This window comes from Sphingomonas faeni (genome assembly GCF_040407505.1).
Classification (GTDB): Bacteria; Pseudomonadota; Alphaproteobacteria; order Sphingomonadales; family Sphingomonadaceae; genus Sphingomonas; species Sphingomonas faeni_E.
On sequence record NZ_JAPZPQ010000001.1, the window covers coordinates 113,558 to 168,983 of the forward strand.

Here is a 55,426-nt window from a genome sequence, read left to right on the forward strand (position 1 = left end):
ACAAGGAAAAGCAGCGCGCCAGGCTCGGGAAAGCCTCAAAATCTGGCAACACCAAACCGTCACCAGCGTCTACACTTCCTATACTTCACTCCGAACCACCGCCCCAAACCGCAACCAAAAGTACCCCGACCCATGACCACCGCCTACGACTGGACCGGCAGAATAGGCGACGTCTGGGCCGAGGAATGGCGCCGAACCGACCGCAGTTTCACCAACCTGACCCCGCATCTGAGCGCCGCGATCCTGTCTGCCGCCATCCCCCAAACCCGCAAGATCATCGACATAGGCTGCGGCGCCGGCGCGACCTCACTAGCCACCGCGCAAGCGCTCCCGACCGCGCAGATAACTGGCATAGATCTCTCACCCACCCTGATCGAGACCGCCAAACACCGCGCCAAAACCGCATTCAACGCCAGCTTCGAATGCGCGGACATCACCGCCGCCGCCCCGAACCACGCCCCAATCGACCTCTACGTATCCCGCCACGGCGTCATGTTCTTCGCGGACCCCGTCGCCACCTTCACGACATTAGCCGAAGCCGCCGCCCCAGACGCAACACTCGTCTTCTCCTGTTTCGTCGACCGCGCCGCCAACCGCTGGGCCACCGAAATCATCACCGCGACCGGCGGCAATTCAGACGCTTCGGCAAGCACCGCACCCGGCCCCTTCGCCTTCGCCGACCCGACCTACGTCGCGAGTATTCTCGAGAAATCCGGTTGGCATGTCGCATCACCCCAGCGTGTCGAATTCGCCTACCGGGCAGGGGAAGGCACCGACCCCGTAGCCGACGCCGTCGACTATTTCCGCCGCATCGGCCCCGCCGCCTCCGCCATCCGCGACGTCGCCCCCGAGGAACGCGAGCGCCACATCGCGCGTCTCACCCAGGTCTGCGACCGGTACCGACGCGGCGACACGGTGGAATTCCCCGCCGCCGCCTGGATCTGGACCGCGCGCAAATCGTCCGAATAAAAAACAGGGGGTTCAGCATGATCATCGTCCACCACCTCGAAAACTCGCGATCGCAGCGGATCCTCTGGATGCTCGAGGAACTCGGCCTCCCCTACGAGATCAAGCGCTACGAGCGGAACAAGGCCACGATGCTCGCCCCGCCCGAACTCAAGCAGGTCCATCCGCTCGGCAAGTCGCCGGTAATCGAAGATGACGGCCAGGTGGTCGCCGAGACCGGCGCGATCGTCGAATATCTCGTCGACAAGGCGGACGGCAAACTCGGCGCCCCCGCCAACCGCGCCGACGCGCTGCGCTACCGCTTCTGGCTCCACTATGCCGAAGGCTCGATGATGCCGCCGCTGCTCCTCAAGCTCGTCCTCGCGCGCATCCCGATCCTGGGCAAGGCGGCGACCAAGAAGATCCAGCCGATGATCGACGTCCATCTCGACTATGTCGAATCCGAACTGTCGCAGCGCCCGTGGTTCGCCGGCGCCGAGATGACCGCCGCCGACATCATGATGAGCTTCCCCCTCGAAGCCGCCCGCAGCCGCGGCGGCCTCAACGAGTCCCGCCCCGCGACGATCGCGTGGCTGGCAAAGGTCCACGCGCGACCCGCGTATCAGGCCGGCCTCAAGAAGGGCGGCCCCTACGCCTACGCTTGAGTAGCGCAAGTCGGGAACCAGATGGGGGCCAAGAAGACGATCTCTCCCCCAAAGACCACCCCGGCGAAGGCCGGGGCCCAGTTGGAAAGGTCGAAATAACGATGCGCTACGGTGATCACTGGCGTCTCCCAAGTGGACCCCGGCCGTCGCCGGGGAGGTACTTCTTCAGTGATCTGCCAGCGTAAAAGGACAGCCTTGAGAAGTTACCGGTTCAAGATGCCGTCTAACCTCAAATCTGCCCCGGCCCGATCTTCTCGTAGCTATCCACGTCCACCTTTGGCCCATGCCCGGTAGGCGCATGCGGGAAATCCCGATCGGCCGGTTCCCGCTCGTCGAGCCCGCCCTCCCACTTCGCCACCACGGTCGCCGCTACGGCATTCCCGATCACGTTGGTCGCCGAGCGTCCCATGTCGAGGAAATGATCCACCGCCAGGATCAGCAGGATCCCCGCCTCCGGGATCTTGAACATCGACAGCGTCCCCGCAATCACCACCAGCGATGCGCGAGGCACCCCCGCAATCCCCTTCGACGTCACCATCAGCACCAACAGCATCGCGATCTGCTGCCCGATCGGCATGTGGATACCGTACGCCTGCGCGATGAACAGCGACGCGAACGTCATGTACATCATCGACCCGTCGAGATTGAACGAATAGCCCAGCGGCAGCACGAAGCTGGCGATCCGCGGCGGCACGCCGAACCGGTCGAGCGCCTCCAGCGTCCGCGGATACGCCGCCTCGGATGATGCCGCGGAGAACGCCAGGATTAACGGATCGCGGATATACCGCACGAGCAACCGCGTCCGCGGCCCGATCAGCAGGAACGCGATCCCGATCAGCACCGCCCACAGCAGCGCCAGCCCGATATAGAAGCTCAGCATGAAATACCCGAGCTGCCCGAGGATGGTCGGGCCCCGCTCGGCAAGCGTCGCGGTCACCGCCGCAAACACCGCGAACGGCGCGAACCGCATCACGTAGTTGGTGATCTGGAGCATCACCGCGACCAGCGCTTCGATCGCCTTCACGAGCGGCGCGGCCTTCTCGCCGACCGCGGTGATCGCGACGCCGACGAACACCGAGAACACGACGATCTGGAGGATCTCGTTGCCCGCCATCGCCGCGATCATCGAATCGGGGATGATGTGCGTGATGAACTTGGCGAGATCGAATGCCGCCCGGTCGACGCCGCTCGACGCGGTCGCCGGCGGGATCGCGAGCGCGAGACCTACACCCGGCTTCAACACGTTGACGAGGATCAGGCCCAGGGTGAGCGACAAAAGGCTAGCGCAGATGAACCAGCCGAGGCTGCGCAATCCGACCCGCCCGAGCGCACCGGTATCGCCCATATGCGCGATCCCGACCACCAGCGTCGAGAACACCAGCGGCGCGATGATCATCTTGATCAGCCGCAGGAACAGCGTCGTCACGATCGAGAAATAGCCGGCGATGTCCTTCAGCCGTTCGGCGGACTCGGCCGTGCCGTTGTCGATCGACGCGTTTAGGATCCAGCCGACGACCATCCCCGCGACGAGGCCGAACAAGATGTAATAGGTTAGCCGCTTGGCCATTAATCGCTCCCGAGAAGTGCGAACAGGGAAGGGGATTGCGGCGCCCGGGTCAAGGACCCTATCGTCCGGCGATGTCGACCGTACGCCACAAGCCCGCCTTCAGCCCCTCGCGCCGCGACCTGCTGAGCCTCGCCATCGCGGCACCATTGCTATCGACCACCGCGATCCTCCGCGCCGCTGAGCCGGACCTGTCGGCGCTGTCCGACATCACCGGCACGACCAGGCCGATCGATACCGCCGAACGCGCTGCGAGGCTGGTGCACGCGCAGGCGTTGATGAAGGCGGCGGGCATCGGCGCGGTGCTGATCGAGCCGGGATCGTCGATGATCTACTTCACCGGCGTCCGCTGGCACACGAGCGAGCGGCTGACGCTGGCGATCCTCCCGGTCGAGGGCGAGCCGTGCATCGTCACGCCGTTCTTCGAGGAACCCTCGGTGCGCGAGACGCTCGCCGTCCCCGCCGAGGTGCGCGTCTGGCAGGAGGACGAGAATCCGCTCGCCGTGGTCGCCGGCTTCCTGCGCGACCGAAAGCTCGCCACGCGGCCGATCGGGCTGGAGGCGGAGGTGCGCTACTTTGCTTATGCGGGGCTCCAGCGCGTGCTGCCCGATGCGAGGATTGTCTCCGCCGACCCGGTCGTCCGCGCCTGCCGGATGATCAAGACCCCCGCCGAGATCGCGCTGATGCAGGCGGCGACCGAGGTCACGCTCGCCGCCTATCGCTGGACCAAGCCGCGCGTCGAGAAGGGCATGACCGGCCCGGAAATCGGCGCGCTCATGAATGCCGCGACCAAGAAACTCGGCGGCGCGCCCGAATTCGCGCTCGCGCTGATCGGCGAGGCGTCCGCCTATCCGCACGGCAGCCGCGAGATCCACCGCGTCGCCGACGGCCAGGTCGTGCTGATGGACTGTGGCTGCACCTTGCAGGGTTATCAGTCCGACATCTCGCGCACCTGGGTCCACGGCGCGGCAACCGTCGACCAGCGCAGGACGTGGGACCAGGTCGCCCGCGGCCAGCAGATCGCGTTTGCCGCGGCCAAGATCGGCGCACCCGCCGGCAGCATCGACGACGCGGTGCGGCGCCATTACGAAACGCTCGGCTATGGCCCCGGCTACAAGCTCCCCGGCCTGTCGCATCGCACCGGCCACGGCATCGGCATGGACGGCCACGAACCCGTCAACCTCGTCCGCGGCGAGACGACCAGGCTCGCAGCGGGGATGTGTTTCTCGGACGAGCCGGGCATCTACATTCCCGGGAGGTACGGCGTGCGGATCGAGGATTGTTTCCACATGACTGATGCGGGCCCGAAATGGTTCAGCGAGCCGCCCAGGTCGCTGGATGCGCCGTTGGGGTAGTGGAGGCCTAAGGACCGCCACCACACCGGCGAAGGCCGGGGCCCAATTGGGGGACGGCGATAACGAAGCGCTGCTCTCCATTATTTCCGCCTCTCCAATTGGGCCCCGGCCTTCGCCGGGGTGGTGCATTGGGCGAACGGCAGCTCTCAACGAACCGCAGCACCCGCCTCCTTGTTCTCGCGCGAAGGCGGGAGCCCAGTCTGGATCCCCGCCTTCGCGGGGAAACAAGCCATCTTCGTTTCAATACGATGCGTGCAAGGCGAGCGCTACACCTCCACTTGAGCGAACCGCCCCGCTCGCCTAAGTCCCCGCGCATGACATCGACGAACGACATCCGCCGCGGCTTCCTCGACTATTTCGGATCGCAGGGGCACCAGATAGTGCCCAGCGCACCGCTCGTGCCGCAGAACGACCCGACGCTGATGTTCGTCAACGCCGGGATGGTGCCGTTCAAGAACGTCTTCACCGGCCTCGAATCGCGCCCCTACACCACAGCCACCTCGTCGCAGAAATGCGTCCGCGCCGGCGGCAAGCACAACGATCTCGACAATGTCGGCTACACCGCGCGCCACCACACGTTCTTCGAAATGCTCGGCAATTTCTCGTTCGGCGATTATTTCAAGGAACAGGCGATCGTCCACGCCTGGACGTTGCTGACGCGCGAATGGGGCCTGTCGCCCGACAAATTGACCGCCACCGTCTACCACACCGACGACGAAGCGTTCGATCTCTGGAAGAAGGTCGCCGGCCTCCCCGATCACCGCATCATCCGCATCCCGACCAAGGACAATTTCTGGTCGATGGGCGACAGCGGGCCGTGCGGGCCGTGCTCGGAAATCTTCTACGATCACGGCGACCACATCTTCGGCGGCCCTCCCGGCAGCCCCGACGAGGACGGCGATCGCTTCGTCGAGATCTGGAACCTCGTGTTCATGCAATACGAGCAGGAGAATGCCGAGATCGTCGGCAACCTGCCCAAGCCCTCGATCGACACCGGCATGGGGCTCGAGCGCATCGCCGCGGTCATGCAGGGCGTCACCGACAATTACGACACCGACACGTTCAAGGCGCTGATCGCCGCCTCGGGCGCGCTGACGCACACCGCAACCGATGGCGCCAACACCGCCAGCCACCGCGTGATCGCCGATCACCTGCGCACCGCGGGCTTCCTGATCGCGGACGGCGTGCTGCCCGCGAGCGAGGGCCGCGGCTATGTCCTGCGCCGGATCATGCGCCGCGCGATGCGCCACGCGCACATCCTCGGCGCCAAGCAGCCGCTGATGCACCGTCTGGTCCCCGCCCTCGTTACCGAAATGGGCGCCGCCTATCCCGAGCTGTCGCGCGCACGTCCGCTGATCGAGGCGACGTTGCAGCAGGAGGAAACGCGCTTCCGCCAGACGCTCGACAAGGGGCTGAAGCTGCTCGACGAAGCGACCACCGGGATGACCGACGGCACGCTCGCCGGCGACGTCGCATTCAAGCTCTACGACACCTACGGCTTCCCGTACGACTTGACCGAGGACGCGCTGCGCGAACGCAACATCGCGGTCGACCGCGAAGGCTTCGACACCGCGATGGCCGAACAGAAGCGCGCCGCCCGCGCCGCCTGGAAGGGCTCGGGCGCGAAGGCCTCGGACGATATCTGGTTCGACATCGTCGAGCAGACCGGCGGCACCGAATTCCTCGGCTACGCATCGGATACGGGCGAGGGCGAAGTCGTCGCACTGGTCAAGGACGGAGCCCGCGTTGACCACGCCACCACCGGCGATACGGTGGCGATCGTCGTCAACCAGACGCCTTTCTACGGCGAAAGCGGCGGCCAGGTCGGCGACGCGGGCCACATCTCGAACGACAGCGGCCTGCGCGCGAACGTCACCGAGACCTCGAAGCAACTCGGCCGCGTGTTCGTCCATCACGCGATCGTCGACGCCGGCGAGATCAAGGTCGGCGACCCGGTCAAGCTCCAGATCGACGTCGCCCGCCGCGCACAGATCCGCGCCAATCACTCCGCAACGCACCTCCTGCACGAGGCCCTCCGCGAGCGCCTCGGCACGCACGTCGCGCAGAAAGGGAGCCTCGTCGCGCCCGACCGCCTGCGCTTCGACTTCTCGCAGCCGGTCGCGATGACCCCCGCCGACATCGCGCAGGTCGAGGCCGACGTGAACGCGCAGGTCCGCGGCAACGGCGCGGTGACGACGCTGCTGATGACCCCCGACGACGCGATCGCGATGGGTGCGATGGCACTGTTCGGCGAGAAATACGGCGACGAGGTTCGCGTCGTATCGATGGGATCGACCGACGAGGGCACCTACTCGATCGAGCTGTGCGGCGGCACGCATGTCAACGCGCTCGGCGACATCGGCCTGTTCAAGGTCGTCGGCGAAGGCGCGGTCTCCAGCGGCATCCGCCGTGTCGAGGCGCTCACCGGCGAAGCGGCGCGCGCCTATCTAACCAGCCGCGACGATCGCCTCCGCGAGGCTGCGGCGGTACTCAAATCGACCCCCGACGAGGTCCCGGCGCGCGTCGCATCGCTGCTCGAAGACCGCCGCCGCCTCGAACGCGAACTCGCCGACGCGAAGAAGGCGCTCGCGCTCGGCGGCGGTGGATCGGGCGAAGCGGCTGGCCCGGAGCAAGTCGGCAACGTCGCGTTCATCGGCCAGGTGCTCAACGACTTCGAAGCCAAGGGCCTGCGCGGAGCGGTCGACGAGGCCAAGCAGCGTCTGGGTTCGGGTATCGCGGTGATGGTCGCGATCAACGACGGCCGCGCTTCGGTCGCGGTCGGCGTGACGGCGGACCTGGTGCCCAGCCACAACGCCGTCGACCTGCTCAAGATCGCGGTGGCGACGCTGGGCGGGCAGGGCGGCGGCGGCCGTCCCGACATGGCTCAGGGCGGTGGACCTGAAGGCGACAAGGCTGCGGAAGCAGTGGCGGCGGTGCGGACGAAGTTGGAAGCGGCGGGCGCCTGAACTCGCCGCCGCAGCAAGCTAACCCCAAGCAATGTTCCCCCGCGGACGCGGGGGCCCAGCTAAGTACCGCTAGCTGCCTTGACTCCTGGACCCCCGCCTTTGCGGGGGTCCAGTGGCTGCGCGGATGAAGTCACCCGCGACAACTACCTCCGCCCCGGCGAAGGCCGGGGCCCAATTGGCAAGGCCGATATAACGGAGGCTCGTCCCTCGTTACAGCCGTTCCCCAATTGGGCCCCGGCCTCCGCCGGGGTGGTGCTTATGTGGAGCGCGGAGCCTTATTTCAGAAGGCAAGTCAGCCCCCACGAACCTTCGCCAGCGTAGTCCCAGCGGTAATCGCCTCGATATCCGTCACCACATGCAGCAACCGCACCCCAGGCCGAGACATCGCCTGGTTCAGCGTCCCCGCAAAATCTTCGGTCCGAGAAACCGTCTCCGCCCAACACCCATAAGCCCGCCCCAGCGCAGCAAAGTCCGGGTTCCGCAACCCAGTCCCCGACACCCGCCCCGGATACTCCCGCTCCTGATGCATGCGGATCGTGCCGTAGGCGCCATTATCCACGACGATCACCAGAATGTCCGCGCCGTGTGCGACCGCTGTTGCCAGTTCTTGGCCGTTCATCAGGAAGCAGCCGTCGCCTGCCAGCGCCACGACGGTCCGTTCCGGATGACGCAACGATGCTGCGACCGCGGCCGGCACGCCGTACCCCATTGCTCCAGCCGTCGGCGCTAGCTGCGTGCCCGGTCCGGCGTACGCCCAGTACCGATGCCACCAGCCCGAGTAATTCCCCGCGCCGTTGCAGATGATCGCATCCGCCGGCAGCCGCTCTCGCATCGCCGTTACGCAGGGGCCGAGGTCCATGACGAGGTCACGCGGGCTTGGCGTCGACCACGCAAGCCACTCCGCATGCGCCTCCGCCCCGGCAGTTCGCGGCGGTAGGTCGACCGCCAGCAACGCTTCGGCAAACTCCTCCATCCCCGCACACACCGCCACGTCCGCGCGGTAAGTCCGGTGCAGTTCGTCCGGATCGGGGTGGACGTGGATCAGACGCTGCCCAGAATGATCGGGCGTGATCAGCGCATACCCATCGGTCGTCGCCTCCCCCAGCCGCGGCCCGACGACCAGCAGCAGATCCGCCGCCTTCACCCGCTCGACCAGCTTCGGATTGGGTCCATACCCCAAATTTCCAGCCCAAACCGGGCAGTCGTTCGGGATCGCATCCTGCCGCCGAAACGCCGCCACCACCGGGATCCCGTTACGATCTGCCCAAGTCGAGAACGCCCCTGACGCCGCTACATCCCAGCCTGCGCCGCCGACGATCGCTAACGGCCGCTCCGCCGTTGTCAAAAGGTCGGCGAGCAAGTCCAACGTATCGGTATCGCAAGCTTGTGCGACCCGCTCGACCCGAGGCCGATCGACCGCCTCGACCACATCCAGCAGCATGTCCTCAGGCAACGCCAGCACCACCGACCCCGGCCGCCCCGACATCGCCGTCGCATAGGCCCGCGCGACATATTCCGGGATCCGCCGCGCATCGTCGATCCGCGCCGCCCACTTCGCGATGGGGGCAAACATCGCCTGGAAATCGATCTCCTGGAACGCCTCGCGGTCGCGCGTGCCGCGGTCGATATCGCCCACGAAGAGGATCATCGGCTGCGAATCCTGCATCGCGACGTGCACGCCGATCGACGCGTTGGTCGCGCCCGGCCCGCGGGTCACGAACGCCACCCCCGGCCGATGCGTCAGCGTCCCGTCCGCGCACGCCATGAACCCGACACCGCCCTCCTGCCGACACACCACGAGGTCGATCGCCGGCGTATCATGCAGCGCATCGAGCACGGCGAGGAAGCTCTCCCCCGGCACGGTGAATATCCGGTCGCAGCCCTGTGCGACGAGTTGGTCGACCAGAATACGGCCGCCGGTGCGTGGTGTGATCATCTGCGTATCCTGCCGCCGGTCGCGTGCGAAGTCGAGAAATGTCGCGTCGACCGGTGAGACGCGGCTACGCTTGCGCCGAAGTCGGGACCAACCCGACTCGCCCGGAGAGGATCATGACCGAATTCACCACCGTCGCCAGTGGCTTGCGCTTCCCCGAAGGTCCCGTCGCGATGCCCGACGGCAGCATCATCCTCGTCGAAATCGAAGCCGGCCGCATCACTCGCATCGCCCCAGACGGATCGAAAACGACGGTCGCCGAACCCGGCGGCGGCCCCAACGGCCTCGCGATCGGCGCGGACGGCAAGCTCTATTGCTGCAACAACGGCGGCTTCGCGTGGCGCGAGGCCAACGGCTTCCTTACCCCGCACGGCCAGCCGGACGACTATTCGGGCGGCCGGATCGAGCGGATCGACATCGCCACCGGCGTGGTCGAGATCCTCTACAAGGACGGCGATTTCGGCTGCTCGCTGCGAGGCCCCAACGACATCGTCTTCGATTCGCACGGCGGCTTCTGGTTCACCGACCACGGCAAATCGCGCGCCCGCGCCCGCGACATCACCGGCATCTTCTACGCGAAGGCCGACGGCAGCCATCTGGAAGAAGTCATCTTCCCGAGCGAAAACCCCAACGGTATCGGCCTCTCGCCCGACGGCACGCGGCTGTACGCGGCGGAGACGTTCACCTGCCGGCTGATGGCGTTCGACATCGTCGCGCCCGGCAAGGTCGCCAGCACGTCGGGCACGCCGCTCTACCGTCCCGCCGGCTACAAGTTCTTCGATTCGCTCGGCATCGAGGCATGCGGCAACATCTGCGTCGCGACGATCGGGGAATGCGGCATCAGCGTGATCTCGCCCGCCGGAGAACTGGTCGAGTTCGTCGCGACCGACGACGTGTTCACGACCAACATCTGCTGGGGCGGTGTGGACATGATGGACGCGTACATCACCTGCTCGGGCAGCGGCCGGCTGGTGAAGACGCGGTGGAAGCGGTCGGGGTTGAAGCTGGCGTATTGAGCCGACTCAATCCTCCCCCGCCAGGGGGAGGTGGCACCGAAGGTGACGGAGGGGGAGGACACGTAACGGAGGTTTCCCTTTCCGCCCCCTCCGTCCGGCAAAGGCCGGCCACCTCCCCCTGGCGGGGGAGGATCGTGAGAAGTCGCTCGAGGTACGTTGCCGAGTGCCAACCACCGGCTTATGCGAGGCCAAAGACCTTAGGAGGATGCATGGCGAACAAGCTCTACACCGACGCGGCGGCGGCGCTCGAAGGCGTGCTGTTCGACGGCATGACGATCTGCGCGGGCGGGTTCGGGCTCTGCGGCATCCCAGAACGCCTGATCGACGCAATCGAGGCGTCTGGGGTGAAGGACCTGACGATCGCCAGCAACAATGCCGGGATCGACGGGCAGGGCCTCGGCAAACTGCTCCGCTCGCGCCAGGTGAAGAAGATGATCTCGTCCTATGTCGGCGAGAACAAGGAATTCGAGCGGCAGTATCTCAGCGGTGAACTCGAGGTCGAGTTCTGCCCGCAGGGCACGCTCGCCGAACGCTGCCGGGCAGGGGGGGCGGGCATCCCCGGCTTCTACACCAAGACCGGCGTCGGCACGCAGGTCGCCGAGGGCAAGGAAACCAAGGTCTTCGATGGCCAGGAATATATCCTCGAACGCGGCATCCGCGCCGATCTCGCGATCATCAAGGGCTGGAAGGCGGACGAGAGCGGCAACCTCATCTTCCGCAAGACCGCACGCAACTTCAACCAGCCGATGGCGACTGCGGGGAAGATCTGCGTCGCCGAGGTCGAGGAGATCGTCCCCGTCGGCAGCCTCGATCCCGACACGATCCACCTGCCGGGCATCTACGTGAAGCGGATGATCGTCGGCGCGCCGTACGACAAGCAGATCGAGTTCCGCACCGTTCGCGAGCGGGTTTCCGCGTGAAGCGAGGCCTGATGGTTGATCGCGAGCACTCCCCGTTCTCCTGCGAACGCAGGAGCCCAGGGTCACGAGCGCTGCGGGTGGTATCCTGGACCCCTGCGTTCGCAGGGGCACTGGTGCTCCAAGGCTGCGTCAGCGTGTCCGCGCCGACCTCGATCGCAGCCACACCGACTGTCTCCGCCCCCGTCACCGTCGACGGCGTCCCCGCCGGCATGCAGTATCTCTACGCCTCGGGCGAAGCCGCCGCCGTCAGCATCCAGGCCTGGAACGCGCTCGTCGGCTACGTCGGCTCGCAACGCACACCAACCTCGGTCGTTCTCGACCAAGGCGCCACGCTTGCCGCGCCGGTCTTCACCACCTGCGGCAACAAGCCCAAAGCCGCGGTGTTCGACGTCGACGAAACCGTCCTCCTCAACCTCGGCTTCGAATACGACGCATCCTCCGGCCAACCCTGGTCCGATCCCCGCTGGCAGGACTGGGAGCGGACCGGCGTCAAGCAGGTCGCGCCCGTCCCCGGCGCCCTTGCAGCGCTCACCCAGCTCCGCGCGATGGGCGTCACGGTGATCTTCAACACCAACCGCTCCGCCGCCAACGCCGCGCAGACTGAGGCCACGATCGAAGCCGCCGGCCTCAGCCCAGCGCGCCACGGCGAGACGCTGTTCCTCGCCGGCGACGACGCGATGGGCTCGAAGAAGGACGGCCGCCGCGCGATGATCGCGGCGCGGTACTGCGTCGTCGCGATGGGCGGCGACCAGCTCGGCGACTTCAGCGACCTGTTCAACGCCGGCCAGACCCCCGCTGCGCGCCGCGCCGCCGTCCAGTCGCCCGCGATCGCCGCGAAATGGGGAGCAGGGTGGTTCGTCCTGCCCAACCCCGTCTACGGCACCGCGCTGAAAGGCGACCGCGACGAGGTATTCCCGCCAGCAGTCCGCTGGGCCCCGACAGGAGGCGTACGCTGATGGCCGACCATCCCAACGCGATCGCGCTCGACAAGGGCGCGCAACTCACCAGCGAATCGGTCGAGGTCGCGCGGATCTGGATCACCAACGGCGCCGGCAGCAACGTGCTGATCGACGCGGGCATCCTCGAAGAGCCCACCGTGTTCGGCTACCTTCTTGCCGACACGATCCGCCACGCCGCGCGCGCCTATGCGGGCACCTGGGGCCTCGACGAGGACGCCGCGTTGCAGGCGATCGTCGACGGCGTCGGCACCGAGCTTCGCGAACAATTCACGACCATCACCACAATCCAGGAAGGAATGCACTGATGCCCTGGGACCGTAACCAGATGGCCGCGCGCGCCGCCAAGGAATTGAAGGACGGCTATTACGTCAATCTCGGCATCGGCATCCCGACGCTGGTCGCGAACAACATCCCCGAGGGCATGACCGTCACGCTCCAATCGGAGAACGGCATGCTCGGGATCGGCCCGTTCCCGTACGCGGGCGAGGAGGACGCCGACCTGATCAACGCCGGCAAGCAGACGATCAGCGAACTCCCCTCGTCGGTCTATTTCAGCTCGTCGGACAGCTTCGCGATGATCCGCGGTGGCCATATCGACCTTACGGTGCTCGGCGCGATGGAGGTCAGCGAAGGCGGCGACATCGCCAACTGGATGATCCCCGGCAAGATGATCAAGGGCATGGGCGGCGCGATGGACCTGGTCGCAGGCGTCAAGCAGATCATCGTCGTGATGGACCACAATGCCAAGGACGGAAGCCCCAAGTTCATTCCGTCCTGCACGCTGCCGCTGACCGGCAAGAACGTCGTCGACATGATCGTCACCGACCTCGCCGTGTTCCAGCGCCCCGATCACGACAGCCCGTTCAAGCTCGTCGAGATGGCGCCGGGCGTCACCGCGGACGAGATCGCCGCGAAGACCACCGCGCGCTACACCGCCTGATGCGCTACACCCTCGTCACCGCGAACCGCAATTACTCGAGCTGGTCGCTGCGCCCCTGGGTCCTGATGAAGGCGCTCGGGATCGACTTCGAGGACCGGATCGAGCCGTTCCTGGAGCCCGTCAATTACGAGGCGTTCCGCGCCTTCTCGCCGACCGGACAGGTGCCGGTGCTGATCGACGACGAGCGGACGGTATGGGATTCGCTCGGCATCGTCCTCTACCTTGCTGAACGCCACGACGGTGTCTGGCCGGTCGATCAGGAGGCACGCGCGTGGGCGATCTGCGCGACCGCCGAAATGCATGGCGGGTTCTCCGCGCTCCGCAACGAGCGCACGATGAACGTCGGCGTCCGAGTCGATGCTGCGCCCGGTAGCGACGCGCTCGACCGCGACGTCGCGCGGATCGCCGAACTCTGGAGCGAGGGACTCGACCGGTTCGGCGGCCCGTGGCTCGCTGGTGCCGAGTTCACCGCCGTTGACGCCTTCTATGCGCCGGTCGCGTTCCGCGTGCGGACCTACGGGATCGACGTCGGTCCGGCAGGGCTCGCCTGGGTCGAGCGGATCGTCGCGCACCCGGCGATGCGCGAATGGGAAGCGACCGCGCTCGCCGAGACATGGCGCGAGGAAAGCCACGAGGCCGACCTCCTCATCTGTGGGTCCATCACCGCGGACTTCCGCCGCTGATGCGCCGCGCCGTGATCGTCATAGCGCTGATCGTCATCCTGATCGCAGGCACGGCGTTCACCGCAGGGCCGGGTACGCTCAGCGTCCTCGACGGCGTGATGGGCGGCGGTCGCGGCACAGCGCGCATCCGCGAAGGCGTCCCGTTCGGCACGCATGGGCAAAAGCTCGACGTCTGGCGCCCATCCGGTGGCGCGAAGACCGGCCTGCCGGTGCTGATCTTCTGGTACGGCGGCGGCTGGGTGCACGGCTCGCGCGGCGCCTACGCGTTCGCCGCGCGCGCCTATGCGAAGGTGGGTTACGTCGTCGTCATGCCCGACTACCGCAAAGTCCCCGACGTCCGCTTCCCCGCCTTCCTCCAGGACGGCGCCGAGGCGGTGAAATGGACGCGCGACCACATCGCAGAGGCCGGCGGCGACCCGAACCGGATCGCTGTCGCCGGCCATTCCGCGGGCGCCTACACCGTCGCGATGCTGACGCTCGACGAGCGCTGGCTGAAGGCGGAAGGCGTCGACCCCCACATCATCAAGGCCGCGGTAGGCCTGTGCGGCCCGTACGACTTCTACCCCTTCACCGCGAAACGCGCGATCGACGCGATGCAGGGTGCCGCCGACCCGGTGATGACCCAGCCGATCCACTTCGCGCGCGCCGACGCCCCGCCGATGCTGCTGATCACCGCCGGCGACGACACGCAGGTCAAGCCGCACAACGCGATCAACCTCACCGCGCGGCTGAAGGCGCTCGGGGCGCCGGTAACGCACATCGATTACCCCGGTTTGAGCCACGAGAACGTCGCGATGGCACTCTCGAAACCGTTCCGTGGGAAAGCGCCGGTGCTCGCCGACAGCGTCGCCTTCCTGAATGCGGCGATGCCCACACGGTAACCGCTCTTGTGTCCCCGCGAAGGCGGGGACCCAGACTGGGCTCCCGCCTTCGCGGGAGAACAAACTTCCTCTGAGCGTGACCCCGCCTCCTTCCAACGACCGAAAATTACATACAACCTTGGCGCGGCACCCCTTTTCGGTTACCGCGCGCTCCATCATGGCCACTCCGCAAACGCTGTACGAAAAGATCTGGGCGGCGCATGTCGTCGAACGCCGCGACGACGGCACCTGCCTGATCTATATCGACCGCCACCTCGTCCACGAAGTCACCAGCCCGCAAGCGTTCGAAGGCCTCCGCGTGGCAGGCCGCAAAGTCCGCCGCCCCGACCTGACGCTCGCCGTCCCCGATCACAATTTGCCGACCACCGCGCGCAAAGATGCCGCTGGGCGCGTCCTGCCGATCGCGGATCCGGAAAGCGCGCAGCAGCTCGACGCACTCCGCCGCAACACGTCCGAGTTCGGTATCGACTATATCGACGCGACGGCGATCGAGCAGGGCATTGTCCACGTCGTCGGCCCCGAACAGGGCTTCACGCTTCCGGGCACCACGCTCGTCTGCGGCGACAGCCACACGTCGGCGCACGGCGCACTCGGTGCGCTCGCGTTCGGGATTGGCACCAGCGAAGTCGAGCACGTCCTCGCCACGCAGACATTGCTGCTGTCGCAGGCCAAGACGATGGAAGTCCGCGTCGACGGCGAACTCGGTTTTGGCGTCAGCCCGAAGGACGTCATCCTCGCGATCATCGGCAAGATCGGCGCGGCGGGCGGCACCGGCCACGTCATCGAATTCACCGGCAGCGTGATCCGCAACATGTCGATCGAAGGTCGCCTGACGATCGCCAACATGTCGATCGAGGCGGGCGCGCGCGCCGGCCTGATCGCGCCCGACGACACCACCTTCGCCTATCTCAAGGGCCGCCCGATGGCTCCGACCGGTGAGAACTGGGATCGCGCCGTCGCGTGGTGGCGCAGCCTCGCAACCGATCCCGGCGCCAAATACGACAAATCCGTCACGCTCGATGCCGCGGATATCGCCCCCGGCCTCACCTGGGGCACCAGCCCCGAGGACGTCGTGCCGATCACCGGAGTCGTCCCCGAACCGTCGAGCTTCGCCGATCCCGCCAAGCAGGCCGCCGCGCAGAAGTCGCTCGATTACATGGGCCTCACCGCCGGCACCGCGATGCGCGACGTGCCGATCCAGCACGTCTTCATCGGCAGCTGCACCAACAGCCGCATCGAGGACCTGCGCGCCGCCGCGGCGATCGCCGCCGGTCGCCATGTCGCGACCGGTGTGCGCGCGCTCGTCGTCCCCGGCTCGGGCCTCGTCAAGCGCCAGGCCGAAGCTGAAGGGCTCGACCGAATCTTCATCGCCGCGGGTTTCGAATGGCGCGAACCGGGCTGTTCGATGTGCCTCGCGATGAACCCGGATAAAGTCCCTGCGGGGGAGCGTTGCGCTTCCACGTCGAACCGTAATTTCGTCGGCAGACAGGGTCCCGGAGCGCGCACGCATCTGGTATCACCCGCGATGGCGGCAGCGGCGGCGGTGACCGGTAAGCTGAGCGACGTCAGAGAGTTGATGGGGGAAATAGCGTGAAGAAGGTTTTCGTATTGCTGGCGGCTGGCGCAATGATCAGCGGCGTCGCGGCCTATGTCGCATCGGCGCGTGTTGTTCCGGAGCGCACGGAACAGCGATGACTCCCGTCACGGCCGTCTCGGGCCGCGCCTACCCCTGGGGCGCGAAGAACATCGACACCGACGTCATCATCCCGGCGCACTGGCTGAAGACGATCACGCGCACCGGCCTCGGCCGTGGCGCGTTCGAAACGGTCCGCGCGCAACCCGGCAACATCTTCGACGACCCGCGCTACGCCGGGTCGCCGATCCTCATTGCCGGCGATAATTTCGGCTGCGGCTCCAGCCGCGAGCATGCCGCGTGGGCGCTCGCCGACATGGGCATTACCGCGGTGATCGCGCCGAGCTTCTCCGACATCTTCTCGGGCAACGCGTTCAAGAATGGCATCGTCCCCGTTGTGCTGCCCCAGGAGGCGATCGACCGCCTGTTGGAAGTCGCGCAGGACCAGATCGTCACCGTCGATCTCGAGACGATGACCGTCACCACCCCGTTCCAGGACCGCTTCACCTTCGAACTCGACGCATTCCGCCGCCAGTGCCTCATGGAAGGGCTGGACGAAGTCGGCCTGACGCTGGCAAGGGATACCCAGATTTCGAAATTCGAGGAGGCGGTCGCATCGAATCGCCCCTGGACGACGGTGGAGAGCGGGTATGCGAGCATTGGTGTCGAAGGCAGTCGGCGGACCTGAAACTCTGGAAATGGTCGAGCTGCCCGATCTGGTAGCCGGCCCCGGCCAGGTCGTGGTCGCGGTCAAGGCCTGCGCGATCAACTTCCCCGACGTCCTGATCATCGAGGACAAATACCAGTTCAAGCCACAGCGCCCGTTCGCACCGGGCGGCGAGATCGCCGGCACGATCGATGCGATCGGCGAAGGCGTCACTGGTTGGGAAATCGGCGACCGCGTCATCGCGATGCTCGGCCACGGTGGTCTGTGCGAGAAGGTCATCGCCGACCCCGCCAAGCTCTACCGCCTCCCAGAAGGCCGCAGCTTCGCCGAGGGCGCCTCGCTGATCCTCACCTACGGCACGACGATCCACGCGCTGCTCGACCGCGGTCATATCAAGGCTGGGCAGACGCTGCTCGTGCTCGGCGCGGCTGGCGGGGTAGGGCTCGCCGCGATCGAACTTGGCAAGGCGTTTGGCGCGAAGGTCGTCGCGGCGGTCTCGTCCGAGGAAAAGGCCGCCGCCGCCAAGTCCGCCGGTGCCGACGAAACGCTAATCTACGCCCGCGCCCCGTTCGACAAGGACCAGTCGAAGGCTCTTGCGGAACAGTTCAAGGCCGCGGTCGGTCGTGACGGCGCGCACGTGATCTACGATCCGGTCGGCGGCGACTATGCCGAGCCTGCGCTGCGGTCGATCGCCTGGGAGGGCAAGTATCTCGTCGTCGGTTTCCCCGCCGGCATTCCAAGATTGCCTCTCAACCTGACGCTGCTCAAAAGCTGCGACGTGTGCGGCGTGTTCTGGGGGGCGTTTGCGGCGCGTGATCCCAAGGCGAACCAGGCGCATATCGAAACGCTGTTCGATCTGTGGGAAGCGGGAAGGATCGCGCCGCGCGTGACCGAGACATTTGCGTTCGAATACGGCGGCAAGGCCATCGCGAAGATGGCGGCTCGCGGTGCTATCGGGAAACTCGTCGTAGAGGTCGGCTGAGCGCAGCCACCTCTAAAGGGGGTCAGATTAGTTTGTAAGCGACGGCGGCGATCGCGCCCCACATCGCCACCGACGCGAAAATGCCATAGGCAAGCCCGTGTACGACCGGCGGCGTCGCGCGCGTCTTGGTCAGTGGACCGGATGGCAGTTGGGATAGCGTCGACATATCACTCTCCTATCCGTGCACTGTGTCACGTGATCGACTTATATATCGTTACAACCAGGCCATAGTTCCAGTAGTTTTTGTACGTTTCCGTCGATTGTTGCGCGGGGGCTCCGTGCGACCTATCTCGGGGCCCACGACGAGACTGAACGGGGACCCGCGATATGACCACTTTCGACGACCGCGAACGCGCCAGCGAGGCGAATTTCGCGCGCGAGGAAGAGATGGCCTTCCGGATAACGGCGCGTCGCAATCGCCTGCTCGGAGGCTGGGCGGCGCAGGAAATGCAGCTGACCCCTGAAGAGACGGACGCCTATGCGACCGCGCTCGTGCATGCCGACATGGAAGGCGGCGGCGACGATGATGTTGTGCGGAAACTGGTCGGCGACCTGACCGCAGCGGGGCTCGACCATGACGAGGCCACGGTCCGACGCGCGCTCGCGCAGCAGATGATCGAGGCACGTCGCCAATTGCTGGAGTCGCATTGATATGCCGATGGCTGCCAACGATATCGAAGCGATGATCAAGGACGCGATCCCCGATGCCCAGGTCGAGATTACCGATCTCGCGGGTGACGGTGATCATTATGCTGCCAAGGTCACCGCCGCCAGCTTTGCCGGGATGAGCCGGGTAAAGCAGCACCAGGCCGTCTATGCCGCGCTCGGCGGTCGGATGGGCGGCGTCCTGCACGCACTACAGCTTACGACCGCAATCTCCTGAGGACCGAAGACATGACCGACGATTCCAACGCCCGCATCGACGCCCTGGTAAAAGCCAGCCCGGTAGTCCTGTTCATGAAGGGCAGCCCGCTGTTCCCGCAGTGCGGCTTTTCCAGCCGTGCGATTGCGATCCTCAACCATCTCGAGGTCGAGTTCGAGAGCGTCGACGTGTTGCAGGATCAGGGCATCCGGCAGGGTATCAAGAGCTATTCCGACTGGCCGACCATCCCGCAGCTTTACGTCGATGGCGAATTCGTCGGCGGCTCGGACATCATGATGGAAATGTATGAGAGCGGCGAGCTGGCGCAGTTGTTCGAGACGCAGAAGGCCAACTGATCAAGGCACCGGGTGGGTGGATCGACGCGAGACCGGAAGGGAAAGCGGTCGATCCACCCTGTGAACGCGGGGGCGTTCGGTGACGGGGCAACATCTGCACGGCCTGTGCCAGAACCGCCGGCTCGCTGTTTTGTTGACGTTCGATAGTTAACACAGGTTTGGCCTGGCATAGGCCTGTAAAAGTTTCCGACAGCTCTCCGAGACTAACGAGGTCTTGCCATCGCCGCGTCGAGCCGCCATTTCGCGTTCATGGCTGAGCATCCGACCGGTATCCCGATCCAGCTCGAGCCGCTCGTCGTTCGCGTGCTCGCGCCCAACGCCTCTCCCTACACCTATACGGGTACGCAGACGCACATCGTCGGCACGAGCGATCTTGCCGTGATCGATCCAGGCCCCGACGATCCTGCGCACATCGATGCGCTGGTGCGGGCGATCGATGGGCGCCCGGTCAAGGCGATCGTCGTCACGCATCATCACCGCGATCACAGCCCTGCCACGCGTCCGCTCCAGTCGCTCACCGGCGCCCCGATCGTCGGCGCCGCACCGTTCGACCTCGCCGACGCGGGCGCGCGAGCAGACGCGTCGTTCGATGCCGCCTACGCACCCGACCGCGTTCTTTCCGAGGGGGATACCGTCACCGGCACAGGCTGGACGCTGGAGGCGATCGCGACGCCCGGCCATACCTCGAACCATCTCGCCTTCGCGCTACCCGAGACGAAGGCGTTGTTTTCCGGCGATCATGTCATGGGCTGGTCGACGACGATCGTCTCGCCGCCAGACGGCAATATGACCGCGTACATGGCCAGCCTCGAAAAGCTGATGGGGCGTGACGACCGGGTCTATTACCCCGGTCACGGCGAGGCGATCGACAAGCCGCAGCGGCTCGTCCGCGGCATGCTCGGCCACCGCAAGCAACGCGAGGGGCAGATACTTCGCCTGCTTCGCGAAGGCGCATTGTCGATCCCGGCGATGGTTGAGCGGATGTATGTCGGTCTCGGCCCGCAACTCGTGCCCGCCGCTGCACGATCGGTGCTGGCACACCTGTACGACCTGCAAACCCGCGGACTGGTTATCGAGGAAGGCGAGACATGGCGAACGACAGCGTGACCGAACCCGTACGCAAGAGCGGCGTGGCCCCGTTCCTGGCTAAGGCCGTCGGAATCGTCTTGATCCTCGTCCTCGCAGGGCTGCTCGTGCTTTGGGGGGTGCAGCGCTACGTCAGCGACCGGCTCACGCCCGATCCGACGACGATCGCCAGCGCTAGCCTGGAAGGACTGCGCGAGCAGAACCGGCTCTCGGCGTTCGCCGCGCGCTACGTCGCGGTCGTCACCTCGAAACAGTCGCAGCTCGGCTTCACGACCGAGAAGACGCTGATCATGCCCGGCATGGTCCGGTACGAAGTCGACATGGCCAAGCTGACCCAGTCGGACGTAGCGTGGGATGGCACTTCGAAGACGCTGTCCGTGCGCCTTCCCGCAGTCGAGGCCGACGGTCCCCAAATCGATCTCAACGCTATACGCGAATACGGTTCAGGCGGCCCGTTGACCGTTTTCACCGATGCCGAAAAGCGTCTCGACGCCGCCAACCGCCGTGCCGGCCAGATCGAGCTGATCCGCCAGGCGCGCGAGCCCGCGATGATCAAGCTCGCGCGCGACGCCACCCGTCGTGCGGTCGAACGCAGTTTCGCGATGCCGCTGCGGGCTGCCGGAATCGACGCGACCGTCGCGGTGCGCTTCGCCGACGAGCCGACCGCGAATACCGAACGCTGGGACACCTCGCGCTCGCTGCAGGACGTGCTAGGGAATCGTCGCTAGAAGACGGGCGCTAAACTCGGGATACGACCATGGAATTGAAGCAGAACTTCGCCGGCATCGACATACGCGCCGAGATCGAGCGCCTCCGCAAGGAGAAGAACGCCGTCATCCTCGCGCATTATTATCAGAAGCCCGAATTGCAGGATCTGGCCGATTTCGTCGGCGACAGTCTCGACCTGTCGCGCAAGGCGGCTGCGACGGACGCCGACGTGATTGCGTTCTGCGGCGTGCGCTTCATGGCCGAGACCGCCAAGATCCTGTCGCCCGACAAGATCGTCGTGCTTCCCGACATGGACGCCGGGTGCAGCCTGGAGGACAGCTGCCCGCCCGAGCAGTTCGCCGCCTTCCGCGCGAAGCACCCCGATCACATCGCGCTGACCTACATCAACTGCTCGACCGAGGTGAAGGCGCTCTCCGACATCATCGTCACCTCGTCGTCGGCGGATGCGATTTTGGCGCAGATCCCGCCCGAGCAGAAGATCATCTTCGGCCCCGACCGCAATCTCGGCGGTTACCTCGCGCGGAAGACCGGCCGCGACATGCTGCTCTGGCCGGGCGTCTGCATCGTCCACGAGGCGTTCAGCGAGACCGAGCTGATGAAGCTGAAGGCGCAGCACCCCGGCGCGCCCGTAGTCGCGCATCCCGAATGCCCGCCGATCATCCTCGACCACGCGGATTACGTCGGCTCGACGCGCGGCATTCTCGATTACGCGCTCGCGATGCCTGGCGACACGCTGATCGTCGCGACCGAGCCGCACATCATCCACCAGATGGAAAAGGCGCTCCCGAACAAGCGCTTCATCGGCGCGCCGGGTGCGGACGGCAACTGCAACTGCAACATCTGTCCGTACATGGCGCTCAACACATTGGAAAAGCTGTACGTCGCGCTGCGCGATCTGTCGCCGCGGATCGAGATCGAAGAGGGGCTTCGGCTCCAGGCGAGGAAGAGCCTCGACCGCATGCTGTCGATGGCATCGAATACCGTGGGGAAGGGTGATCTTGGGCCGAAGTGACGGTCCGTTTCGGTTGGTCGTCGATCGGGCTGGATGATGCCAGCCCGACGCGGTCAGATCACGAAGCGTTCAGATCAGGGGGCGCTCAGAGCGCCGGGACGTCGGCACCGCTCAACTGGGCGAGTGCCTGGTCGATATGGATGGCAGCCAGCGGCAGCTGTAGCGTGTCGGCCAGCGTAAGAGCTTCGTCCAGCAGGGCATGCAGGCGTGCGGTATCGGCCATCGTGGTGGTGGGCATAAGAATATCCTCGGTAGTGATCGGCAAACCCTCGACGTCTCGAATGGTTCCTATACCGGAAAAATAATTCGATGAGTCGAATGAACCGTGAAGTCACTGTTCCGACCGTCTCTTTTTTGGCACCGCGCGCCGAGCATATTTTCGACGAACAATTCGGAGACGACAGGTGAAGACAGCATTGCCCGAGTCGTTCGATATCGGCGCCTTCGTCGCGGTGACGCTGGCCGAGGATCTCGGCACGATCGGCGACATAACGTCGGCCGCAGTGATCCCCGCGAACGCGCGGTTCACCGGCGTCATGGACAGCCGCGATCCGATCGTCGTCGCTGGCCTCGATCTTGCCGAAGCGTTCTTCCGTGCGCTGGACCCGGACGTGCGGATCGAACGCCTCGTCCGCGATGGGCACCAGGTGACGGCCGGCACCGAACTCATGCGGCTGGAAGGGGCAGGGCGCGCGATGCTGACGGCGGAGCGGTCCGCGCTCAACACCGTCCAGCATCTGTCGGGCATCGCCACGATGACGCGGGCATATGTCGACGCGATCGAGGGGACGGGCGCGATCCTGCTCGACACGCGCAAGACGATCCCCGGCCTGCGCGTGCTGGAGAAATACGCGACCCGGATGGGCGGCGCGCAGAACCACCGCATGGGTCTGTGGGATGCGGCGATGATCAAGGACAATCATGTCGCGGTTGCCGGCGGTGTTGCCGAGGCGGTTCGTCGCGCAAAGGCCGCGGGAATCGCGCAGATCATCGTCGAGGTCGACCGCATCGACCAGATCGAGCCCGCGCTGGAGGCTGGCGCGACACACCTGCTGCTCGACAACATGCCGCCGGCGATGTTGCGCGAAGCGGTCGCGCTCGTCGCCGGTCGTGTCCCGACCGAGGCATCGGGCGGCGTCAATCTCGACACCATCCGCGCGATCGCCGAGTCGGGCGTGACCTATGTGTCGGTCGGCCGCTTGACGCAGTCGGCGCCCGCAGCAGATATAGGGCTGGACTTCGCGACCGTCGAATAGCTCCGCCAGATCCGGCGCGGGCCTTCTGCTGGCCAGGTCAGGGAGTAGGACCATGATCAGGCCGGTTGCCATCGTTCGCTACGAGCGCCTCTATTGGGCGGCGTTCATACTGGATACGGTCGTTGCAGCGATGACCTGGACGCAGCGCGAGGCGATCGTCACCGCCTATCCGGTACTCGCCAAGGCGACGTGGATACTGCCGACGTTCCAGGCGATCGGGATCGCGGTGACGGTGCTGCTCTGGTACTTCACCGCGCGCGCGCCGAGCGTCGTCGCGAAATGGGTGGTCGTGATCCTCGCCGCCTTGTCGACCTGGGCCGCCGTCCAGGCGCTCGCGACGCTCGCGACGGGTAGTGCGATTGTCGGTACGGCATCGATCCTCTCGCTCATCGCAGAAGCACTCTACGTCGCCGCCGCCGTCCACCTTTTCCGGCCCGGCAGCAAAGCCTGGTTCGGTGAGGACGACGACGCCGATTTCGACACGGATACCGACAGAGGGAACGTCGCATGATCTCCAGGCTGACCCTCGCCGCCGTCGCGATCGCGTTGCCGAGCGTCGCGCAGGCGCAGGCTTATCAATGCTCGACTCCCGCGTCGGTCGAGCGCGTCCGCCCGGACCTGCCGACGGAAAGCCAGCCGAAGCGCGACATTCCGATCGGCAGCTACACGCTCGCGATCACCTGGGCGCCGCAATACTGCCGCGAGAATGGCGATCGCGCCGGGTCGACCTTCCAGTGCGGCGCGGACAACCGGTTCGGCTTTACGCTGCACGGCCTGTGGCCGGACGGGGTCGGCAAGGACTGGCCGCAATATTGTCATGACGCCGAGTTCGTGCCGCCGCCGGTTATCCGCGCGCACCTCTGCACGACGCCGTCCGCGCAGCTGCTCCAGCACGAATGGGCGAAGCACGGTACCTGCATGCCCGGCTATCGTCCCGCCAGGTATTTCAACGAGTCGGCCGGGCTGTACGGCAAGCTCCGCTATCCGGACATGGACGCGTTGTCGCGTGCGCCACTAACCGCAGGGCAGTTTGCCACGGCGATGGCGGGGGCAAATCCTGGCTTGAAGGCAGATATGATGCGCGTCACCGCCACCAAGCAGGGCTGGCTCGACGAGGTCTGGATCTGTCTGGACCGCCGCTTTCGGTATCGTCGTTGCCCGGTGCATCAGGGGGGACTGAACCCGAGCGCACCGCTGCAGATCTGGCGCGGGCGTCGGTAGTCGGTAGTCTTCCCGGAGGATTTGAAATTTTTTCCGTTCGTGCTGAGTAGCGACCGAGTAACTCCGTCAGGAGCGTATCGAGGGCGCGTATCGAAGCATGGGTCTCACGCGCCAACTGTCCTTCGATACGCCGTCTCGATACGCTCCGTTGGAGCTACTCGATGGCTACTCGGGACGAACGGAAATGAGGCGCGATGCCCCTACCGCCGGTCCCTCAACCAAACCAGCACCGCCGCCAGCACGCCGACCCCAGTCCCGACCAGAAACCCCGGCGTAGCCTCGCCAATAGCAAAGCCGACCCCAGCACCGCCCAGCATGCCCAGCGCGACGAGGAACCCGCCCGCAGCGCTCGGGTCCTTGTGGGGGGGGAGGGTGTCGCGGGAAGTCGGATCGGCCATCGCCATGTCCTGCCACGCGCAGCCATGGGATGCCAGCCACACGCCACATCTGATCTGCCGCCCGGACGAAACGTGGCGGAAATACGGCGTTAGATACTGTTCCGCAACGACAAGCCCGGCTAGGAGCCGGACATGGTGTTCCGCGTCGGGCGAGCCGGGCCGGCCGCCGCCTTTTTCGTTCTGACGACAGCGGGTGCCCTACCTTGCGCGGGCATACGTGCCGCAGGAGCACAAACCGCGTCAGTGCCGACGCAGGCTCCGGCCAGCCCGACCGCCGACACGCCGATGTCGCTCGACCCCAATTCACCGCTTGCTCCGCTGCCAGACATCGGCGTCGCCTGGCCCGATCTCGCGACGTCGCCGATGGACCCGGCCGCCACGGTCGCCGCGGTCGATGCCAACGCGGAGAGCCGCTACGCCTGGCGGATCGACGGCATAGACGGGATCAACGACGCGCTGCTCCGCCAACGGTTCGCCGCACTGTCCACGCTCGACGCGAACGACCACCAGGCTGCCAACGCCGCGCAACTCGATCGCCGCGCGCGCGAAGATGCCGATCTGCTCAACAGCCTGCTCCGCGCGGAGGGCTATTACGACTCCAACGTCGTCACCCGCGTCGAGCCGGGCGCAAAGCCAATGGTCGTGCTTTCGGCCACCCCCGGTACGCTCTACACATTCAAGGGCGTGACGATCGACGGCATCGCCGCGGCAGGCGACAAGGCACCGGGGCTGACGACTGCGTTCGGCGTGAAGCCCGAGGACCCGGTCAATTCCGATGCGATCGTCGCGGGGCAAGCCAAGCTGACGACGCAGATCGGCCGCGAAGGCTTTCCGTTCGCCAAGGTCGGCGATCCGGCGATCGTCGTGGACCATGCCACGCGCACCGCGACGCTCGACCTGTCCGTCCAACCAGGCGGCGCGCGCAAGTTCGGACAGGTCGTCGCGCTACCCGGCAATCGCGTGTTCGGCGCGGACCATGTCGCGGAGATCGCACGCTTCTCGCCCGGCGATCTGTACGATGCCGCCAAACTCGACGACCTCCGCCGCGCGCTGATCCAGACTAGCCTCGTCTCCGCCGTCGACTTGAAACCGGTGCAAGGCGCCACCCCCGATACCGTCGATATCGCCGTAAAACTCGATCGCGCGCCCCCGCATACCGTCGCGGGCGAACTCGGCTACGGCACGGGCGAAGGCGCGCGCGCGGAACTCAGCTGGACGCACCGTAACCTGTTCCCACCCGAAGGCGCACTGACGCTGCGCGGGGTTCTGGGAACGCAGGAACAGCTCGGCTCGGTCGTCTTCCGCCGCAACAACTTCAAGGCGCGAGACCGGGTGCTGACGCTCCAGGCGTCCGCAGCGCATACCAATCGCGACGCGTACGACGCGAAGACCTATTCGCTCGCGGGTACGCTGGAGCGCCAGACCAACATCTTCTTCCAGAAGACCTGGACATGGTCCGTCGGTGCCGAACTGCTCGCGTCGGACGAGCAGGATGTAATCCTCTCGACCGGCGCTCCACGGCGCCGCACCTTCTTCATCGGCGCGCTGCCGACCAGCCTCAATTACGACGGCTCGGACGATCTGCTCAACCCGACCAAGGGCTTCCGCCTCGGCGGCCGGATCAGCCCCGAAGTGTCGTTGCAGGGCTCGGTATTCGGCTATGCGCGCACCCAGTTCGACGGCAGCGTGTACCAACCATTCGGGGATCGCGTTGTTCTCGCCGCGCGCACCCGGCTCGGCACAATCGTCGGCGCCCCGCGCGATCAGGTCGCGCCATCACGCCGCTTCTACGCCGGCGGCGGCGCGTCGGTACGCGGCTACGGCTATCAGTCGATCGGCCCGCGCGATCCCAACAATGACCCGATCGGCGGCCGCAGCCTGACCGAATTCTCGATTGAGGCGCGCGTCCGCGTGCTTGGCAGCTTCGGGATCGTGCCGTTCCTAGACGCGGGCAATATCTACACCTCGCCGCTGCCGATGTTCACCGGGCTACAATACGGCACCGGGATCGGCGTGCGCTATTACTCGAACTTCGGCCCGATCCGCCTCGACGTCGGCACCCCGATCAACCCGCAGCCCGGCGACAGCCGCATCGCCGTCTACGTCTCACTGGGGCAGGCATTTTGACCGAAGAGGTCACTGTTCCGGAGCGCCGCCCAAGGCGCCCGATCGCCTGGTGGCGCTGGATCGTCAGCGCGGCGATGGCGCTGCTCGCGATCGTCGGTGCGGCGTTGCTGATCGTCGACACCGACATCGGCCACCGTTTCGTCGCGGACCGGATCGCGGCGATCAAGACTGCGAACGGCCTGCGCTTCACGGTCGGGCGGATCGATGGGTCTCTGTACGGCGACACCCGGCTGACCGATCTCCGCGTGTACGATTTGGAGGGGCTGGTCTTCCAGGCGCCAAACGTCACGCTCGACTGGTCGCCGTTCGACTGGTTCTCGAACCGCCTGGAGATACGCCGCCTGATCGTCGATCGCGCGATCCTGACGCACACGCCGCGCACCAGACCGTCCAGGACGCGTGGCCCGATCCTGCCTGATTTCGATATCCATATCGGCAAGCTCTCGGTCGGTCGACTGACGCTGGCCAAGCGCGTGCTCGGGACCGAGCGGATCGGGACGCTCGAAGGCCGCGCCGACATCCGCTCCGGCCGCGCACTGGTCGACCTCAAGGCCCGCGTCGCCGGCAGCGATGACCTGAAACTACGGATCGATGCCGAGCCCGCGCGCGATCGCTTCGACCTCGACGTTGCCGCAAAGGGGGCCGCGGGCGGTGTGCTCGCGCGGATGGTCAAGGCGAAGGGGCCGGTCGCGCTCGCGGTCACCGGCGACGGCAGCTGGGCGAAGTGGAACGGCCGCGCGAACGGCATCGTCGGCACGACGCGCGTCGTCGATCTCGCGCTCGCGCAGGTCGCCGGGCGCTACACGCTGTCGGGCACGCTTTCGCCGTCGTCGCTGCTGAAGGGCCGGCTGCAAAAGTTGACCGCGCCGCGCATCCTCGTCAACGGCAGCGCCGGGTTCGCCAACCGCCGCCTCGACGGTCAGCTCTCGCTGCGCACGCCCGCGCTGGCGATCGACACGACCGGCATCATCGATCTCGGCGCCAACGCCTACCGCGACGTCCGGATCAAGGCGCGGCTGCTGCGGCCGCCCGCATTGTTCGACAACATGACCGGCAACATGGTCGAGCTCCGCGCGATCCTCGACGGCCCGTTCGCGACCGCGGCGTTTGACTATCGTCTCGACGCCAGCCGTTTCGCGTTCGACCAGACCGGGTTCGAGAACGCCCACGCCGCCGGCAAGGGCCGCCTGTCCACCGCGCCGGTAACCGTGCCGATCCGCTTCACCGCAGCGCGCGTAACCGGGGTCGGCACCGTCGCGGGCGGGATCCTGCGGAACCTGTCGGTCGACGGACTGCTCCGTGTGACGCCGACGCTGCTCACCGGCGACGCGCTCAAGCTCCGCTCGGACAAGCTCACCGGCAGCATCAATCTCGCGGTCGACCTCCGCAACGGCCAGTTCGAGGTCGGCATCAACGGCGGGCTCGGCCGCTATCTGATCCCCGGCCTCGGCATCGTCGATGTGAAGTCCACGCTGCGCGTCGTCCCCGGCCCGAATCGCAAGGGCACGCGCGTGATCGGCCAGGGCAGCGCGCAGATGGTGCGGCTCGACAACGCGTTCTTCCGCAGCCTCGCAGGCGGGTTGCCGCGGATCACCACCAACCTCGAACGCACCACCGACGGCGTGCTGCACTTCACCAACCTCGTGCTGACCGCGCCGCAGATCCGGCTGACCGGCAACGGCTATCGTCGGCGCGACGGTACCTTCCATTTCGAGGGCGGCGGACGCCAGCAGACTTACGGCCCGGTGACGCTGAAACTCGACGGCCAGATCGAGAAGCCGACGCTCGACCTCGTCTTCGCCAGCCCCAATGCGGCGCTCGGCCTGTCGAACGTCCGCGCGCATCTCGATCCGACGCCGCAGGGGTTTGGCTTTACCGCGGCGGGCGGATCGCGGCTCGGACCGTTCACCACCAACGGCGCGATCCTGTTGCCGCCCGGCGCCGATGCGACGATCGCCATCGCCGCGCTGAACGTTGCCGGCACCAAGGCGAGCGGCAACATTGCAGTCGTCGATGGCGGCTTCAACGGCGCGCTCGCGGTTGCCGGCGGCGGTATTTCTGGTGAACTCCTGTTCCGCCCGGTCGGGCAGATCCAGCGCGTCGAAGGGCATCTCGCCGCCAAGGCCGCGACGCTCGACACCGTCGCGCTCCGCCAGGGCAAGCTCGATTTCGTCACGTTGCTCGACCCCGCCGGCACCTCGATCGAGGCGACCGCGACCGGCCTGGGCCTGCGTCGCGGCACAGTCAGTCTCGCGCGGTTCAACGGTTCCGCGTCGCTGCGTGGCGGCGTCGGCACGATCAAGGCATCGATCGCCGGCTCCCGCGGTCGCGCGTTCGATATCCAGAGCGTCACGCAGGTCACCGCCACGAGCTACGCGATCGCCGCGCAAGGCACGCTCGACGGTCGCCCGCTGAAACTGCTCACCCCCGCGGTCCTGACCCAGGCAGAAGACGGCTGGCACCTCGCACCGACCAAGCTCAGCTTCTCGGGCGGCGAGGCCCAGGTCGGCGGCCGCTTCACTGCCGCCAGCACCGCGATCGATGCCAGCCTGACGCGCATGCCGCTCGCGATCCTCGACATCGCCTATCCTGGGCTCGGTCTCAGTGGCAGCGCCTCGGGAAGCTTCACGATCGCGACCGCCAATGGTGCAGCCCCGACCGGCAAGGCGAACGTGACGATCCGCGGGCTCAGCCGCGCCGGCCTCGTCCTCTCGTCGCGCCCGATCGACGTCGGCGTCGCGGCGGTGCTCTCCCCCGACAAGCTCGGCCTGCGTGCAGTGATCGCGTCCGCCGGCAAGACCATCGGCCGCGCCCAGGCCCAGCTCGCGCCGCTGGGGCAGGGGGACTTGGCCTCGCGGATCAGCAACGCGCGTCTGTTCGGACAACTCCGCTACAGCGGCCCGGCGGACACGCTCTGGCGCCTCACCGGGGTCGAGCTGTTCGACCTGTCAGGCCCGGTCGCGATCGGCGCGGACGTCGTCGGCACGCTCGCCAACCCGACCCTGCGCGGCGTCGTCCAGGCGAACGGCGCGCGGATCGAAAGCGCGACGACCGGCACCGTCCTCACCAACGTACAGGCGACCGGTCGCTTCGGCGGATCGCGGCTCGTGATCGACCGGTTCGGCGCGGACGCGGGCAAGGGCGGGCGCGTCACCGGCACCGGCCAGTTCGAATTCGCCGCCGCCGCCGGGATCGGCCTCGACCTCGCTCTGCAAGCCGACAGGGCGGTGATGATCAACCGCGACGATATCGCCGCGACGGTCTCCGGCCCGCTGACGTTCAAGTCGAACGGCTCGGGCGGCACGATCGCCGGCGACGTCGTCCTCGACAAGAGCCGCTACCGCCTCGGCCAGGCCACCGCTGCCAGCGCCGTCCCCCAACTCAACATCCGCGAAATCAACCTCCCCGACGGCGGCGAGGAAATCGCGACCCCGACCAAGCCCTGGACGCTGGCGATCAAGGCGCGCGCGCCGAACCAGGTGATGGTCAGCGGGCTCGGTCTCACCAGCGAATGGTCCGCCAACCTGCAGATCGCCGGCCAGCCCGAAAACCCGGCGATCACCGGCCGCGCAACGCTGATCCGCGGCGACTACGAATTTGCCGGGCGGCAGTTCGAGTTGGCACGCGGCGTGATCCGTTTCGACGGGCAGGTGCCCGCGAACCCTGCTCTGGATATCGAGGCGAATGCGGACTCGACGGGCCTCAGCGCGTCGATCCGCGTCACCGGCTACGCGCTGAAGCCGGAGATCGGTTTCACCAGCACGCCCGCGCTGCCCGAGGATGAACTCCTCTCGCGGCTGTTGTTCGGCACCTCGATCACCAATCTGTCCGCGCCCGAGGCTCTCCAGTTGGCCGCGGCGGTCGCGGCATTGCAGGGCGGCGGCAGCGGTCTCAACCCGATAAACGCGGTGCGCCGCGCCGCCGGTCTCGATCGCCTCCGCATCCTTCCCGCGGACCCTCAGACCGGGCAGGGCACCTCGATCGCGGCGGGCAAATACGTCACCCGGCGCCTCTACGCAGAGATCGTCACCGACGGTCAGGGCTATTCCGCCACGCAGGTCGAGTTCCAGGTCACCCGCTGGCTGTCGCTGCTGTCGAGCATCTCCACGCTTGGTCGCCAGAGCGCCAACGTCCGCGTGTCGAAGGATTATTGAAGGATGATCCTTCCGCGGTGCTGGGATAAAGACGAAACATGAAGCCCGTCATCTTCGGCCTGTCCGGCCCCGTCCTCACCCCTGCCGAACGTGCATTCTTCGCCGAGTGCGAGCCCGCCGGCTACATCCTGTTCAAGCGCAACATCGTCGATCGCCACCAAGTCCGTGCGCTGACGGACTCGCTCCGCGCGCTGGCCGGACGCCAAGACCTGGCGATCCTGATCGACCAGGAGGGCGGCCGCGTCGCGCGGATGGGCCCGCCCGAATGGCCCGCATTCCCGGCAGGTCCGGTGTTCGACGCGGCCTATGAACGCGCGCCGATGACCGCGATACAGGCGGCACGCGCCAACGCGCAGGCGCTCGGCGTGATGCTCAGCGAGGTCGGGATCACCGTCGACTGCCTGCCGCTGCTCGACGTGTCGCAGCCCGACACTACGGAAGCCGTCGCCTCGCGCACGTTCGGCGCCGACCCAATGCGCGTCGCGGCGCTCGGCCGCGCGACGCTCGAAGGGCTGGCGGAAGGCGGCGTGGTCGGTGTCGTCAAGCACATGCCCGGCCACGGCCGCGCGAAGGTCGACACGCACCACCACCTCCCGACCGTCACCGCGACCGACGGCGACCTCGAGGTCGACATCGAACCCTTCCGCACGCTCAACCAGGCGCCGATGGGCATGACCTCGCACATCGTCTTCGACGCCTGGGACGCCGATCGCCCCGCGACGCTGTCGCCGATCGTGATCGACGAGATCATTCGCGGGCGGATCGGCTTCGACGGCCTGCTGATGACCGACGACATCGACATGAAGGCGCTGTCCGGCACCGCCGGCGACAAGGCGGCGGGCGCGATCGCGGCTGGGTGCGACCTGGTGCTAGATTGCTGGGCGCGGATGGACGAGATGGTCGAGATCGCCGGGCGGCTGGGGGAGATCTCTGAGGCGTCGCGCGGGAGGCTCGATCGGGCGATGAAGTCGGTCGGCGCGGCCAAGGGTGATTTCGCGGAACTGATCGCTACGCGAGACGCGCTGTTGGCGCGCGCCTAGGCCTGTTTGGTACACGTAGCGCGCGTCTTTTCTCGCACCTCCCCGGAGAAGGCCGGGGTCCAATTGGAGAGGTCGCAGTAACGGGGCGCGATCCCCAGTTACCACCGTCCCCCAATTGGGCCCCGGCCTCCGCCGGGGTGGTATTGATGGAGTGGATACTTCCTTCCGTTCGTCCTGAGTAGCGGCTGAGCTTGGCGAAGCGGCGTATCGAAGGACAGGTTGGCACGCGGAACCTGTGCTTCGATACGCGCCTTCGATACGGCTCTGACGAGCCTACTCAGGCACTACTCAGCACGAACGGAATGGATTGAACGGTTGCGACCGCCCCAACCACGCTCACCCCAAATCACCCCAACCCCCGAACCCGCTCATCCCCGCGCAACGTCAGCACCTCGACCCCGCCGCGCGTCACCGCCACCGTATGCTCGAACTGCGCCGAAAGCTTGCCGTCGTCGGTGACCACCGTCCACCCGTCATCCTCGGTCGACACCTTGCGCGTCCCCTGGTTGATCATCGGCTCGATCGTGAAGACCATCCCCTCGCGCAGCGTCATGCCCGTCCCGGCGCGTCCGAAATTGAGCACCTGCGGCTCTTCGTGCATCTCGCGACCGATGCCGTGCCCGCAATAGTCGCGCACCACCGCATAGCCGTGTTTCTTCGCGTGCCGCTCGATCGCGAAGCCGATATCGCCGAGATGCGCGCCAGCCCGGACCTGCCGGATACCCTGCCACATCGCCTCCTGCGCGACCCGCACGAGGCGCTTCGCAGCGGACGGAACGGTGCCCACCATGTACGTCTTGCTCGAATCGGCGATGAAGCCGTTCTTCTCCAGCGTGATGTCCAGATTGACGATGTCACCGTCTCGGATGACATCGCGCGGGTTCGGCACGCCATGGCAGACGACGTGGTTGATCGAGCTGTTGAGAACAAACTCGAAACCATATTGCCCCTTGCTCGCGGGGCGGGCGGCGAGGTCGTCGGTGATGTAGCGGTCGACCATGTCGTTGACCTGCAACGTCGACAGCCCCGCCAGATCCTGCTCGTCGAGCATCTCGAACACCGACGCCAGCAACGCGCCCGACTCGCGCATCAGCGCCAGTTCGGCCGCCGTCTTCACCATCTCAGGCAACCGCTTTGTCGCCAACGCGCACCGACGCCGCGGCGAGTTGCGCAGTGACGATATCGTTGAACGACAGCGTCGGGTTGGCCTCGGCGAGCATGCCGATCTTCATCCAGAACTCCGCCTGCGCATTGATCGACCGGCACAGCACCTGGCTCGCCCGCCGTGCATCCTCGTGCAGCGCGTCGTCGATCTTCACGATACCCATTCAAGCCTCACATTCACTTTGACGATATGAGACGTGTACGGTTCGTATGGTCCATCGTCAAACGTGGAGGGTGGATGCCCGGCGGCGCGCGCTGTAGCGTCCGGCGATGGACGATGCGCAACTGACCCTGGATCTCGACGGATGGGAGGGGCCGCTCGATCTGCTGCTGTCGCTCGCGCGGGGGCAGAAGGTCGATCTGCGGAAAATCTCGATCCTCGCGCTGGTCGAGCAGTATCTGGCGTACGTCGACTCCGCGCGCGCGCTGAAGCTTGAACTCGCCGCCGACTATCTCGTGATGGCAGCATGGCTCGCCTATCTGAAATCGGCGCTGCTCCTGCCCCGCGACCCACTCGCCGAGCCCGATCCGGAAGAGCTCGCGCTGCGGCTCCAACTGAGGCTCGAACGGCTGAGTGCGATGCGCGAGGCCGGCGCGCGGCTGATGGCGCGCGACCGGACCGGGCGAGACGTGTTCCTGCGCGGCGCACCAGAGGGGCTGCGTACGGTGCGCAAGGCCACATGGCAGGCCGAGATCTTCGATCTGATCGCCGCATACGGCCGCATTTCCGCGCGGACGCGGCCGGTGATGCACGTTGTCGCCGACCGCGAAGTGATGACGCTAGAGGCGGCGCTCGAGCGCGTGTCGATGCTGGTCGGCGAGCGGATCGACTGGAGCGTGATCGAAAGCTTCCTCCCCGAAGCGGGCGAGCGTCTCCGGCGGTCGGCGCTCGCGTCGAGCTTCGTCGCAGCGCTCGAACTCGCACGGCAGGGCAAAATCGAACTGCGCCAGGCGTCACCCTTCGCGCCGTTGTATCTGAGAGCCCGCGCGTGACCCCACCCGACGACTTCACGCGCGCCGTCGAGGCAGTGCTGTTCGCGGCCGAGACTCCGCTGACGCTCGACGCGATTCGAGCGCATGTCGGCAACGGTGACGTCCGTTCGGCACTCGACCAACTGACCGCCGACTATGCCGGCCGCGGCATCGCGATCGTTCGACGCGGCGAGCGCTGGCAGTTCCAGACCGCGCCGGACATGGCGCACATGCTCCGCCGCGACCGCGAGGAACCGCGCAAGCTTAGTCGCCCTGGGATCGAGACGCTGGCGATCATCGCCTATCACGAGCCCGTGACCCGCGCGGAAATCGAGGCGATTCGCGGCGTGCAGATCTCGAAGGGGACGCTCGACGTCCTGATGGAAGCGGGCTGGGTGAAGCCGGCCGGACGACGCGAAGTACCGGGACGCCCGCTGATGTTTGCGACGTCCCCAGCGTTCCTCGTCCATTTCGGCCTCCAGAGCCGCCGCGACCTGCCCGGAATCGACGATCTGCGTGCGGCGGGGCTGCTCGATCCGGTCGATCTCGCCTTCGATCGCCTCGAAGATGGCGAAGATAACAGCGGGGATGGCGAGGTGGCTGGCAAAGCGGCGGGATGAGGCTTAGATAGGGTTCAGTTTCCAGGAGAATTGCCATGGGCGGTTTTAGCCCGATTCACTTGCTCGTTCTCGCGGTCGTCGCGATCCTCCTTCTCGGCGGCGGCCGATTCTCGAACCTGATGGGCGACGTCGCCAAGGGCGTGAAGAACTTCAAGAAGGGCATGTCCGAGAACGACGACGAGACGCCGGCCAAGCCATCGGCACGGATCGAAGCGCAGAAGACGGCCGATCCTGCGTTCGATCGCGACGGCAATCGCGTCCGCGACGACCGTCCTGCCTGAAGCCGGCAGAGTTGACGACCCTAGATAGGCGCGGCTGAATGTTCGATATCGCGCCCTCCGAGTTTCTGCTCGTGGCCTTCGTCGCGCTCGTCGTGATCGGTCCGAAGGACCTGCCCAAGGCGATGCGCGTGGTCGGCTACTGGGTCGGCAAGGCGCGCGGCGTCGCGCGGCAGTTCCGCTCGGGCTTCGATTCGATGGTTCGCGAGGCCGAACTCGAAGAAATGGAAAAGCGCTGGGCGTCGGAAAACGAACGCATCATGCGCGAGCATCCGCAGACGGGCACGGACTCGACGGCCGATACCAATCAGGTCGTGCATTCGCCGGAGACGGAGGAGCACCGTCGCGATTATCGGTCCGTCGATCATACCGACGAGCCGGTGATGGTCGAGAAGCCCGTGGTGGCTGCCGCGTCAGAGCATGCTTCGCCGGTACCAGCCGAGCAGGAGCATAAGCCATTGGCGGATCGCGGTCCGGACCTGTTCGACGGGCCGCTGGATACGCCGCCCGCGACCGCGCCCCATTCCGACGACAAGACCGGCAAGTCCGACGTGGCGTCATCGTGAACGCAGCGGCCGTGACTAACCTCCATAACGCCGAAAGCCAGATATGAGCGAGATCGACGAAAGCCGGGCACCGTTGCTCGACCATCTGATCGAGCTGCGGCGGCGGTTGCTCTATTGCATCGCCGCGCTGATCGTGACGTTCGCGGTAGCGATGTATTTCGCCGAGAACATCTTCGGCTTCCTCGTTCACCCGCTGCTCGCGGCGGGTCAGAACAAGGTGATCTATACCGAGATCTTCGAGGCGTTCTTCGTCCAGATCAAGGTGGCGTTCTTCGCCGCGATGATGCTGTCGTTCCCGGTGATCGCGAACCAGGTGTGGCAGTTCGTCGCGCCCGGCCTCTACAAGAAGGAACGCGGCGCGCTGCTGCCGTTCATCCTCGCCACGCCTGTCCTGTTCCTGACGGGCGCCGCGATGGCCTATTACGTCGCGATCCCTATGGCGCTGCACTTCCTGCTCGGCTTCGATGGGATGGTCGGCGGCATTCACCGCGAGGCGCTGCCGGCGATCGGCAACTACCTGTCGTTCACGATGCAGTTTCTATTCGGCTTCGGTATCTCGTTCCTGTTGCCCGTCCTGTTGATGCTGCTGGAGCGGGCAGGGATCGTCACGCGCAAGCAACTGATCGGCGCGCGGCGCTATGCGATCGTCGCGGCGTTCGCGATTGCCGCCGTGCTGACGCCGCCGGATATCGGTTCGCAGCTGCTGCTCGCGATCCCGCTGGTGATCCTCTACGAACTCGCACTGATCGGGATCTGGTTCACCGAGCGTAGCCGGGCGAAGGCCAAAGCGGTCGAGGGCGACTCCACTGACATCGTCGAGAGCTGACGCCGAGCCGAAGCTTACTACCCGTCAGAGCACATACGAAAACGGGGTCTGGTGCATGCGCACCGGGCCCCGTTTCGTTATCATAAGCGCAAAGGCTTACTTGGCGTTGTCCGCGGTCTTCGCGACGGTCTTGCCCGCCGAGGCCACGTCCTTGCCTGCGCCCTCGACCGTGTTGCATGCCGACACCATCAAAGCGCTGGCTACAATCGCCAGTCCAACCAACTTACGCATGATACTTCCTCCTAGAAGGGCTTGAATGCCACGGGAGGGGGAATGTTCGGGGGCGCCATTCGTTCCGCCGCTGGAACCAACGCACGGCAGGAAAAGGCAATTTTCGGAATAAAGGCCCGGCAACATCACCAGGGGGGGGAGGGTGTGCTACCGGGCCTGTGTTCTGGATAGCGAGAGCGGGGGGGCATAAAGTCGCTATCCGAAGTGTAGAACGGCAACGGCGATAGTCGGTTCCCGCTTTTCTTCGAATCTATTCAATTAAATGGATCGTTTGATTTCGATCAGACGATTTGGAGGCGGACTTAGTCGCGTCCCGTAATGGCGAAGGCGATCTCGTACGCGCCGACCAGTGGATCGTGGTGCAGAGGCGACCGCAACTGGCGCGACAGGCCTTCCATGACGCGACCATAGCGCGACAGGGCCTCTCGGAACGCATCGCTCTCGACCAGCGCACGCGAAACGACGCGGACGACCGCCCGGTCGGGCTTGTCGGCAAGCTTGTCGGCCGGCTTCACCACGATCCTGATCTGCGCCGCAGGGTCGCAGCTCATCGCCAGTTCGATCGTCTCCGTCACCAGGAACGCCAGCGCGACCGCGACGTCCTGGTTGACCAGATACGGATCGATATCGAGCGTGATGCCCAGGCCGTGCGAGCGATCCGACGCGGTCGCGCGGATGTTGGCGGAAAGCTCGCCGATCATCGTTCGCAGGTTCAACCCACGGTTTTCCTCGAGCTCGGCAAAGTGGTTGCGGTGAACCACGGCCAGCGCATCGACGCGGCGCTGGATCGACGAATAGGCGGCGGTGGCGTCAGGGCTGGGTGCGCTGCGGGCGTGAAAGTTGATCAGGCTGGAGATGACCTGAAGATTGTTCTTCACGCGGTGGTGCACTTCGCGCGTCAGTTTGGTCTGGCGCACCAGTCCTTCCGCAAGACCGGCCTCGTGAAGCGCAACCGTCCGGCTGATCGACTGGAAGGTTTCCCCCAGTTCGCGGATTTCCTGTGCGGGCAGCGTGTGGACGGTGCCGAAGTCGAGTTCCTCGCCAGGCGTGAAGGCGGCGACCGCACCGCGCAGGCGGCGGAGCGGGCGGATCAGAAGCCGGTCGACCACGAACCACGCTATGCTCGCTGCGGCGATCCACATCAGCAGCGGCAACAGCATCGCCACGATCAGCGACGACGTCACCGGTGCGCTGCGAATGCTCGTCCGCAACGCCAGCCCAGCGACGCCCAGTTCGGTCCGCATAGTCTCCATGCGATCGAGCGGGCGCTCGTCGGCGATCGTTTCGAGGTGAAGCGCGTCTTCGTCCAGCACGATCGCGCTGCTGAATGCGGACGCGCGCGTCGAGGGACGCCCGGTCTTCTCCAGGAAGGCACGTGGGAAGAAGGCGCGGGCGGACGTGTCGCCGCTGGGTCCGGAAATAGCGAGGATCAGCCCATTGTCCGGGACGATCGCTGCGGCAACGGGCATGTTGTCCTGCCGCACGGTCACCGGGTTGGGCAGCGGAACGCCGCACAGGACATGGCCGGCGCGGTCGGTGATGATGAAGCGGGTCCCGGCAGAGGATTGTTGCGCAAACACGCCCTGAGCACGTGCGCAACTCGGCGCATCGGCAGGATCGGTCCCGAGCGCGTTTACCGCAACCCGAAGCGCGGTCATGTCGCCGACGAGCTCGATCGCGATGGCGCGGGCACTTTCGTCCGCCGTCACGCGCAGCCGAGCACGCGCCTCTGCATCGGCCAACCGCGTCGTCTGCAGCGTGGCAAACACCGCGATCAAAGCCAGCGGCAGAAGAGCCGCACTGATAATCAGGAAAAGTTTGGCGCCGGTGGGTAAACTGCCCATCGCGGACAGCAGACGGCGTTTATTTGGCGGCGCTGGCTCCGGGGAGATCGTATCTGGAGCGGTCGCTATGGGCTCGCGGCCCACCGTCAGTCCAGCTTGCCGAGGAGTTCGAGAAGGTCGTCCGGGATCGTCTCGTCCACGGTCTTCTGATACACCGAACGCAGCGCCGAACCCATTTGTTGGTCCTTATCAGGGACCTTGGCGGGCTTCGTTGCAGGCACTGTCTTCTCCGTGTCGTGGCCCAAACTCAAAACTTCCCCCTGCACGACGCAAACCAATATGTGATGACGAGCAAAACTGCGCCCATGGGCACCGGACTACATACTCGCGAAAGATGTTCGTGAAACCAAATAGCATCTGGATGGTTCCACACCCGAGCGAAAAATACGCATCTCCGCTCGATCGCCGCCGAGAACTGGCGTCGATAGCGTGGACACGGGGCATTTTCGACCGACACCATTGCAATGACGCGAGCCACCCGACACATGAGGGGCCGCGTAGGATCAGGGAGTATTCGTTACCCATGTCTCTTGGACAGCAACTTGCACCGCACCTTCCATTTTTGCGGCGCTATGGCCGGGCCCTGACCGGCAGCCAGATGCACGGCGACAAATATGTGCGCGCCACGCTCGAGGCGATCGTCGCCGCGCCCGAGGAATTTCCCCGCGACGTCGACCCCCGTCTCGGCCTGTACCGCATGTTCCAGGCGATCTGGAACTCGGCGAACTTCGACGAGGTCGGTGACGAGAGCGTCGGCGATGCGGAGGGTCACGAAGCCGTTGCTCGTGCCCGTCTCGCCCGGATGACCCCGCTGTCGCGTCAGGCGCTGTTGCTGACCGCGATGGAAGGCTTCACGCCTGAGGACGCCGCGTATCTGATCGAGGTCGATACCAGCGAAGTCGACGATCTGGTCGCGGATGCTTTGTCCGAGATCGAGAACCAGACTCGTGCCAAGGTCCTCATCATCGAGGACGAGCCGATCATCGCGATGGATATCGAGACGATCGTCCGCGATCTCGGCCACGACGTCACTGGCGTTGCGGTCACGCGTGACGAAGCCGTCGCCCTGGCGATGGAAACACGTCCCGGCCTCGTTCTTGCGGACATCCAGCTCGCCGACGACAGCTCGGGCATCGACGCGGTCAAGGACATCCTGGCCGAGTTCGAGGTCCCGGTGATCTTCATCACCGCGTTCCCCGAGCGCCTGCTGACCGGCGAGCGTCCCGAGCCGACGTTCCTGATCACCAAGCCGTTCCAGCGGTCGACCGTGAAGGCCGCGATCAGCCAGGCCCTGTTCTTCGACCAGGCGACCGTCCCGACCGCCTGAAGCGGCGGCGCGTATCGGGTTCGTGACCGCAAGACGGTTACGGACCCAAAACGTTTTTCGCGAGTTTGGTGATTATGGCTGATCCGAACGAACCAATTCATATCGATACCGAGGATGCACGGGCTGGCGCCACGCCGCACATGACCCGGTACATCTTGGCGATCTCCCTCGTCTTGGTCATTGTTATCTTTGGCTTTATAATCCTGCGCTGAGCCGGATTATGAGCAGGTCGCTGGTATTTCCCGCGACCTGTACCTATGTCTGTCGTCCGCGTACGGCAGTGTTTTATCGGGATTGATCGGATTACCATGACCCAGCCTGCTTCGCCCGTGGACGACGAAATGGATGATGTTGTCGAGCCGGTCGAGCATGTCTCCTTGTCGGATGCCGAGTTCAAGGTTCAGCTTGCCCAGGTGATCCCGCATTTGCGCGCGTTCGGTCGCTCGTTGTCGGGTAGCCGCGATCTTGCCGACGATCTCGTGCAGGAAACGCTGCTGAAGGCTTGGGCCGCGCGTCTTCGGTTCCAGGCTGGGACGAACATGCGGGCGTGGACGTTCATTATTCTTCGCAACTTGTATCTGTCACAGATGCGCCGGGCACGCTTCAAGGGCGAGTGGGACGATCTGGTCGCCGACCGCATTCTGGCCGCTCCTGCTAGTCAGGACCGTCATGTCGAACTTGGCGACATGCAGCGTGCCTTGATGCATCTGCCTCAGCCGCAGCGCGAAGCATTGATTTTGGTCGGTGCGGGCGGCTTCGCCTATGAAGAAGCGGCTGAAATCTGCAGCGTAGCCGTCGGGACGATCAAGAGCCGCGTTGCGCGTGGTCGCGTTGCCCTCGAAACGATCCTCACCGATGGTTCGCTACCATCGCGACGCGATCATGAGACGGATACGAGCAAGACGGCGCTTGATTCGATTATGGGCGATGTCGAAGAACTCAGCCGCGGTCGCTAGATCCGATTAACGCATGCCGCATCGCTCAGTTGAGACGGTGCGGCATCGCGTCCAGACGGCGCAACATCATCATCATATCGTCGGGTACCGAGTGCGTGTCGTCGAATGCGCCACGCAGCGCGTGACCGATCACATCGGTAGCGCGAGGGCGGCGCACTACCTGTTGGCCGTTCTCTTCGCGCCTAATCGTGAGGAATGCGTAAGTCATGTTCGCTATAACGGGCCAATAGCGTTTTCGTTGCTTTGTCGTGACACGCGTAGGCAGCGGATTATAGCGATGTCGCATGGCTTTAGTCTCACCTGAACTGGCGATAAACGCCGCGCTCGACCGCGCAAGACTTTGGTCCCCATTCCTGGCGATGGTCCTTAACCGCGAGCCGGACTTGGCGCGATCGCTGGCGGCAGGAAAGCTGGACCTGTCAGTGTCGAGCGCGGAAGCCGACATGCCGGTCGCGCGTCGCCTGCGGATCGAACGACGCGCAATGGCGCTCAACGTCGCGATCGGCGACCTAGCCGGCGTTCTCGATCTCACCGCAGTGACCGGCGCGCTGACCCGTTTCGCCGACTATGCGCTCGACACCGCGATCCGCACCGCGATCGAGGAGCGGACTCCCGGCGCCGAACCACGCGGCTTCGTCGCGATCGCACTCGGCAAGCAGGGCAGCAGCGAACTCAATTATTCGTCGGACATCGATCCGATCCTTTTGTTCGACCCGGCGACGCTGCCACGGCGTCCGCGCGAGGAACCGGAAGAGGCGGCTGTCCGGATCGGCAAGCGCGTCGTCGAACTGCTCCAGGCGCGCGACGGCGACGGCTATGTCCTGCGCGTCGACCTCCGGTTGCGACCCTCGCCCGAGATCACGCCGATCGCGTTGCCGGTCGATGCGGCGATCGGCTATTACGAAGCGCAAGCGCTGCCATGGGAGCGTGCCGCGTTCATTCGCGCGCGCGCCGCGGCGGGCGACATCGCTCTTGGCCAGCGGTTCCTCGATGCGATCCGTCCTTTCGTGTGGCGTCGCGCGCTCGATTTCGGCGCGATCGGCGAAATCCGCGGCATCTCTGCGCGGATCCGCGATCATCATTCGCAAGGCCAGGCGTTCGGCCCCGGCTATGACCTCAAGCGTGGGCGCGGCGGCATCCGCGAGGCCGAGTTCTTCGCGCAGATCCACCAGCTCATCCACGGCGGCCGCGATCCCGCCCTGCGCGCGCCCGCAACCCGCGATGCCCTATCCCGGCTGGCCGAAGCAGGCTGGATCGGCACTGATGAATCGACTGCGTTGATCGAGGGCTACACGCTGCTCCGAACGATCGAGCACCGCGTCCAGATGATCGACGATCGCCAGACGCACGCCTTGCCGACCGGCGACGCGCTCGACCGCGTGGCGAAACTGCACGGGCTGGACGACTCAGGCGCCCTGTTGGCGCTGCTCGAACCGCGCGTCATCGCAACCGGCCGGATCTACGACGCGCTCGACGACACCGTCCGCCCGGCCTTCTCGCATGACGCCGTGACGCTGGAAGCCGACCTAGCTGCGGCAGGGTTCGACGAACCAGAATCGGCGCGTCGGCGGATCGAGGCGTGGCGCGGTGGCGCCTATCCCGCGCTGCGCAGTCCGGCCGCGCGTGAGGCACTGGAGGCGGTATTGCCCACGCTCGTCCCCGCGCTGGCGACCGCGCCCGTCCCGCAGGCGGCGCTTCTCCGATTGGACGCATTGCTCGAACGCCTGCCGAGCGCGATCAACATCTTCCGCTTGTTGGAGGCGCGTCCGGGCTTGGCGACGTTGCTTGCCGCCATCCTCAGCCATGCGCCGACGCTCGCCGACGATCTGGGACGACGACCCGACCTGCTCGACGGACTGATCGACGCGACCGCGTTCGAGCCTGTCGGCGACGTCGCCGCGCTCGAGGCCATCATGCGCGCAGGCGAGGCAGGCGGCGACTATCAGTCCCGGCTCGACCATGTCCGCCGCGTGGTCGGCGAGCTTCGTTTTGCACTCGGGGCACAGATCGTTGCTGGCGCGTCCGATCCGCTCGACGTTGCAGCAGGCTATGCACGCGTCGCGGAGGCGGCAATCGGCGTCCTCGCCTGTGCGACGATCGACGAATTCGCCAAGGCCCATGGCCGCGTGCCGAACAGCGAACTCATTGTGCTGGCGCTAGGCCGAATGGGCGGCGCGATGCTGACTCACGCGTCCGATCTCGATCTCATCTATCTGTTTACGGGCGATTTCGCGGGAGAATCCGATGGCGTGAAACCGCTCGGCGCAACGCTCTACTACAACCGTCTCGCCCAGCGGCTGACCGGCGCGCTGTCGGTCGCGACGGCGGCGGGCCCGCTGTACCAGATCGACACCCGGTTGCGGCCATCGGGCGGGCAGGGGCCGCTGGTCGTCACGCTCGACAGCTTCTCCCGCTACCAGCGCGAGGATGCCTGGACCTGGGAGCACATGGCGCTCACCCGCGCCCGCCCGGTATTCGGATCGGCCGTAGCTCGGGATGCGGTGGCGGCGATCGTCCGCGACGTGCTCGAAGGCGATCGACCGGCGCGCGACGTGATCGCCGACGCGCGAACGATGCGCAGCGACATGGCCGCGCACAAGCCGCCCAAGGGCGCACTCGATGCCAAGCTGCTTCCCGGTGGCCTCGTCGATCTCGAATTCGCGACCCACGTCGTTCAGCTCGTGAACAGGGCCGGCTTCGATCCCAATCTCGGCACCGCGATCGACGCGTTGATCCGATTGGACCTTGTCCCGCCGTCGCTCCGCCCGGCGCACGACGTCCTCACGCGTTTGCTCGTGACGTTGCGGCTCGTCGCACCCGATGCCGCGCCGCCAGGGCATGCCACGGAGGATCTCATCGCCCGCGCGATCGGCGTGACGGACTGGGCAGCGGTGGTTGCCACGCTCGAAACGACGCGGCAGGAGGTGCGCTGGTTTTGGGCGCAGGTGACGGGAGAGCAGGATGGATGAAGGTTCGATGATCCCCGACGTATCGGTGACGATCGATGACGCCGTGGTTTCGCTGGCAAGCCTCGGCGCGCCGCTGGTGGTGTATTTCTACCCGAAGGACGACACGGCAGGTTGCACCACCGAAGCGAAGGACTTTTCCGCGCTTTCCGACGCGTTCGCAGCCGCGGGCGTAACCGTCGTCGGCGTGTCGAAGGACAGTGCCGCATCGCACGCAAAATTCACGGCAAAACATGGACTTGCGGTCCGGCTTGCCAGCGATGTCGAAGGTGTTGCCTGCGAGGCTTTCGGCGTGTGGGTCGAGAAGGCGATGTACGGCCGCAAGTACATGGGCATCGAGCGCGCGACGTTCCTGTTCGGCGCCGATGGGACGCTGGCCAAGGCTTGGCACAAGGTCCGCGTGGCGGGCCATGCCGAGACGGTTCTGGCCGCCGCCAAAGCGCTCTGAACAGCCCGCAGTAACGTTCGGAGATTCGCCGACATTTCGCGTCCGATGTCGTCGGCGGCTTACTGTTCCCTCGCAATCGTCCCAATTTGCATCAACTCGCCGCATCAGTCTGCCGCTCCGCCGCGCCGACCGTGCGGAGCTATTGCTCAGAACGGCGGTATCCGGCCTAACCCACAGTGTCTGGTGCGCGGAGGGGCTGCGAGTCAGGACAGAGTTTCGGAGCCGTCCGCCTTGAAGCGAACGGCCCTGCATTTTTGTGTCGGGGACCAATGGTCGAATTTACCGCAGCAGCCATCGTGACGCGCCTCAAGGCCGTGTCGATGGCGTCCAAGTCGTTCACGTTTCGCCGGTTGGCGATCGCCGCAACTGTGATGGGGATGACCACGGTCGGCGCGACTGCCGAGGCCCAGGTCGTAGCTTCCAAAATAGCGCACAACGTCGCTGCTACCGGTGGTCCGATGATCGCCGCGAACACCGAGGAAGCCACCGCCGATCTCCGCGCCGACGCGCAGTTCCGCACGCTGTTCCAGACCTGGAAGAAGCTCGATGCGACACAACAGGGCGTGATCGCGATCCCGTCGGTGCAGCCGGTCCACTCGCTCTCGTTCACCAGCAATTTCGGCATCCGCTCCGATCCGTTCCGCGGCACCGCGGCGATGCATGCCGGCGTCGACATTCCCGGCCCGATCGGCACGCCGATCTACGCCACTGCCGACGGCATCATCGCGCACGCCGGTCGCCAGGGCGGCTACGGCAACATGGTCGAGATCAGCCACGGCAAGGGCATCGCAACTCGCTACGGCCATCTGTCGAAGATCCTGGTCGGCGACAACGCGCGCGTCGTTCGCGGCCAGTTGATCGCGCTGATGGGCTCGACCGGCCGCTCGACCGGCTCGCACCTTCACTATGAAGTCCGCATCGACGGCCATGCGGTCAACCCGGTACCGTTCCTGACGACCGCGGATTACCTCCTCGCCGCACAGGACCGCTCGGTAAACGCGATCCCCGTCTCCACCAGCGGCCCCGCCGCGCAGGACTGATCAACCCCAAGGTTGCCGCGGATAGCGCAACCTCCTATCTCCAGCGCATGGCAACGCTGGTCCAAGACATCATCCTCACCCCCTCCGCCGCGGCGCGCGTCGCGGCGATCGCCGTCAAGCAGGGGAAGCCGGCGATCCTGCGACTCTCTGTCGACGGCGGCGGGTGTTCCGGGTTCCAGTACAAGTTCGGGTTCGCCGATTCGGTCGAGTCCGATGACGTGATCGCCGAGCATGATGGCGTGAAGCTCGTCGTCGACAGCGTCAGCATCGATCTCGTCCGTGGCTGCGCGGTCGATTACGTCGAGTCGCTCGCTGGCGCCGCGTTCAAGGTCGAGAACCCCAATGCAGCATCGGGTTGCGGCTGCGGCTCCAGCTTCTCGGTCTGACACTGCCATGAAAATCGTCACGTACAACGTCAACGGCATCAAGGCGCGGTTGCCGCGGCTGATCGAGTATCTCACCGAAGACCAGCCCGACATCGTCTGTCTCCAGGAACTGAAGTCGAGCGACGACACCTTCCCGATCGCTGACATCGAAGCCGCCGGCTACGGCGCGGTCTGGCATGGCCAGAAGGCGTGGAACGGCGTCGCGATCCTCGCCAAGAGCGGCACGCCCGTCGTGCGCCAGCGGGGGCTCGACGGCGAACCCGAGGACGAACACAGCCGCTATATCGAAGCGGAGATTGATGGCCTGATCGTCGCCGCGCTCTATTTGCCCAACGGCAATCCACAGCCCGGTCCGAAGTTCGACTACAAGCTCCGCTGGATGGACCGCCTTGCCGCACGTGCGCGCGTCCTGCTCGCGGAGGAAAAGCTGGCCATCCTCGCCGGCGACTACAACGTCATTGCCAACGACGACGATACCTTCTCGGTCCGCGCGATGCAGGACGACGCGCTCATGCAACCGGAAAGCCGCGAGCATTACCGCGCGCTCGTCGCACAGGGCTGGACCGACGCGCTCCGCACGCAATTCCCCAAGGGTGGCGTCTGGACGTTCTGGGATTACCAGGCGGGTGCCTGGCAGCGTGACGCCGGGTTCCGAATCGACCATCTGCTGCTCAGCCCGCAGGCCGCCGACCGGATGATCGATGCCGGTGTCGACAAGGCTTATCGCGGGCGTGAAAAGGCCAGCGACCACGCGCCGACCTGGGTCCGGTTGCGATGAAGCGGCTGCTTCTTGGTATCGCTTTGGCGAGCCTGTCCGGCGCTGCGATGGCGCAGGACCGCGAATATTGCCCCGATCGTCCTGGCATCGACACGCCCGCCTGCACGATCGCGCCCGGGAAAATCTCGGTCGAGACGTCGATCGCGGACTGGACGCGCGACGACCAGCCCGGCTCGCGCGAGGACAACATCCTGTTCGGCGACGCGCTGGTTCGCGTCGGCGTGAGCGACTCGATCGAGGCACGGATCGGCTGGACGCCGTTCGGGCACGACCGGATGCGCGATTCGACCGGCGTCGATACGGTGAACGGTGTCGGCGACGTGTCGCTCGGGATGAAGGCAAACCTCCACAATCCCGACGGCGCCGGCTTGTCGGTATCGGTGCTGCCGTTCGTGACGCTGCCGGTTGGCCGCTCGTCGATCGGCGCCGGCGATTGGGGCGCAGGGTTCCTCGTCCCCGTCACGTACGAGATCTCCGACACGGTCTCGCTCGATCTGACGCCGGAGATCGATGCGGCGGTCGATCAGGACGGCAATGGCCGGCATCTCGCGTACAGTTCGACGGCTGGCCTGGCGGTGAAACTCGACAAGGCCTTCACGCTGACCGGCGAGATGCAGGCGCTCCGCGATGACGATCCCCAGGAGCATGAGACGCAGGCCGTCGCGGCGTTGTCGCTGGCCTGGATGGCGAACGACAATCTCCAGTTCGACATATTCGGTGCGGCGGGGTTGAACGCGAACACCCCGGATGCGCGGGTCTACGCCGGCATATCCCGGCGCTTCTAGATGCTGGCCGGTCTGCTCCTGCTTCAAGCGGTAGCCGGGCCGCCGCTTCCTCCCGAACTGCGCAAGCGGCCCGTTCGACTGACGATGCCGTGTCCGGTCCAGACCGATCCCGATGGTGATATCGTCGTCTGTGCTCGTTGGACCGACCAAAGGCTGGCGACGCTAGCCGAGCCGGTCCACCCGCCGCGGGGTGACCCGCTGTCGTTCCGGCTGCCGGGTGGTGGCAAGGGGAATGTCCACGCGATCCGAACGCAGCTACCCGGCGCAAGCGGGCAGGGGGCTGCGGTCACCCTCAAGCTTCCGTTCGGCAATGGGAAACGGGAGTAGGGGCAGCAACAACCGTCGGTTTCAGCCTTCTTGTTCTCCCGCGAAGGCGGGAGCCCAGACTGGGCCCCCGCCTTCGCGGGGGAACACGCTATCTTAGGCCGAAAACGCTTCCCGCTCTTACCTACAGCACCCGCTCGTACACCTGGTACACCTTGTTAACCCGGCTCTCGATCGTCTCGGCGATCGACCGCATTCCCTGATTATCGTCCAGGATCCAGCCGATCTCCGCGCGCTGCGCCCCGTAATTCTCGACCGAAGCACGGCGGATATATTCGATCATCATGAAGGCCAGCTGGCTCGCCATCCGCGACGCCTGCAACTCCTTCACCACCCCCATCAGCGGCACGCGCACCGTCCGCACCTTGGGCTTGCGCAACCACCACAACAGCTTGGCCCAACCGAACGGCAGCAGGTTCCCGTTGAGCGGCTTGATCGCCTCATTGAGGTCCGGCAACGTAATCATGAACGCGACCGGCTTGCCGTCCAGCTCGGCAATCCGGATCAGGTCGTTGAACACGATCGGCTTCAGCTTCACGCCCACGTCCTTGATCTCCGGCGGGGTCAAAGGCACGAACCCCCAATTGTCGCGCCACGCGTCGTTGAGGATCGACAGGATGATCGCCGCCTCCTCCTCGAACTTGGTCTTGTCGACGTTGCGGACGCTGATCCGCGGGTTCTTCTCACCCGACTTGATGATGCGCTGAACGATCGGCGGGAACTGCTTCGTGACGTCGACCTCATAGGTCATCAACTGCTTGATCGGGCGATACTGCGCCCACTCGATCCAGCCGCGATACTCGCGCTTGGCGTGCCCCATCATGATCGTCGGCGGATGATCGTATCCGTCGATCAGCAGGCCTGGCTCCTCCCAGATCGACATGCTGATCGGCCCCAGCGCGCGCGTCATGCCCTGCTCGCGCAGCCACGCCTCGGCGCGCTCCAGCAGTGCCTGGAACACGTCCTGCCGCTCGGCCTCCATCAGCCCCCATTGGCCGACGCCTGGACCGAACCCCTGCTCGGGCGGCATCGTCAGCGCGAGCGTATCGATATGCGCCGAGATCCGCCCGACCACGCGGCCGTCCTCTTCCGCCAGGAACAACTGCGCCTTGGCATGGCTGAACCAGCCGTTCTTCTCGGGCGTGATCAGTCCCAGCGCTTCCGATTTCAAAGGCGGCACCCAATTGGGATCGTCGGCATAGAGACGGAACGGCAGATCGATGAAGATCTTGCGGTCCTTCTTGGTCTCGACCGGTCGAATGATGAGCTTGGCCATGTCGTGTTCCCGAATACGCAGTTGCGCGTGTCTACCCAGCGAAGCGAATAAAGGCGAGTGACACGTGCGTCATCGCAAGACCCTGTCAGAGTGATCGGGTTTCCTCCGGCACGGCGGCACCCGCGCGGCCTGTAAATGCCACGGTACCGCCACTATCTTCGGGCAATGGATATGCCCATGGACACATCGCTCAGCCTCGCTCGCGGCACGGCCGCTCCAGCTTCCACTCCCGCGGGTTCGCCCCGTGTCGGAGGGATGGAGCGCGTTGCCGACGACAAGGCGATGCTGCGTGCAGCCGCCGATTTGACGCGCGATCTGGTGAAGCCGCGCCCGGCGATCTACTGGGCCGACCTGATCGCATCGATGGTTGTCGGCTACGGTGCGCTGGCAGTGGCGGCTAGCTCGACGTCGACGCCGGTGGTGATCGTTGCCGGCATCGTGGCGATGCTGGGCCTCTATCGCGGCCTGAGCTTCATTCACGAAGTCAGCCACATGAAGCACGCGTCCGTCCCGAACTTCCGGCTCGGCTGGAACGTGCTGGTCGGCATTCCGCTGTTGACCCCGTCGTTCATGTACGAGGGCGTCCACAACCTCCATCACGCCAAGACGCGCTACGGCACGGTCGAGGATCCCGAATATCTGCCGCTCGCGCTGATGAAGCCGTGGACGCTGCCGCTGTTCATCGTCGTATCGGCGCTCGCACCGATCGCGCTGCTGATCCGGTTCGCGATCCTGTCGCCGATCTCGCTGCTGTCGCCCAAACTGCGGACGATGATCGTCGAACGCTATTCAGCGCTCGCGATCAACCCGCAGTTCCGCCGTCGCGCGCCCGAAGGCGAGGCAAAGGCTTATTGGGATCGGCTCGAGATTGTCGCGAGCCTGTGGGCGATCACGCTGATCGCGATCACCGTGACCGGCGTGCTGCCGTTGCGTGCGTTCGTGACGATCTTCGCGGTAGCCTCGGCATTCGCGGTGCTCAACCAGGTCCGTACGCTGGTCGCGCATCTGTGGGAGAATGACGGCGAGCCGATGACGGTGACCGCGCAGTATCTCGACACGGTCAACGTGCCGCCGCCGGCGTTGCTGCCCGCGCTCTGGGCACCTGTGGGTCTGCGCTACCACGCGCTGCATCACCTGTTGCCGGGTCTACCCTACCACGCACTCGGCGAGGCTCACCGGCGCATCACCGCCGAACTCGACGCGCTCTCGCCGTATCACAAGGCGAGCTATCCTGGTCTGCCCGGTCTGGTGAGCAAGATCGCACGCAGCACGATGGTCCGCCGCTGATATCCCGATCGGGCCGGTCGTTCACGACTGGCCCGATGTTCTCGGTTATTTCGCGGTGTCGAACTGCTTCAGCGCCGCGACCGCGTTACGCCCGACCTCGCTCGTTGGTGCCAGTCTCGCGGCCGTTCCCCACGCTTCACGCGCCGCCGCTTCGTCGCCGGACATCGCGGCGATATTGCCCGCTTCCAACTGCACCGACGCATCGTCCGCCGAGCGCTTCAGGGCCTGCGCGATATCCGCCTTGGCGCGCGGCAAATTGTCCATCCGCCGCGCGAGCGTCGCCGACAACAGCCACGCCAGTGGATCGTCGCCGGCGGTCGTCAGCGCGAGATCGAGATCGCTGCGCGCCGCATCCAGCTCACCCGCGGCGACCAGCGCCCGCGCATGGTCGAGCTGTGCCTCACCCAGCGGCAGCCCTGTCAAAGACCCCGCCGCCAAGGCCGAATCCAGCGCAACGCGCGCCTTGGCAGGCTGTCCGGATGCGAGCCAGGCATTGCCCGCCTGCGCCCAATAGTTCGCAGACCGCGTATCCTTGGCGAGCTCAGCCTCCCGCGCCGCCTCCTCGAACTCGCCGGCCGCGGGCGGCCAGTTCTTTTCGGCGGCGAAAGCGAGGCCTGCACACTGCCGCGCAAAATATCGCCCCCCACCGATCCGCCAGCGACCCGCCTCGGCGCGTGCGGCGGCGGGATCGCTCTGCGTCAGTGCGACGCACCGGGCGAACCGATCGCCTTGCGCATCGACGGGACCGGTGGTGGCGGGACCGGTGGTGGCACTGGGGGCGGCGGCCTGCGCAGCAGCAAGCAAGACTATCAGGATCATAAGGCGGCGATCACATCCTCGACCGCCCGGATGATGAGGGAAATGTCGCTGTCACGCGACAGGCGGTGGTCGCCGTCCTTGACCAGCCACGTCTGCACGTCGGCTGAACGCAACAGCTCGGCGAGGCGCGCGGTACGGTGCCACGGCACGTCCGGATCGCGCTGCCCCTGGACCAGCCGGACCGGCCCGTCGAACGCGATCTCGCCGAACATCAGCCGATTAGCCTCGCCCGACGACCAGAACGGCCGCGTATAGACCGTCGGCTCAGGGCCATACGGGTTCTTGCGCTCGATCCGGCCATTGCTCAGCAACGCCATCTTTTCGTCCGTGGTGAAGCCCCAGTCGGTGAAGTCGGGTGCCGGCGCGATTCCGACCAGCCCCTTGACCAGATCGGGACGCATCTTCGCCGCCAGCAGCATCAACCACCCGCCCATCGACGATCCGACGAGGATCGCGGAATCCTCCACCAGCGCATCGATCATCGCCAACACGTCGTCGCGCCAGTCGACCAGCGTCTGGTCCTCGAACGCGCCTTCGCTTTGCCCGCACCCGCCATAATCGAACCGCAGGAACGCCCGCCCTTCGGACTTCGCCCACGCTTCCAGCGTTACCGCCTTGGTCCCCATCATGTCGGACGCATAGCCCGACAGGAACACGGTCGTCGGTCCCGTCACGCCCTCGGCCGCGGGCGTATGGTGATAGGCGAGGCGAGGGCGCTCCTTTGCGGGGGGCGTCGGTGCAGGCGGCGTGGCGGTATCGGTCATGCCGACACCTTAGCCGCGCCTCAGCGCTGGAGAAAGGCGTCGAGTGCAGCCTGGAACGCGGCAGGCTGATCGAGCATCACGAAATGTGCCGCATCGCCGATATCGACGAAGGTCACGTGCGGTGCCGTCGCGTAGGCCTTCCGATAGAGCGCATCGGCGACAGGCTTGGTCGGCCCCGCCGCGTTCCACGGATAGACCAGTGTGATTGGCGCGGTGATCGACGCCATGTCGGGACGCAGGTCGGTCGTCAGGTCCTCGTACATCGCCTGCGCCGAGACGCGCGCATCCGCCTTCGCCGCCCAGCCGGCAACGGCGGTGCGTGAGTCCGGCTTCAGTGCCATCCGCGCGGCAAGCGCCTCGTTCGCCGCCGGGTTCGCCGGCTTCCCATACGCCGCGGCCATCCCGGCGCGCATTGCCTTGGCCTGCGGTTCGAGCGCCGCCACCGTCGCGCCGGGTGCGAAGATCTCACCGATATACGGTAGCGAATCGACGATCATCAGCTTGCCGACGTCATCCGGATGCGCCTTGGCCAGCATCAGCGCGACCAGCCCACCCATCGAATGCCCGACGATGGCTGGCTTGCCGAGCTTCGACTGGGCGATCAGCGTGTGCAGGTCGGCGACGATCCCATCGAGGATGCCAGGCGACAGGTTCGCGCGCGGATCGTCGCCGCCAAAGCCGTTGATCTGCACCACATACACCCTGTGCGACTTGGCGAGCGTAGGCACGACGCCCGCCCACACCGCGCGAGGCGACGACAGCCCCGGAACGAGGATCACTGGCGTGCCCTTGCCGATGGTCTGCATCGAGATGTGCGGCATCTGCGTCTCGACCGCATCGACCTTCGGCGCGGCGGCGGTTGCAGCCTGCGCGTGCCCGGCACCGGCATGCAGGACGATCATCAGCGCCACGGCGGTAGCTGTAAGACGAGCTTTGAAGTGCGAAATCATGTCACGATTCCTTCGACGGGCTAGTGAAAATGTCTTCGATGCTGAGATCGAACAGTTCGGCGATCTTGAATGCGAGCGGCAGCGACGGATCGTAGCGCCCCGTCTCGATCGCATTGACACTTTGCCGTGAGACTTCGAGACGGTCGGCCAGGTCGCCCTGGCTCCAGTCCCGCTCGGCACGCAGCACCTTGAGGCGGTTCTTCATGCCTCGCGCGGCTTGGTCAGCGCGTTCATGCAACTTCCAAAACCGAGCCCTGCGAACCACAGCACCGCGACGTAATAGGACTCGATATGGCCGACGAGATCGAATGCCTCGAGAAATCCCCAGATCGTCGCGATACTCAGCGCAAAGCCGCTTGCGTACAGCGTTTGGCGGATCGTCAGCATACGGACATATTCGTCGGTTTCTTCCACCAAATACCGACCGATCGCGCCGAACACACCGATGATCGGCAGCGCCGGTAGGATCGCTGCGAAATACGCCGGCGGCCCGTTGAGGAGATGACGACTGAAGCCGTAGACGACGATCATGAGGATCACTGCGTAGGCAAGCATCAACACGATGACGCGTCGATTGTAGCGACGAATTGCCGGACCCTTGGTCATGGAAAGCACCCTTTCGAATCAGTAAAGGGAGCTTGTCACTAAAGCTTCGCGGTGTCAACCGAGCTTTACACCAAGAGGGGTTCGCTTGTCATAACGCCTCGCTGCCAGACGCGAGCGAACGCGTTCCAGGTGTGACTTTATCGTAACCTTTGGAAACCGGCGGGCTCCCCAGGGACCGTCAGATGATGAATTCGACCGTCTTCATCTGCGTCTGATCGGCCGCGACCGCCCCGCGCTTCAGCACCATCTGGCGGTGCAGATCGGCGACCGTGTCGCTCCCCCGCGTCTTGCACAGCGCCGGCACGAACGCATGCACCAGCGCACCGAGGCCGCCCTTGATCATCGTCATACCGAAGCGCCCGGCGACGCCGAAATGCTCGACATAGCTCTCCCCGACGGTGGCAGGGTGGTCGAGGAACAGGCGGCGGAACATGGGCGGTCTCCTGCTTGCTCTGTATCAGGTAGCGGCCAAGGCGTCGACCATTCCCGCCGCCAGCACGCTCAGCGTGTCGTCGCGCGCGCCCATCACCACGATCCGGTCGCCCGGCCGCGCCTCCGCGACCAGCGCCGCAGCGGCCTCCGCACGGTCCGCTATGTGCCGCGCATCGCGACCACCCTCGACGATCTGCCCGACGATGTTCGCGCTGGTGACCTCCCGCGCGACGGTGCCGCCGTAATAGGCCGGGTCCGGCAGGACGAGCACGTCGTCCTCCGCCATCCGCTCGACGAACGTAGCGACGAGCTCGCGCCCCATGACCTTCAACGGCCCATAGCCATGCGGCTGGAAGAACAGGAGCAAGCGTCCCGGAAACGCGTGGAGCGTATCCAGCGTCGCCGCGATCTTGTCCGGGTTGTGCCCGAAATCGTCGATCACCGCGACGCCGCCGGCCTCGCCAACGAGGTCGAAGCGACGGCGCAGACCCGTGAATCCGGCGATCGCCTTCACCGCATCGGTCAACGACACGTCCGCCGCCATCGCCGCCCCGATCGCCGCGAGCGCATTCGCCACGTTATGCCGCCCCGGCACGGCGAGCTTCACCGGCGTTCGCACGCCGCGCGAGACGATGTCGAAGCGGATCGCGAACGGCTCCGGCTTCAAATTCTCGGCCCGCAGATCGGCCGACGCATCGATCGCAAAGGTGGTGATCTGACCGCGCGGCAGCCGCGACGCGAGTGCCGCCGCATCGGGATCGTTCGCGTTCACCACCGCCGTTTCGGCCTTCGCCACGAAGTCCCCGAACAGCAGTCGGAGTTCCTCAAGCGACTTGTGATCCAGGCTGACGTTGTTCAGCACCGCGATCTTCGGCGCATAGCCCGCGATCGATCCGTCGCTTTCGTCCACTTCGCTGACGAAAGCCTCACCCTCTCCGACCAGCGCGCTGGCGAACGGAGCGTCAGCCGTGGCAAAGTTCTTCATCACCGCGCCGTTCATCACCGTCGGATCGCGCCCGACGACATGCAGGATCCAGCCGATCATGCCTGTCACGGTCGACTTGCCGCTCGTCCCCGCGACACCAATCGGCAGCCGGCTGTCGTTGAACAAAGACGCCAGCATCGCCGCGCGGGTCGAGCGGGTGCAGCCAAGCGCATCCGCCGCGATCATGTCGGGCACGCTCGCCTCGATCGCCGCCGAGGCAATGACGAGCTGGTCGGCCGAGACGATGCCGCTGCCGTCCTGCGGGAACAGCGCGACGCCCTTCGCCGCGAGGTCGTCGAACTTCGCCGGCACGCGGCCCTGGTCGAGGTTGCGGTCCGATCCCGCGACGGTCGCGCCACGGCCGGCGAGGATCATCGCGAGCGGCATCATGCCGCTGCCGCCGATGCCGACGAAGAAACAGGGTTTGCTGATATCCATCGGCCCGC

The 55,426-nt window shown here is 65.9% G+C and carries 59 protein-coding genes and 1 pseudogene; 41 read left to right on the forward strand and 19 right to left on the reverse strand.

The window, feature by feature from the left end; all coding sequences use genetic code 11:
* Positions 1-132 precede the first annotated feature (132 nt).
* Positions 133-969: a class I SAM-dependent methyltransferase gene (locus O6X71_RS00530; RefSeq protein ID WP_353463990.1), complete on the forward strand. Its 837-nt coding sequence runs from the start codon at positions 133-135 to the stop codon at positions 967-969.
* A 17-nt stretch (positions 970-986) separates the two neighbouring features.
* Positions 987-1,610, forward strand: a complete 624-nt coding sequence (locus O6X71_RS00535) for a glutathione S-transferase family protein (RefSeq protein ID WP_353463992.1) — start codon at positions 987-989, stop codon at positions 1,608-1,610.
* Positions 1,611-1,839: 229 nt separating this feature from the next.
* On the opposite strand, the gene O6X71_RS00540 is transcribed toward O6X71_RS00535, so the two are convergent.
* Positions 1,840-3,177, reverse strand: coding sequence for a dicarboxylate/amino acid:cation symporter (locus tag O6X71_RS00540; protein WP_353463993.1), 1,338 nt, complete (start codon positions 3,175-3,177; stop codon positions 1,840-1,842).
* 71 nt (positions 3,178-3,248) lie between these two features.
* On the opposite strand from O6X71_RS00540, the gene O6X71_RS00545 reads away from it, so the two are divergent.
* Positions 3,249-4,529, forward strand: coding sequence for a M24 family metallopeptidase (locus tag O6X71_RS00545; protein ID WP_353463995.1), 1,281 nt, complete (start codon positions 3,249-3,251; stop codon positions 4,527-4,529).
* A 314-nt stretch (positions 4,530-4,843) separates the two neighbouring features.
* Positions 4,844-7,495: an alanine--tRNA ligase gene (gene alaS / locus O6X71_RS00550; protein ID WP_353463997.1), complete on the forward strand. Its 2,652-nt coding sequence runs from the start codon at positions 4,844-4,846 to the stop codon at positions 7,493-7,495.
* Between the two features lie 292 nt (positions 7,496-7,787).
* On the opposite strand, the gene O6X71_RS00555 is transcribed toward alaS, so the two are convergent.
* On the reverse strand, positions 7,788-9,431 hold the full coding sequence (locus tag O6X71_RS00555; RefSeq protein WP_353463999.1) for a thiamine pyrophosphate-binding protein: 1,644 nt from the start codon (positions 9,429-9,431) through the stop codon (positions 7,788-7,790).
* Between the two features lie 113 nt (positions 9,432-9,544).
* Here O6X71_RS00555 and O6X71_RS00560 point away from each other — a divergent pair, with 113 nt between their 5' ends.
* The 10 genes from O6X71_RS00560 to O6X71_RS00605 all read left to right on the forward strand — a co-directional run bounded on the left by O6X71_RS00560 (position 9,545) and on the right by O6X71_RS00605 (position 18,109).
* Positions 9,545-10,444 (forward strand): SMP-30/gluconolactonase/LRE family protein, encoded by a 900-nt coding sequence (locus O6X71_RS00560; protein WP_353464001.1) that lies wholly within the window; start codon positions 9,545-9,547, stop codon positions 10,442-10,444.
* Between the two features lie 209 nt (positions 10,445-10,653).
* Positions 10,654-11,364 carry a CoA transferase subunit A gene (locus O6X71_RS00565; RefSeq protein ID WP_060523860.1) on the forward strand — a complete coding sequence of 237 codons (711 nt, stop codon included), beginning with the start codon at positions 10,654-10,656 and terminating at the stop codon, positions 11,362-11,364.
* 77 nt (positions 11,365-11,441) lie between these two features.
* Positions 11,442-12,320, forward strand: coding sequence for a 5'-nucleotidase, lipoprotein e(P4) family (locus tag O6X71_RS00570; RefSeq protein ID WP_435368424.1), 879 nt, complete (start codon positions 11,442-11,444; stop codon positions 12,318-12,320).
* Positions 12,320-12,628 (forward strand): DUF5076 domain-containing protein, encoded by a 309-nt coding sequence (locus O6X71_RS00575; RefSeq protein ID WP_353464003.1) that lies wholly within the window; start codon positions 12,320-12,322, stop codon positions 12,626-12,628. Before O6X71_RS00570 ends, O6X71_RS00575 begins: the two co-directional genes overlap by 1 nt.
* Complete coding sequence (locus O6X71_RS00580) at positions 12,628-13,263, forward strand: 3-oxoacid CoA-transferase subunit B (protein WP_353464005.1); 636 nt, start codon at positions 12,628-12,630, stop codon at positions 13,261-13,263. Before O6X71_RS00575 ends, O6X71_RS00580 begins: the two co-directional genes overlap by 1 nt.
* Positions 13,263-13,946, forward strand: a complete 684-nt coding sequence (locus tag O6X71_RS00585) for a glutathione S-transferase family protein (protein ID WP_353464007.1) — start codon at positions 13,263-13,265, stop codon at positions 13,944-13,946. The genes O6X71_RS00580 and O6X71_RS00585 overlap by 1 nt, the downstream gene beginning before the upstream one ends.
* Positions 13,946-14,827 (forward strand): alpha/beta hydrolase, encoded by an 882-nt coding sequence (locus O6X71_RS00590; RefSeq protein WP_353464009.1) that lies wholly within the window; start codon positions 13,946-13,948, stop codon positions 14,825-14,827. The genes O6X71_RS00585 and O6X71_RS00590 overlap by 1 nt, the downstream gene beginning before the upstream one ends.
* Before the next feature lie 157 nt (positions 14,828-14,984).
* The gene (leuC, locus tag O6X71_RS00595) at positions 14,985-16,421 is read left to right on the forward strand and encodes a 3-isopropylmalate dehydratase large subunit (protein ID WP_435368425.1); all 1,437 of its coding nucleotides are present in this window, start codon (positions 14,985-14,987) and stop codon (positions 16,419-16,421) included.
* Positions 16,422-16,518: 97 nt separating this feature from the next.
* Complete coding sequence (gene leuD, locus O6X71_RS00600; RefSeq protein ID WP_353464011.1) at positions 16,519-17,148, forward strand: 3-isopropylmalate dehydratase small subunit; 630 nt, start codon at positions 16,519-16,521, stop codon at positions 17,146-17,148.
* Positions 17,111-18,109 (forward strand): NADPH:quinone oxidoreductase family protein, encoded by a 999-nt coding sequence (locus tag O6X71_RS00605; protein WP_353464013.1) that lies wholly within the window; start codon positions 17,111-17,113, stop codon positions 18,107-18,109. The genes leuD and O6X71_RS00605 overlap by 38 nt, the downstream gene beginning before the upstream one ends.
* 22 nt (positions 18,110-18,131) lie before the next feature.
* Here the strand turns inward: O6X71_RS00605 and O6X71_RS00610 are convergent, their stop codons facing one another.
* Entirely contained in the window at positions 18,132-18,275 is a 144-nt protein-coding gene (locus tag O6X71_RS00610) for a hypothetical protein (protein ID WP_353464015.1), read from the reverse strand.
* A 161-nt stretch (positions 18,276-18,436) separates the two neighbouring features.
* Between O6X71_RS00610 and O6X71_RS00615 the strand changes: the two genes are divergently transcribed.
* The 6 genes from O6X71_RS00615 (at position 18,437) to nadA (ending at position 22,154) form a co-directional block, all read left to right on the forward strand.
* Positions 18,437-18,760, forward strand: coding sequence for a DUF1476 domain-containing protein (locus O6X71_RS00615; RefSeq protein ID WP_056489104.1), 324 nt, complete (start codon positions 18,437-18,439; stop codon positions 18,758-18,760).
* A 1-nt stretch (position 18,761) separates the two neighbouring features.
* The gene (locus tag O6X71_RS00620) at positions 18,762-18,992 is read left to right on the forward strand and encodes a BolA/IbaG family iron-sulfur metabolism protein (protein WP_056489106.1); all 231 of its coding nucleotides are present in this window, start codon (positions 18,762-18,764) and stop codon (positions 18,990-18,992) included.
* An 11-nt stretch (positions 18,993-19,003) separates the two neighbouring features.
* Positions 19,004-19,327 (forward strand): Grx4 family monothiol glutaredoxin, encoded by a 324-nt coding sequence (gene grxD, locus O6X71_RS00625; RefSeq protein WP_056057434.1) that lies wholly within the window; start codon positions 19,004-19,006, stop codon positions 19,325-19,327.
* A 249-nt stretch (positions 19,328-19,576) separates the two neighbouring features.
* Positions 19,577-20,434: an MBL fold metallo-hydrolase gene (locus O6X71_RS00630; RefSeq protein ID WP_353464018.1), complete on the forward strand. Its 858-nt coding sequence runs from the start codon at positions 19,577-19,579 to the stop codon at positions 20,432-20,434.
* Positions 20,416-21,141 carry a DUF4230 domain-containing protein gene (locus O6X71_RS00635; protein ID WP_353464020.1) on the forward strand — a complete coding sequence of 242 codons (726 nt, stop codon included), beginning with the start codon at positions 20,416-20,418 and terminating at the stop codon, positions 21,139-21,141. The genes O6X71_RS00630 and O6X71_RS00635 overlap by 19 nt, the downstream gene beginning before the upstream one ends.
* Positions 21,142-21,170: 29 nt before the next feature.
* Entirely contained in the window at positions 21,171-22,154 is a 984-nt protein-coding gene (gene nadA, locus O6X71_RS00640; protein WP_353464022.1) for a quinolinate synthase NadA, read from the forward strand.
* Between the two features lie 85 nt (positions 22,155-22,239).
* Here nadA and O6X71_RS00645 read toward each other — a convergent pair whose 3' ends face one another.
* Positions 22,240-22,392, reverse strand: a complete 153-nt coding sequence (locus O6X71_RS00645; protein WP_167397683.1) for a hypothetical protein — start codon at positions 22,390-22,392, stop codon at positions 22,240-22,242.
* Positions 22,393-22,558: 166 nt separating this feature from the next.
* Here O6X71_RS00645 and nadC point away from each other — a divergent pair, with 166 nt between their 5' ends.
* Genes nadC through O6X71_RS00660 form a run of 3 tightly spaced genes read left to right on the forward strand, consistent with a single transcriptional unit; the run spans position 22,559 to position 24,631 of the window.
* Entirely contained in the window at positions 22,559-23,410 is an 852-nt protein-coding gene (gene nadC, locus O6X71_RS00650) for a carboxylating nicotinate-nucleotide diphosphorylase (protein WP_353464023.1), read from the forward strand.
* A gap of 52 nt (positions 23,411-23,462) precedes the next feature.
* Positions 23,463-23,921 carry a hypothetical protein gene (locus tag O6X71_RS00655; RefSeq protein WP_107953712.1) on the forward strand — a complete coding sequence of 153 codons (459 nt, stop codon included), beginning with the start codon at positions 23,463-23,465 and terminating at the stop codon, positions 23,919-23,921.
* A complete protein-coding gene (locus O6X71_RS00660; protein WP_353464025.1) occupies positions 23,918-24,631 on the forward strand; it encodes a ribonuclease T2 family protein in 714 nt (237 codons plus the stop codon). Before O6X71_RS00655 ends, O6X71_RS00660 begins: the two co-directional genes overlap by 4 nt.
* Before the next feature lie 200 nt (positions 24,632-24,831).
* On the opposite strand, the gene O6X71_RS00665 is transcribed toward O6X71_RS00660, so the two are convergent.
* Positions 24,832-25,071, reverse strand: a complete 240-nt coding sequence (locus tag O6X71_RS00665; protein WP_353464027.1) for a hypothetical protein — start codon at positions 25,069-25,071, stop codon at positions 24,832-24,834.
* Positions 25,072-25,161: 90 nt separating this feature from the next.
* Between O6X71_RS00665 and O6X71_RS00670 the strand changes: the two genes are divergently transcribed.
* The 3 genes from O6X71_RS00670 to O6X71_RS00680 all read left to right on the forward strand — a co-directional run bounded on the left by O6X71_RS00670 (position 25,162) and on the right by O6X71_RS00680 (position 32,350).
* Complete coding sequence (locus O6X71_RS00670) at positions 25,162-27,156, forward strand: autotransporter assembly complex protein TamA (RefSeq protein WP_435368426.1); 1,995 nt, start codon at positions 25,162-25,164, stop codon at positions 27,154-27,156.
* Positions 27,157-27,230: 74 nt separating this feature from the next.
* Positions 27,231-31,310 carry a translocation/assembly module TamB domain-containing protein gene (locus O6X71_RS00675; protein ID WP_353465028.1) on the forward strand — a complete coding sequence of 1,360 codons (4,080 nt, stop codon included), beginning with the start codon at positions 27,231-27,233 and terminating at the stop codon, positions 31,308-31,310.
* 38 nt (positions 31,311-31,348) lie between these two features.
* A complete protein-coding gene (locus tag O6X71_RS00680) occupies positions 31,349-32,350 on the forward strand; it encodes a glycoside hydrolase family 3 N-terminal domain-containing protein (protein ID WP_353464029.1) in 1,002 nt (333 codons plus the stop codon).
* A 346-nt stretch (positions 32,351-32,696) separates the two neighbouring features.
* On the opposite strand, the gene map is transcribed toward O6X71_RS00680, so the two are convergent.
* Positions 32,697-33,470: a type I methionyl aminopeptidase gene (gene map / locus O6X71_RS00685; RefSeq protein WP_353464030.1), complete on the reverse strand. Its 774-nt coding sequence runs from the start codon at positions 33,468-33,470 to the stop codon at positions 32,697-32,699.
* Between the two features lies 1 nt (position 33,471).
* Positions 33,472-33,678 carry a ParD-like family protein gene (locus tag O6X71_RS00690; protein WP_353464031.1) on the reverse strand — a complete coding sequence of 69 codons (207 nt, stop codon included), beginning with the start codon at positions 33,676-33,678 and terminating at the stop codon, positions 33,472-33,474.
* A gap of 106 nt (positions 33,679-33,784) precedes the next feature.
* Between O6X71_RS00690 and O6X71_RS00695 the strand changes: the two genes are divergently transcribed.
* The 5 genes from O6X71_RS00695 to tatC are packed head-to-tail and all read left to right on the forward strand — an operon-like array spanning position 33,785 to position 36,776.
* Positions 33,785-34,507, forward strand: a complete 723-nt coding sequence (locus tag O6X71_RS00695) for a segregation and condensation protein A (protein WP_353464032.1) — start codon at positions 33,785-33,787, stop codon at positions 34,505-34,507.
* Entirely contained in the window at positions 34,504-35,106 is a 603-nt protein-coding gene (scpB, locus tag O6X71_RS00700) for an SMC-Scp complex subunit ScpB (RefSeq protein WP_353464033.1), read from the forward strand. The genes O6X71_RS00695 and scpB overlap by 4 nt, the downstream gene beginning before the upstream one ends.
* Positions 35,107-35,141: 35 nt before the next feature.
* Positions 35,142-35,387 (forward strand): Sec-independent protein translocase subunit TatA, encoded by a 246-nt coding sequence (locus O6X71_RS00705; protein ID WP_056055794.1) that lies wholly within the window; start codon positions 35,142-35,144, stop codon positions 35,385-35,387.
* 38 nt (positions 35,388-35,425) lie between these two features.
* Positions 35,426-35,950 (forward strand): Sec-independent protein translocase protein TatB, encoded by a 525-nt coding sequence (gene tatB, locus O6X71_RS00710; protein WP_353464034.1) that lies wholly within the window; start codon positions 35,426-35,428, stop codon positions 35,948-35,950.
* 43 nt (positions 35,951-35,993) lie between these two features.
* On the forward strand, positions 35,994-36,776 hold the full coding sequence (tatC, locus tag O6X71_RS00715; protein ID WP_353464035.1) for a twin-arginine translocase subunit TatC: 783 nt from the start codon (positions 35,994-35,996) through the stop codon (positions 36,774-36,776).
* Between the two features lie 96 nt (positions 36,777-36,872).
* On the opposite strand, the gene O6X71_RS00720 is transcribed toward tatC, so the two are convergent.
* The 3 genes from O6X71_RS00720 to O6X71_RS00730 all read right to left on the reverse strand — a co-directional run bounded on the left by O6X71_RS00720 (position 36,873) and on the right by O6X71_RS00730 (position 39,027).
* Positions 36,873-37,007 (reverse strand): entericidin A/B family lipoprotein, encoded by a 135-nt coding sequence (locus tag O6X71_RS00720; RefSeq protein ID WP_056055798.1) that lies wholly within the window; start codon positions 37,005-37,007, stop codon positions 36,873-36,875.
* A 302-nt stretch (positions 37,008-37,309) separates the two neighbouring features.
* Positions 37,310-38,851 carry a sensor histidine kinase gene (locus O6X71_RS00725; protein ID WP_353464036.1) on the reverse strand — a complete coding sequence of 514 codons (1,542 nt, stop codon included), beginning with the start codon at positions 38,849-38,851 and terminating at the stop codon, positions 37,310-37,312.
* Positions 38,852-38,937: 86 nt separating this feature from the next.
* Entirely contained in the window at positions 38,938-39,027 is a 90-nt protein-coding gene (locus tag O6X71_RS00730; protein WP_162236688.1) for a NepR family anti-sigma factor, read from the reverse strand.
* Between the two features lie 347 nt (positions 39,028-39,374).
* Here O6X71_RS00730 and O6X71_RS00735 point away from each other — a divergent pair, with 347 nt between their 5' ends.
* Positions 39,375-40,178: a response regulator gene (locus O6X71_RS00735; protein WP_353464037.1), complete on the forward strand. Its 804-nt coding sequence runs from the start codon at positions 39,375-39,377 to the stop codon at positions 40,176-40,178.
* Between the two features lie 308 nt (positions 40,179-40,486).
* Positions 40,487-41,134, forward strand: coding sequence for a sigma-70 family RNA polymerase sigma factor (locus O6X71_RS00740; RefSeq protein WP_056057495.1), 648 nt, complete (start codon positions 40,487-40,489; stop codon positions 41,132-41,134).
* Positions 41,135-41,159: 25 nt separating this feature from the next.
* On the opposite strand, the gene O6X71_RS00745 is transcribed toward O6X71_RS00740, so the two are convergent.
* Positions 41,160-41,342, reverse strand: coding sequence for a hypothetical protein (locus tag O6X71_RS00745; RefSeq protein ID WP_056057498.1), 183 nt, complete (start codon positions 41,340-41,342; stop codon positions 41,160-41,162).
* Between the two features lie 76 nt (positions 41,343-41,418).
* Between O6X71_RS00745 and O6X71_RS00750 the strand changes: the two genes are divergently transcribed.
* The 7 genes and pseudogenes from O6X71_RS00750 (at position 41,419) to O6X71_RS00780 (ending at position 47,864) form a co-directional block, all read left to right on the forward strand.
* Entirely contained in the window at positions 41,419-44,103 is a 2,685-nt protein-coding gene (locus O6X71_RS00750) for a bifunctional [glutamine synthetase] adenylyltransferase/[glutamine synthetase]-adenylyl-L-tyrosine phosphorylase (protein WP_353464038.1), read from the forward strand.
* Positions 44,096-44,548, forward strand: a complete 453-nt coding sequence (locus O6X71_RS00755) for a peroxiredoxin (protein WP_353464039.1) — start codon at positions 44,096-44,098, stop codon at positions 44,546-44,548. The genes O6X71_RS00750 and O6X71_RS00755 overlap by 8 nt, the downstream gene beginning before the upstream one ends.
* 443 nt (positions 44,549-44,991) lie before the next feature.
* A pseudogene (locus O6X71_RS00760) lies at positions 44,992-45,588 on the forward strand (M23 family metallopeptidase); the annotation flags it as partial.
* Between the two features lie 47 nt (positions 45,589-45,635).
* Positions 45,636-45,974 (forward strand): iron-sulfur cluster insertion protein ErpA, encoded by a 339-nt coding sequence (gene erpA, locus O6X71_RS00765; protein ID WP_056057508.1) that lies wholly within the window; start codon positions 45,636-45,638, stop codon positions 45,972-45,974.
* A gap of 7 nt (positions 45,975-45,981) precedes the next feature.
* Entirely contained in the window at positions 45,982-46,752 is a 771-nt protein-coding gene (gene xth / locus O6X71_RS00770) for an exodeoxyribonuclease III (RefSeq protein ID WP_353464040.1), read from the forward strand.
* Positions 46,749-47,537, forward strand: a complete 789-nt coding sequence (locus tag O6X71_RS00775) for a transporter (RefSeq protein ID WP_353464041.1) — start codon at positions 46,749-46,751, stop codon at positions 47,535-47,537. Before xth ends, O6X71_RS00775 begins: the two co-directional genes overlap by 4 nt.
* Positions 47,538-47,864 (forward strand): hypothetical protein, encoded by a 327-nt coding sequence (locus tag O6X71_RS00780; RefSeq protein ID WP_353464042.1) that lies wholly within the window; start codon positions 47,538-47,540, stop codon positions 47,862-47,864.
* A gap of 121 nt (positions 47,865-47,985) precedes the next feature.
* Here the strand turns inward: O6X71_RS00780 and O6X71_RS00785 are convergent, their stop codons facing one another.
* Positions 47,986-49,137, reverse strand: a complete 1,152-nt coding sequence (locus O6X71_RS00785; RefSeq protein ID WP_353464043.1) for an N-acetyltransferase — start codon at positions 49,135-49,137, stop codon at positions 47,986-47,988.
* 177 nt (positions 49,138-49,314) lie between these two features.
* Here O6X71_RS00785 and O6X71_RS00790 point away from each other — a divergent pair, with 177 nt between their 5' ends.
* Positions 49,315-50,424: a fatty acid desaturase family protein gene (locus O6X71_RS00790; protein ID WP_435368448.1), complete on the forward strand. Its 1,110-nt coding sequence runs from the start codon at positions 49,315-49,317 to the stop codon at positions 50,422-50,424.
* A 45-nt stretch (positions 50,425-50,469) separates the two neighbouring features.
* Here O6X71_RS00790 and O6X71_RS00795 read toward each other — a convergent pair whose 3' ends face one another.
* From O6X71_RS00795 to O6X71_RS00825, 7 genes are all read right to left on the reverse strand, one after another.
* Positions 50,470-51,243 (reverse strand): hypothetical protein, encoded by a 774-nt coding sequence (locus O6X71_RS00795; RefSeq protein WP_353464045.1) that lies wholly within the window; start codon positions 51,241-51,243, stop codon positions 50,470-50,472.
* On the reverse strand, positions 51,240-52,007 hold the full coding sequence (locus O6X71_RS00800) for an alpha/beta hydrolase family protein (protein ID WP_353464046.1): 768 nt from the start codon (positions 52,005-52,007) through the stop codon (positions 51,240-51,242). The genes O6X71_RS00795 and O6X71_RS00800 overlap by 4 nt, the downstream gene beginning before the upstream one ends.
* 20 nt (positions 52,008-52,027) lie before the next feature.
* The gene (locus O6X71_RS00805) at positions 52,028-52,957 is read right to left on the reverse strand and encodes an alpha/beta fold hydrolase (RefSeq protein ID WP_353464047.1); all 930 of its coding nucleotides are present in this window, start codon (positions 52,955-52,957) and stop codon (positions 52,028-52,030) included.
* Position 52,958: 1 nt separating this feature from the next.
* Positions 52,959-53,162, reverse strand: coding sequence for a helix-turn-helix transcriptional regulator (locus O6X71_RS00810; RefSeq protein ID WP_353464048.1), 204 nt, complete (start codon positions 53,160-53,162; stop codon positions 52,959-52,961).
* Positions 53,159-53,563, reverse strand: coding sequence for a hypothetical protein (locus O6X71_RS00815; RefSeq protein WP_353464049.1), 405 nt, complete (start codon positions 53,561-53,563; stop codon positions 53,159-53,161). Before O6X71_RS00815 ends, O6X71_RS00810 begins: the two co-directional genes overlap by 4 nt.
* Positions 53,564-53,741: 178 nt before the next feature.
* A complete protein-coding gene (locus O6X71_RS00820; protein WP_353464050.1) occupies positions 53,742-53,996 on the reverse strand; it encodes a DUF6356 family protein in 255 nt (84 codons plus the stop codon).
* Positions 53,997-54,020: 24 nt separating this feature from the next.
* A complete protein-coding gene (locus O6X71_RS00825; RefSeq protein WP_353464051.1) occupies positions 54,021-55,418 on the reverse strand; it encodes a glutamate ligase domain-containing protein in 1,398 nt (465 codons plus the stop codon).
* Between the last annotated feature and the right edge of the window lie 8 nt (positions 55,419-55,426).

Coding starts and splice junctions, on each gene's coding strand:
- O6X71_RS00530 (WP_353463990.1), top strand. CDS start 133: ATGACCACCGCCTACGACTGGACCGGCAGAATAGGCGACGTCTGGGCC.
- O6X71_RS00535 (WP_353463992.1), top strand. CDS start 987: ATGATCATCGTCCACCACCTCGAAAACTCGCGATCGCAGCGGATCCTC.
- O6X71_RS00540 (WP_353463993.1), bottom strand. CDS start 3,177: ATGGCCAAGCGGCTAACCTATTACATCTTGTTCGGCCTCGTCGCGGGG.
- O6X71_RS00545 (WP_353463995.1), top strand. CDS start 3,249: ATGTCGACCGTACGCCACAAGCCCGCCTTCAGCCCCTCGCGCCGCGAC.
- alaS (WP_353463997.1), top strand. CDS start 4,844: ATGACATCGACGAACGACATCCGCCGCGGCTTCCTCGACTATTTCGGA.
- O6X71_RS00555 (WP_353463999.1), bottom strand. CDS start 9,431: ATGATCACACCACGCACCGGCGGCCGTATTCTGGTCGACCAACTCGTC.
- O6X71_RS00560 (WP_353464001.1), top strand. CDS start 9,545: ATGACCGAATTCACCACCGTCGCCAGTGGCTTGCGCTTCCCCGAAGGT.
- O6X71_RS00565 (WP_060523860.1), top strand. CDS start 10,654: ATGGCGAACAAGCTCTACACCGACGCGGCGGCGGCGCTCGAAGGCGTG.
- O6X71_RS00575 (WP_353464003.1), top strand. CDS start 12,320: ATGGCCGACCATCCCAACGCGATCGCGCTCGACAAGGGCGCGCAACTC.
- O6X71_RS00580 (WP_353464005.1), top strand. CDS start 12,628: ATGCCCTGGGACCGTAACCAGATGGCCGCGCGCGCCGCCAAGGAATTG.
- O6X71_RS00585 (WP_353464007.1), top strand. CDS start 13,263: ATGCGCTACACCCTCGTCACCGCGAACCGCAATTACTCGAGCTGGTCG.
- O6X71_RS00590 (WP_353464009.1), top strand. CDS start 13,946: ATGCGCCGCGCCGTGATCGTCATAGCGCTGATCGTCATCCTGATCGCA.
- leuC (WP_435368425.1), top strand. CDS start 14,985: ATGGCCACTCCGCAAACGCTGTACGAAAAGATCTGGGCGGCGCATGTC.
- leuD (WP_353464011.1), top strand. CDS start 16,519: ATGACTCCCGTCACGGCCGTCTCGGGCCGCGCCTACCCCTGGGGCGCG.
- O6X71_RS00605 (WP_353464013.1), top strand. CDS start 17,111: ATGCGAGCATTGGTGTCGAAGGCAGTCGGCGGACCTGAAACTCTGGAA.
- O6X71_RS00610 (WP_353464015.1), bottom strand. CDS start 18,275: ATGTCGACGCTATCCCAACTGCCATCCGGTCCACTGACCAAGACGCGC.
- O6X71_RS00615 (WP_056489104.1), top strand. CDS start 18,437: ATGACCACTTTCGACGACCGCGAACGCGCCAGCGAGGCGAATTTCGCG.
- O6X71_RS00620 (WP_056489106.1), top strand. CDS start 18,762: ATGCCGATGGCTGCCAACGATATCGAAGCGATGATCAAGGACGCGATC.
- grxD (WP_056057434.1), top strand. CDS start 19,004: ATGACCGACGATTCCAACGCCCGCATCGACGCCCTGGTAAAAGCCAGC.
- O6X71_RS00630 (WP_353464018.1), top strand. CDS start 19,577: ATGGCTGAGCATCCGACCGGTATCCCGATCCAGCTCGAGCCGCTCGTC.
- O6X71_RS00635 (WP_353464020.1), top strand. CDS start 20,416: ATGGCGAACGACAGCGTGACCGAACCCGTACGCAAGAGCGGCGTGGCC.
- nadA (WP_353464022.1), top strand. CDS start 21,171: ATGGAATTGAAGCAGAACTTCGCCGGCATCGACATACGCGCCGAGATC.
- O6X71_RS00645 (WP_167397683.1), bottom strand. CDS start 22,392: ATGCCCACCACCACGATGGCCGATACCGCACGCCTGCATGCCCTGCTG.
- O6X71_RS00655 (WP_107953712.1), top strand. CDS start 23,463: ATGATCAGGCCGGTTGCCATCGTTCGCTACGAGCGCCTCTATTGGGCG.
- O6X71_RS00660 (WP_353464025.1), top strand. CDS start 23,918: ATGATCTCCAGGCTGACCCTCGCCGCCGTCGCGATCGCGTTGCCGAGC.
- O6X71_RS00670 (WP_435368426.1), top strand. CDS start 25,162: ATGGTGTTCCGCGTCGGGCGAGCCGGGCCGGCCGCCGCCTTTTTCGTT.
- O6X71_RS00675 (WP_353465028.1), top strand. CDS start 27,231: ATGGCGCTGCTCGCGATCGTCGGTGCGGCGTTGCTGATCGTCGACACC.
- O6X71_RS00680 (WP_353464029.1), top strand. CDS start 31,349: ATGAAGCCCGTCATCTTCGGCCTGTCCGGCCCCGTCCTCACCCCTGCC.
- map (WP_353464030.1), bottom strand. CDS start 33,470: ATGGTGAAGACGGCGGCCGAACTGGCGCTGATGCGCGAGTCGGGCGCG.
- O6X71_RS00690 (WP_353464031.1), bottom strand. CDS start 33,678: ATGGGTATCGTGAAGATCGACGACGCGCTGCACGAGGATGCACGGCGG.
- O6X71_RS00695 (WP_353464032.1), top strand. CDS start 33,785: ATGGACGATGCGCAACTGACCCTGGATCTCGACGGATGGGAGGGGCCG.
- O6X71_RS00705 (WP_056055794.1), top strand. CDS start 35,142: ATGGGCGGTTTTAGCCCGATTCACTTGCTCGTTCTCGCGGTCGTCGCG.
- tatB (WP_353464034.1), top strand. CDS start 35,426: ATGTTCGATATCGCGCCCTCCGAGTTTCTGCTCGTGGCCTTCGTCGCG.
- tatC (WP_353464035.1), top strand. CDS start 35,994: ATGAGCGAGATCGACGAAAGCCGGGCACCGTTGCTCGACCATCTGATC.
- O6X71_RS00720 (WP_056055798.1), bottom strand. CDS start 37,007: ATGCGTAAGTTGGTTGGACTGGCGATTGTAGCCAGCGCTTTGATGGTG.
- O6X71_RS00725 (WP_353464036.1), bottom strand. CDS start 38,851: ATGGGCAGTTTACCCACCGGCGCCAAACTTTTCCTGATTATCAGTGCG.
- O6X71_RS00730 (WP_162236688.1), bottom strand. CDS start 39,027: ATGGGTTCGGCGCTGCGTTCGGTGTATCAGAAGACCGTGGACGAGACG.
- O6X71_RS00735 (WP_353464037.1), top strand. CDS start 39,375: ATGTCTCTTGGACAGCAACTTGCACCGCACCTTCCATTTTTGCGGCGC.
- O6X71_RS00740 (WP_056057495.1), top strand. CDS start 40,487: ATGACCCAGCCTGCTTCGCCCGTGGACGACGAAATGGATGATGTTGTC.
- O6X71_RS00745 (WP_056057498.1), bottom strand. CDS start 41,342: ATGACTTACGCATTCCTCACGATTAGGCGCGAAGAGAACGGCCAACAG.
- O6X71_RS00750 (WP_353464038.1), top strand. CDS start 41,419: ATGGCTTTAGTCTCACCTGAACTGGCGATAAACGCCGCGCTCGACCGC.
- O6X71_RS00755 (WP_353464039.1), top strand. CDS start 44,096: ATGGATGAAGGTTCGATGATCCCCGACGTATCGGTGACGATCGATGAC.
- erpA (WP_056057508.1), top strand. CDS start 45,636: ATGGCAACGCTGGTCCAAGACATCATCCTCACCCCCTCCGCCGCGGCG.
- xth (WP_353464040.1), top strand. CDS start 45,982: ATGAAAATCGTCACGTACAACGTCAACGGCATCAAGGCGCGGTTGCCG.
- O6X71_RS00775 (WP_353464041.1), top strand. CDS start 46,749: ATGAAGCGGCTGCTTCTTGGTATCGCTTTGGCGAGCCTGTCCGGCGCT.
- O6X71_RS00780 (WP_353464042.1), top strand. CDS start 47,538: ATGCTGGCCGGTCTGCTCCTGCTTCAAGCGGTAGCCGGGCCGCCGCTT.
- O6X71_RS00785 (WP_353464043.1), bottom strand. CDS start 49,137: ATGGCCAAGCTCATCATTCGACCGGTCGAGACCAAGAAGGACCGCAAG.
- O6X71_RS00790 (WP_435368448.1), top strand. CDS start 49,315: ATGGACACATCGCTCAGCCTCGCTCGCGGCACGGCCGCTCCAGCTTCC.
- O6X71_RS00795 (WP_353464045.1), bottom strand. CDS start 51,243: ATGATCCTGATAGTCTTGCTTGCTGCTGCGCAGGCCGCCGCCCCCAGT.
- O6X71_RS00800 (WP_353464046.1), bottom strand. CDS start 52,007: ATGACCGATACCGCCACGCCGCCTGCACCGACGCCCCCCGCAAAGGAG.
- O6X71_RS00805 (WP_353464047.1), bottom strand. CDS start 52,957: ATGATTTCGCACTTCAAAGCTCGTCTTACAGCTACCGCCGTGGCGCTG.
- O6X71_RS00810 (WP_353464048.1), bottom strand. CDS start 53,162: ATGAAGAACCGCCTCAAGGTGCTGCGTGCCGAGCGGGACTGGAGCCAG.
- O6X71_RS00815 (WP_353464049.1), bottom strand. CDS start 53,563: ATGACCAAGGGTCCGGCAATTCGTCGCTACAATCGACGCGTCATCGTG.
- O6X71_RS00820 (WP_353464050.1), bottom strand. CDS start 53,996: ATGTTCCGCCGCCTGTTCCTCGACCACCCTGCCACCGTCGGGGAGAGC.
- O6X71_RS00825 (WP_353464051.1), bottom strand. CDS start 55,418: ATGGATATCAGCAAACCCTGTTTCTTCGTCGGCATCGGCGGCAGCGGC.